At 61.2% G+C, this 42245-nt stretch carries 36 protein-coding genes; 17 read left to right on the forward strand and 19 right to left on the reverse strand.

Annotated features, from left to right (window positions below; all coding sequences use genetic code 11):
* Nucleotides 1–291: 291 nt before the first annotated feature.
* A complete protein-coding gene (locus JV201_RS06075) occupies nucleotides 292–2469 on the reverse strand; it encodes a hypothetical protein (protein ID WP_023659116.1) in 2178 nt (725 codons plus the stop codon).
* Between the two features lie 206 nt (nucleotides 2470–2675).
* Nucleotides 2676–4937: a bifunctional diguanylate cyclase/phosphodiesterase gene (locus tag JV201_RS06080; RefSeq protein WP_008430421.1), complete on the reverse strand. Its 2262-nt coding sequence runs from the start codon at nucleotides 4935–4937 to the stop codon at nucleotides 2676–2678.
* Between the two features lie 281 nt (nucleotides 4938–5218).
* Here JV201_RS06080 and JV201_RS06085 point away from each other — a divergent pair, with 281 nt between their 5' ends.
* Nucleotides 5219–6565: an MFS transporter gene (locus tag JV201_RS06085; protein ID WP_219406629.1), complete on the forward strand. Its 1347-nt coding sequence runs from the start codon at nucleotides 5219–5221 to the stop codon at nucleotides 6563–6565.
* Nucleotides 6566–6750: 185 nt separating this feature from the next.
* Here JV201_RS06085 and rapA read toward each other — a convergent pair whose 3' ends face one another.
* Nucleotides 6751–9597, reverse strand: coding sequence for an RNA polymerase-associated protein RapA (rapA, locus tag JV201_RS06090; protein ID WP_003210909.1), 2847 nt, complete (start codon nucleotides 9595–9597; stop codon nucleotides 6751–6753).
* A 216-nt stretch (nucleotides 9598–9813) separates the two neighbouring features.
* Between rapA and JV201_RS06095 the strand changes: the two genes are divergently transcribed.
* Nucleotides 9814–10155, forward strand: a complete 342-nt coding sequence (locus tag JV201_RS06095) for an aspartate-semialdehyde dehydrogenase (RefSeq protein ID WP_219406630.1) — start codon at nucleotides 9814–9816, stop codon at nucleotides 10153–10155.
* Here JV201_RS06095 and JV201_RS06100 read toward each other — a convergent pair.
* From JV201_RS06100 to JV201_RS06110, 3 genes are all read right to left on the reverse strand, one after another.
* Nucleotides 10152–11348: an aminotransferase class V-fold PLP-dependent enzyme gene (locus tag JV201_RS06100; protein ID WP_219406631.1), complete on the reverse strand. Its 1197-nt coding sequence runs from the start codon at nucleotides 11346–11348 to the stop codon at nucleotides 10152–10154. The two genes, JV201_RS06095 and JV201_RS06100, sit on opposite strands and share 4 nt — an antisense overlap.
* Nucleotides 11345–11815, reverse strand: a complete 471-nt coding sequence (locus JV201_RS06105; RefSeq protein WP_003210913.1) for a RidA family protein — start codon at nucleotides 11813–11815, stop codon at nucleotides 11345–11347. The genes JV201_RS06100 and JV201_RS06105 overlap by 4 nt, the downstream gene beginning before the upstream one ends.
* A gap of 88 nt (nucleotides 11816–11903) precedes the next feature.
* On the reverse strand, nucleotides 11904–12776 hold the full coding sequence (locus JV201_RS06110; RefSeq protein ID WP_102368259.1) for a LysR substrate-binding domain-containing protein: 873 nt from the start codon (nucleotides 12774–12776) through the stop codon (nucleotides 11904–11906).
* Nucleotides 12777–12813: 37 nt separating this feature from the next.
* On the opposite strand from JV201_RS06110, the gene JV201_RS06115 reads away from it, so the two are divergent.
* Both JV201_RS06115 and ccoM read left to right on the forward strand, forming a co-directional pair.
* A complete protein-coding gene (locus tag JV201_RS06115) occupies nucleotides 12814–13071 on the forward strand; it encodes a hypothetical protein (protein ID WP_146014684.1) in 258 nt (85 codons plus the stop codon).
* 143 nt (nucleotides 13072–13214) lie between these two features.
* Nucleotides 13215–13331: a cytochrome c oxidase subunit CcoM gene (gene ccoM, locus JV201_RS30030; protein ID WP_003210916.1), complete on the forward strand. Its 117-nt coding sequence runs from the start codon at nucleotides 13215–13217 to the stop codon at nucleotides 13329–13331.
* Here ccoM and JV201_RS06120 read toward each other — a convergent pair.
* The 3 genes from JV201_RS06120 to JV201_RS06130 form a co-directional block, all read right to left on the reverse strand.
* Entirely contained in the window at nucleotides 13328–13558 is a 231-nt protein-coding gene (locus JV201_RS06120) for a hypothetical protein (RefSeq protein ID WP_219406632.1), read from the reverse strand. The two genes, ccoM and JV201_RS06120, sit on opposite strands and share 4 nt — an antisense overlap.
* A gap of 733 nt (nucleotides 13559–14291) precedes the next feature.
* Complete coding sequence (locus JV201_RS06125; RefSeq protein WP_003219836.1) at nucleotides 14292–15767, reverse strand: inorganic phosphate transporter; 1476 nt, start codon at nucleotides 15765–15767, stop codon at nucleotides 14292–14294.
* Between the two features lie 310 nt (nucleotides 15768–16077).
* The gene (locus tag JV201_RS06130) at nucleotides 16078–16278 is read right to left on the reverse strand and encodes a hypothetical protein (RefSeq protein ID WP_003219834.1); all 201 of its coding nucleotides are present in this window, start codon (nucleotides 16276–16278) and stop codon (nucleotides 16078–16080) included.
* 667 nt (nucleotides 16279–16945) lie between these two features.
* On the opposite strand from JV201_RS06130, the gene pcaR reads away from it, so the two are divergent.
* From pcaR to pcaC, 11 genes are all read left to right on the forward strand, one after another.
* Nucleotides 16946–17788 carry a pca regulon transcriptional regulator PcaR gene (gene pcaR, locus JV201_RS06135; protein WP_003219833.1) on the forward strand — a complete coding sequence of 281 codons (843 nt, stop codon included), beginning with the start codon at nucleotides 16946–16948 and terminating at the stop codon, nucleotides 17786–17788.
* A 148-nt stretch (nucleotides 17789–17936) separates the two neighbouring features.
* Complete coding sequence (locus JV201_RS06140; RefSeq protein WP_003219832.1) at nucleotides 17937–19283, forward strand: MFS transporter; 1347 nt, start codon at nucleotides 17937–17939, stop codon at nucleotides 19281–19283.
* Nucleotides 19284–19430: 147 nt separating this feature from the next.
* Nucleotides 19431–20288, forward strand: a complete 858-nt coding sequence (locus tag JV201_RS06145) for a CoA transferase subunit A (protein WP_219406633.1) — start codon at nucleotides 19431–19433, stop codon at nucleotides 20286–20288.
* Nucleotides 20285–21067, forward strand: a complete 783-nt coding sequence (locus tag JV201_RS06150; RefSeq protein WP_219407140.1) for a CoA-transferase subunit beta — start codon at nucleotides 20285–20287, stop codon at nucleotides 21065–21067. The genes JV201_RS06145 and JV201_RS06150 overlap by 4 nt, the downstream gene beginning before the upstream one ends.
* Nucleotides 21064–22269: a 3-oxoadipyl-CoA thiolase gene (gene pcaF / locus JV201_RS06155; RefSeq protein WP_219407141.1), complete on the forward strand. Its 1206-nt coding sequence runs from the start codon at nucleotides 21064–21066 to the stop codon at nucleotides 22267–22269. Before JV201_RS06150 ends, pcaF begins: the two co-directional genes overlap by 4 nt.
* A 28-nt stretch (nucleotides 22270–22297) precedes the next feature.
* The gene (pcaH, locus tag JV201_RS06160; protein WP_003219824.1) at nucleotides 22298–23002 is read left to right on the forward strand and encodes a protocatechuate 3,4-dioxygenase subunit beta; all 705 of its coding nucleotides are present in this window, start codon (nucleotides 22298–22300) and stop codon (nucleotides 23000–23002) included.
* A 1-nt stretch (nucleotide 23003) separates the two neighbouring features.
* Nucleotides 23004–23570 carry a protocatechuate 3,4-dioxygenase subunit alpha gene (gene pcaG / locus JV201_RS06165; protein ID WP_003219820.1) on the forward strand — a complete coding sequence of 189 codons (567 nt, stop codon included), beginning with the start codon at nucleotides 23004–23006 and terminating at the stop codon, nucleotides 23568–23570.
* 180 nt (nucleotides 23571–23750) lie between these two features.
* Nucleotides 23751–25046: an MFS family transporter gene (locus JV201_RS06170; protein ID WP_003219818.1), complete on the forward strand. Its 1296-nt coding sequence runs from the start codon at nucleotides 23751–23753 to the stop codon at nucleotides 25044–25046.
* Nucleotides 25047–25095: 49 nt separating this feature from the next.
* Nucleotides 25096–26460 (forward strand): 3-carboxy-cis,cis-muconate cycloisomerase, encoded by a 1365-nt coding sequence (locus JV201_RS06175; RefSeq protein ID WP_008431146.1) that lies wholly within the window; start codon nucleotides 25096–25098, stop codon nucleotides 26458–26460.
* A 10-nt stretch (nucleotides 26461–26470) separates the two neighbouring features.
* Nucleotides 26471–27262 (forward strand): 3-oxoadipate enol-lactonase, encoded by a 792-nt coding sequence (gene pcaD / locus JV201_RS06180; RefSeq protein ID WP_219406634.1) that lies wholly within the window; start codon nucleotides 26471–26473, stop codon nucleotides 27260–27262.
* A gap of 187 nt (nucleotides 27263–27449) precedes the next feature.
* Complete coding sequence (gene pcaC, locus JV201_RS06185; RefSeq protein WP_008431145.1) at nucleotides 27450–27842, forward strand: 4-carboxymuconolactone decarboxylase; 393 nt, start codon at nucleotides 27450–27452, stop codon at nucleotides 27840–27842.
* On the opposite strand, the gene JV201_RS06190 is transcribed toward pcaC, so the two are convergent.
* The 5 genes from JV201_RS06190 to JV201_RS06210 all read right to left on the reverse strand — a co-directional run bounded on the left by JV201_RS06190 (nucleotide 27839) and on the right by JV201_RS06210 (nucleotide 36007).
* A complete protein-coding gene (locus JV201_RS06190) occupies nucleotides 27839–28738 on the reverse strand; it encodes a polysaccharide deacetylase family protein (RefSeq protein WP_166742188.1) in 900 nt (299 codons plus the stop codon). The genes pcaC and JV201_RS06190 overlap by 4 nt on opposite strands.
* Nucleotides 28739–28816: 78 nt before the next feature.
* A complete protein-coding gene (locus tag JV201_RS06195) occupies nucleotides 28817–30067 on the reverse strand; it encodes an OprD family porin (protein ID WP_219406635.1) in 1251 nt (416 codons plus the stop codon).
* A gap of 172 nt (nucleotides 30068–30239) precedes the next feature.
* On the reverse strand, nucleotides 30240–31697 hold the full coding sequence (adeC, locus tag JV201_RS06200) for an AdeC/AdeK/OprM family multidrug efflux complex outer membrane factor (RefSeq protein ID WP_003219806.1): 1458 nt from the start codon (nucleotides 31695–31697) through the stop codon (nucleotides 30240–30242).
* A complete protein-coding gene (locus JV201_RS06205; RefSeq protein ID WP_177021339.1) occupies nucleotides 31694–34855 on the reverse strand; it encodes an efflux RND transporter permease subunit in 3162 nt (1053 codons plus the stop codon). Before JV201_RS06205 ends, adeC begins: the two co-directional genes overlap by 4 nt.
* A 3-nt stretch (nucleotides 34856–34858) precedes the next feature.
* Nucleotides 34859–36007 carry an efflux RND transporter periplasmic adaptor subunit gene (locus JV201_RS06210; protein ID WP_003219800.1) on the reverse strand — a complete coding sequence of 383 codons (1149 nt, stop codon included), beginning with the start codon at nucleotides 36005–36007 and terminating at the stop codon, nucleotides 34859–34861.
* 286 nt (nucleotides 36008–36293) lie between these two features.
* Between JV201_RS06210 and JV201_RS06215 the strand changes: the two genes are divergently transcribed.
* Nucleotides 36294–36926, forward strand: a complete 633-nt coding sequence (locus JV201_RS06215; RefSeq protein ID WP_003219798.1) for a TetR family transcriptional regulator — start codon at nucleotides 36294–36296, stop codon at nucleotides 36924–36926.
* Nucleotides 36927–37156: 230 nt separating this feature from the next.
* Here the strand turns inward: JV201_RS06215 and JV201_RS06220 are convergent, their stop codons facing one another.
* From JV201_RS06220 to JV201_RS06230, 3 genes are read right to left on the reverse strand one after another with little or no spacing between them, the layout of a single operon-like run.
* On the reverse strand, nucleotides 37157–38212 hold the full coding sequence (locus JV201_RS06220; RefSeq protein ID WP_219406636.1) for an alkene reductase: 1056 nt from the start codon (nucleotides 38210–38212) through the stop codon (nucleotides 37157–37159).
* 26 nt (nucleotides 38213–38238) lie between these two features.
* Nucleotides 38239–39405 carry an MFS transporter gene (locus tag JV201_RS06225; RefSeq protein ID WP_003219795.1) on the reverse strand — a complete coding sequence of 389 codons (1167 nt, stop codon included), beginning with the start codon at nucleotides 39403–39405 and terminating at the stop codon, nucleotides 38239–38241.
* 13 nt (nucleotides 39406–39418) lie between these two features.
* Entirely contained in the window at nucleotides 39419–39733 is a 315-nt protein-coding gene (locus JV201_RS06230) for a helix-turn-helix transcriptional regulator (RefSeq protein ID WP_003219793.1), read from the reverse strand.
* Nucleotides 39734–39889: 156 nt separating this feature from the next.
* Here JV201_RS06230 and JV201_RS06235 point away from each other — a divergent pair, with 156 nt between their 5' ends.
* Nucleotides 39890–40474 carry an ACP phosphodiesterase gene (locus JV201_RS06235; protein ID WP_003219791.1) on the forward strand — a complete coding sequence of 195 codons (585 nt, stop codon included), beginning with the start codon at nucleotides 39890–39892 and terminating at the stop codon, nucleotides 40472–40474.
* A gap of 109 nt (nucleotides 40475–40583) precedes the next feature.
* On the opposite strand, the gene JV201_RS06240 is transcribed toward JV201_RS06235, so the two are convergent.
* Together JV201_RS06240 and olsB are read right to left on the reverse strand one after the other, a co-directional pair.
* Nucleotides 40584–41375, reverse strand: coding sequence for a lysophospholipid acyltransferase family protein (locus JV201_RS06240; protein ID WP_003219789.1), 792 nt, complete (start codon nucleotides 41373–41375; stop codon nucleotides 40584–40586).
* Nucleotides 41375–42130: an L-ornithine N(alpha)-acyltransferase gene (olsB, locus tag JV201_RS06245; protein WP_008431132.1), complete on the reverse strand. Its 756-nt coding sequence runs from the start codon at nucleotides 42128–42130 to the stop codon at nucleotides 41375–41377. Before olsB ends, JV201_RS06240 begins: the two co-directional genes overlap by 1 nt.
* Nucleotides 42131–42245: the final 115 nt, after the last annotated feature.

Raw genomic sequence — 42245 nt, forward strand, 5'->3', positions numbered from 1 at the left:
GATCTTGATCTTAAGCGCCCCGTTAAACCACGCTGGCCGAACGCAGGCTTTGGAGCGTGGGTAACCCGGCAGGACGCCGGGTTAGCCGTCCTGGGCCAAGGATGGCCCATGACGGCGGCCCACGGTCCAAAGCCGGAGTGAGGGCACACCGAGCCTAGGCGAGGTGCCGAGTGGTGGGGCAAGAGCGTTTTGCTTACTTTTGCGCTGTTCAAAAGTGAGCCGCTGTAAGAGCGGAACCGATATAAGCCATCACCCAAATAACGGATATACACCCCACCTCAGCAACAAAGCCTACGCCGTCTTCCCGGTATGGTTATTCAGCGAAATAACCTTGGTCTTCCCAATCCGGTGACGATAAATCTCACGCAGGTACTTGATCGCCTTCTTCACACAATCCCGCGACAGACGAATATCGTTGATCGACACAAACTTGTCCTTGTCGTTGATCAACTCACGATACTTCTTCTCGTACATCGGCTTGATCGCATACCAGTTGGTATCCAGGATCTTCGCCGGGTTCTCGAACTCGTTGAGCAGCTCATCAATCCGGTCTTCATCAAAATCCTCATGGATGATGAAATCCAGGATCGAATTATCCAAGGTGTCATCAAACCGATACGGATTACGCGCAAAACAGCGCTTGATAAATGCCACGATCAACGTCAAAAAATCATCCGACAGGCACGGGCTTTTAGCGATCAAGGTCGTGAGCGACAAGTTGGCCGACGCCCCGATCACCAGCGCATACCGTTTGAGCGTCGTATTGGGAAACAGGCTGTTGAGGTGCGTCTTGAGGCGATTCAGGTCCATATAGGACAGCTTGTAATCCTTGGGCAACGACACAATCGACACCACCGACGAGCAGTTCTTGAAGAAGTGCAAGTCATGCAACGCCGCCGCGTCATAGCCGGAATTCTTGTACTGCTCCAGGGAGGCCTTGTACCGCTTGGACTCAATCGGCAACAGGCTGATGCCTTCGATCGCCTGGGTCACCTTGTTGAAGTGCGGCAGATCAATGGAACGGAAAAACAAGTCGTCGATGTTCAGCCGCTGCGGCTCTTTTTCGAACACCTTGAACTTGTCGCTCGAAGGCGCCGGCGTTTCCGGCACCACCGATTCGGCATAGGCAATCGCTACCGGGCCGGCCAGGCTCATGAACAGGTCGTTGGCATCCAGGCGGATGGTCTCGCCAATGTCGATCCCGGCGCGACGGAAATAGTTCTGGTCGTAGTCGGTGGTAACCGCCTGGGCCGTCAGAATGTTGAAGATCTGCTGCGAGATGTACTGGTTGGCGTGCTTTTCCATGGCATTGACATCAATGTTCTGGATGTTGCCGTCATCGCTTTCCTCGGCGTAACGCATGATGTCGTTGGAGATCAACATCATTGCGTTCCACGGTCGGATACGGCCTTTCACGCTGGCTTCGCTGCTGTCTTCATTGTCGAAGTTGTACGAGAAGTCCCATTCTTCCGATAGGTATTTGCACAACAGCCGCCCGGCGTTGATGTGCAGCGCCTCGGACATTTCGCTGCGGTGATCGGAGATGTTCGGCAGCACACAAATCCCGCTGGTGAAGATCGGCTCGAACACGAAGGCGTGACCGCTTTTGCTGTCATGTTCATCGGCGGGCTTGGTGTCGAACGTCTTGTTCATGTACGAGTGCTGCTGGGCCAGGCCGAACTCCGAGGCCATGCCTGAACCGGTACCGCCGCCGGCACTGAAGATCGAGAAGTACAGGCGCGACTGGTTGGCCTTGATGCCGCAGGAGTCGATCAGGTACGAGTGGATCATCTTCCAGTCGGGGCTGGAGAAGCGCTGGGTGTCTTTGTTGAGGATGATCTTGGCCAGGTACTGGCCGAGGATCGGCGCGTTACCGGCGCCGCCGGCATGGACTTCCGAGAGGTCCATGATTTTCATCTTGCTGTAGTCCCGCAGGAAACCGCTTTTCTCACCCTTGCGCGAGAAACGGATGCGCCCGGCAATGTCCTTGTCCAGGTCGCCCAGCATCACCAGCGGCTCGACCAGGAACACCGGTTTGGTGCCCTTGTTCGAACCCAGGCGCAGGTTGTTGCGAATCCACTGGGCGGGGCGGTAGCCCTTGTCGGTGGATTTGTCTTCGTTGCTGAATTCGTTGAGGTAGAACTTGCGGGCGTTGTACACCAGCTCTGCCACATCCAGGGCAATGTTGGAGCCACAGCGGCCCAGGCCGATCAGGCACACCGAGGGGAATTCCTGCTCATTGCGCAGTTCACCGTCGACTTCCAGGTGCGGTGCGCGCGGGAACACCATGTCGCGCAGGCCGTCGAGGTTATCGAGGATGCGGTCGGTGTTGGTCTCGGTAAAGTACAGGTACTGCTGGGTGGCCAGTGGGCGGGCGGTGCTCAATGACTTTGAACCTGAGGGTTTTTCCGCAGGGGCTGTCAGCAACACGTCGGATACCGCAGTGGCAGAGTTATTTTTAGAAGTCATTGTGCGCCATGTGCCTGGACGGATGGCTGAGTAAGTATCAAATAGCCATCACAGAATGAGAGATCGCGACTTTACAGTGCGTCCGGGTCTTGGGCGATAGGGTTTAACCCTAGGGTTTTAAGGGGAAAGCCTGGCCGGACTCTGATGAATCGGCCGTTCGTCGGAGTTCTTTAGTGAAATGATGGCGATTTGCCAAATTTTCGGCGTCAGCGAATTGGCCGAACGATGGACGCCGGGCCCGCACGACCCGAAGGCGGATCTTTCGGCGCGGGGTCACCCCCCGTCAGGCCCAGCAGGCTGAACATGTTGTTCTGGTCCAGGCTGTTGATCACCGCGCTGATATCACTCAACGGCACCGCAGCGCTGAGCAGGTAACCCTGAACAAAATCACAGCCGTGTTTTTGCACCACTTCAAATTGTTGCAGGGTTTCCACGCCCTCTGTCACCACCTGCAGGTGCAGGGTGTGGGCCATGCCGATAATGGCCTGGACGATCTCGATGTCGGCGTTCGACTTGGGGATATCCTGGATAAATGAACGGTCGATTTTCAAGGTGTTCAACGGCAGGCGCTTGAGGTAGGCGAGGGACGAGTAGCCGGTGCCGAAGTCGTCGATGGACAGCGACACGCCCAGGGCGCGGATTTGCCGCAGCAATGCCAGGGTGCTGCTGATATTGCCCATCAGCGCGTTCTCGGTTACTTCCAGTTCCAGGCGATTGGCCGCGATCCCGCCGAAGCGCAGGGCGTTTTCGATCTCATCGGCCAACTCGTCACGCGTCAGGTTGAGGGCCGAGCAGTTCACGGCCATGACCAATTCAGTGTGGCCTTGCTCCGACAGCAGGCTCAGGTCGTGGCAGGCCTGGCGCAGTACCCAGTGATCCAGTTCGGCAATCAGCCCGTTGCTTTCGGCAATGCCGATGAACCGGTCCGGGGTCAGCAGGCCATGTTGGGGGTGTTGCCAGCGCACCAGGGCTTCGAGGCGCGTGACCCTGCCTTTTTTCAGGTCAAGTATCGGTTGGTAAAACAGCACCAACTCGTTCTTGCCCCGCAGTGCGGCGCGCAGTTCCTCTTCCAGCTGCAGTTCCAGGAAGGCCCGGGTTTTCAGGTTGGAGCTGAAGAAGTTCAGGCTATTACGCCCGGCATCCTTGGACTGATACAGCGCCAGGTCAGCGGTCTTCAGCAGCTCTTCGCTGGTTTTGCCGTCTTCGGGAAACAGGCTGATGCCGATGCTGGTGGTCATCACCATGCGCCGGCCGGCCAGTTCGATGGGGTCTTTCATTTTCTGCATGATGCGCTGGGCCATGTGCCGCGCTTCATCGCGGTGATGGATGCTGATCAGGATGCAGAATTCGTCACCGCCAAACCGCGCGACCACGTCGTCATGGCTGCGCACCGAGCTTTTGATATGGCCGGCCAGCACCGTCAGCAGTTCGTCGCCGGCGTCATGGCCGAGGCTGTCGTTGATGCGCTTGAAGTGGTCGATATCCAGGAAGATCACCGCCAGCATGCCGTCGGTGGCGGTTTTTTCCGCGAGTTTCTCGGCGAAGATCTGGTTGAAACCACGGCGGTTGAGCAGGGTGGTCAGGGCATCGTAATGCGCCACCTGTTGCAGCGAGGCGCGGGCCTGGTCCAGTTCGGTGAGCAGGGCGTTGACCCGGCGCAGGTCGGTTTCCTTGTGTTGCAGCTTCTTGTCCGCGAGGGCAGCACTGATGCTGCTGCCAATCACCAGCAGGGCGATGACCGCCACCAGCAGCCCCAGTTGGACCGGGTTGTTGTCCACCGGCAGTGCCGACTGTACGAGGTCTTCGGGTACCAGCAGCTGCATGGCCGCCATGCCGGTGAAGTGCATGCTGATAATGCCCGCGCCGAGCACCAGGCTGGCCGCGTACTTGAGCAATTGATGGAACATGCCGGTGCCGTTGCGCAGGTACAGCGACAGCAGCAAAGCCGCCAGGCTGGCGCCGATCGCGATCAACACAGAGGCGAGGAACAAGCCAGTCTCGAAATACACGCCCGCCTCGGAGCGCATGGCCGACATGCCCACGTAGTGCATCAGCGCAATACCCAGCCCCATCCACACCGACGCCAGCACATATTGGTGGGCGCGCAGCCTTGGATGACTGAGGGTTTGCATGGCGAACAGCGCCGCGATCAGGGCGATCAGCAGCGAGGCGAACGTCATGATCAATTCGTAGTGAATCGCGATAGGCGCCTGGAAGGCCAGCATGCTGATGAAGTGGGTCGACCAGATGCCGCCTGCCAGGCAGCCCGCGCCTACCCAGCGCCAGTGCCGTTGAGCCTTGGGGTTGTCGACATGGCCGACCCGCTCGGCCATGTCCAGGGTGCCGAAGCCCGCTGCACACGCCACTACATACGCCAGTAGCACCAGAAAGGGGTTATGACTGCAATTGAGTAATAAGTGCCCACTGTCCGGAAGGTCGGTAAAAAAATGCAAACCAAGCCATTCCATAGCATGTCCCGTCACAGAGTTTTAGTCTGACTGCGTGTTTCAGTATAGAGAGCGTGAGCGAGTTACAAGGATTGATGGCAGATTGCTTCTAATTATTTGGCGATGAGTTTATAAACAACTAGAACCAAATGATTAGGGATGACCGGCCGGGTCGCCCGATGGAGTGACATCAGACTTACGAATCATTACAGACAATCCCCACGAGGCTGACTAGATTGCAGGTTCCGGGCTCAGGATGCGTCTGGCATCGCGGCTCACATAACAATAAAAGAGACGGACCCATGCAGAACTCGACCCAAGCGGCGAATGCCTGGCGCATTCTGTTCCTGCTGTTCCTGGCCAACCTGTTCAACTTTTTCGACCGCACCATTCCCGCGATCATCATCGAGCCGATCCGCATGGAGTGGCACCTCAGCGACTTCCAGCTCGGGATCATCGGTACCGCGTTCACCATCGTTTATGCAATTGCCGGCTTGCCGCTGGGGCGCCTGGCCGATACCGGCTCGCGCAGCAAACTCATGGGCTGGGGCCTGGCGGCGTGGAGTGGCCTGACAGCGGTCAATGGTCTGGTGGGCAGCTTCTGGACCTTTTTGCTGGTGCGCATGGGCATCGGTATCGGCGAGGCCAGTTATGCGCCGGCGGCCAACTCGCTGATCGGTGACCTGTTTCCGGCCCACCGCCGTGCCCGGGCCATGGGGATCTTCATGCTGGGCCTGCCCTTGGGCCTGTTGCTGGCCTTCTTCACCATTGGTGCGATGGTCAAGGCGTTCGACAGCTGGCGTGCGCCGTTCTTTATTGCCGCGGTGCCGGGGCTGATCCTTGCGGTGTTCATGTTCTACATCAAGGAACCCAAGCGCGGCGCGGCGGAAGCCGTGCAAGTCTCCCAGGAGAAAGTCGACCGGCCGATTCGCCGGGTGCTGGCGGTGCCGACATTCCTCTGGCTGGTGCTGGCCGGGTTGTGCTTCAACTTCGCCACCTATGCCTGCAACTCGTTCCTGGTGCCGATGCTGCAGCGCTATTTCCTGCTGCCGTTGCAGGATGCGGCAGTCGCCACCGGTGTCATCGTCGGTATTACCGGCCTGGTGGGCCTGACCCTGGGTGGCTGGATTGCCGACAAGATCCATCAACGCATCGCTAACGGCCGGCTGCTGTTCGCGGCGTGCAGTTTGATTATCTCTACAGTGACCACTGCCTGGGCGTTGCACGCGGGGCGGATCGAGATTGGTGTGTTTGTGGCGCTGTTCAGTGTCGGCTGGCTGTTTGCCTATAACTTCTACACCTGCGTGTACACGGCGATCCAGGACGTGGTCGAGCCGCGCCTGCGGGCGACGGCGATGGCATTGTTCTTCGCCGGCTTGTATTTGCTGGGCGGGGGCATGGGGCCGATTGTGGTGGGCGGGTTGTCGGATCATTTTGCCCATTCGGCGATGTATGCCGACGGTGCCCAGCAGATGACCGAGGCTTACAAGGCGGTGGGACTGCATGACGCCATGTACCTGATTCCGGTGGCGCTGTTTTTGACCATGCTGTTTCTGTTCCAGGCGTCCCGCAGTTTTGTGCGCGATGCTCAGCGGATGAAGGATGGGTTGGGGGTGGTGGAGGTGCCGGCTACGGCGGTTACTGCCTGAGACCGAGGTGACGCCTTCGCGAGCAAGCCCGCTCCCACATTAGACCGCATTCTCAAGATGGAACTCGGTCAAATGTGGGAGCGGGCTTGCTCGCGAAGAGGCCATCAATAACAACGATGTCTCAAGTGAATAAAAAAGGCCCGCATTGCGCGGGCCTTTTTGTTTGGCAGGGTAGGGCGGCGAAGTTAGCCCGCGACCAACACCCGAATCGCTTCCAGTCGCAGCGCCGCCTTGTCGAGCATGGCCAGGCCTTGCTCGCGCTGTTGGCGCAGGGCAACCAGTTCGCTGTCGCGCACGGTCGGGTTGACCGCTTGCAACGCGGTCAGGCGCGCCAGTTCTTCGTCGGTATCCGCCGCCAGGCGCCGTTGAGCCTCGGCCACACGCTCGGCGTGACGCGGGGCGATCTTCTCTTCACCGGCGTTGATCCGCGGCGTCAGCTGGTCGCGCTGGGCCTGCACGAACTTGTTGGCGCTGGCCCGCGGCACGCTTTCCAACTGGTCATTCAAGGTCAGGAACGACACGCGGCCCGACAGGTCATTGCCATTGGCATCCAGCAGGCAACGCAGTGCCGCCGGTGGCAGGTAACGGCCCAACTGCAGCGAACGCGGAGCAACCACTTCGCTGACGTAGAGCAGTTCCAGCAACACGGTGCCCGGCTTGAGCGCCTTGTTCTTGATCAGCGCCACGGCGGTGTTGCCCATGGAACCGGACAGCACCAGGTCCATGCCGCCCTGCACCATCGGGTGTTCCCAGGTGATGAACTGCATGTCTTCGCGGGACAGCGCCTGGTTACGGTCGTAGGTGATGGTCACGCCTTCGTCGTCGCCCAAGGGGAAGCTGGCGTCGAGCATTTTTTCGCTGGGCTTGAGGATCAGCGCGTTTTCCGAATGGTCTTCGCTGTCGATGCCGAAGGCGTCGAACAGGGTTTCCATGTAGATCGGCAGGGTGAACTGGTCGTCTTGCTCAAGGATGGCTTCCACCAGCGCATCACCTTCACCGGCACCGCCGGAGTTGAGCTCCAGCAAACGGTCGCGGCCGGTGTGCAGTTCGGCTTCGAGGCGCTCGCGCTCGGCACGGGCTTCGTCGATCAGCCCTTGCCACTCGCCGTCGTCGGCGTTTTCCAGCAGCGGCAGCAGGCGCGGGCCGAACTGGTGCTGCAAGGCGTTGCCGGTCGGGCAGGTGTTGAGGAACGCGTTCAGCGCCTCGTGGTACCACTGGAACAGGCGCTCTTGCGGGCTGGTTTCCAGGTACGGCACGTGCAGTTCGATTACATGTTTCTGGCCGATCCGGTCCAGACGGCCGATCCGCTGTTCCAGCAAGTCCGGGTGGGACGGCAGGTCGAACAGCACCAGGTGGTGGGAGAACTGGAAGTTGCGGCCTTCACTGCCGATTTCCGAGCAGATCAGCACCTGGGCGCCGAATTCTTCGTCCGCAAAGTAGGCGGCAGCGCGGTCGCGCTCGAGGATGTTCATGCCCTCGTGGAACACCGTGGCCGGGATGCCGGAGCGCACGCGCAGGGCGTCTTCCAGGTCCATGGCGGTTTCGGCGTGGGCGCAGATCACCAGGACTTTGGTGCGCTTGAGCATCTTCAGCTGGTCGATCAGCCATTCGACGCGCGGGTCGAAACGCCACCAGCGTTGTTCTTCATCGACGTCCGGCTGCGACTGGAAGCTGACTTCCGGGTACAGCTCGGCGTGCTCGCCCAGGGGCAGCTCGAGGTATTCGTCCGGGCACGGCAGCGGGTAGGCGTGCAGCTTGCGCTCCGGGAAACCTTGCACCGCGGCGCGGGTGTTGCGGAACAGCACGCGGCCGGTGCCGTGGCGGTCCAGCAGTTCGCGGACCAGGCGGGCACTGGCTTCGGCGTCGCCATCGTTGACGGCGGTCAGCAGCGCTTCGCCTTCGTCGCCGAGGAAGCCCTGGATGGTCTTGTGGGCGGCGGGCGAGAGACGGCCCTTGTCCAGCAGTTCCTGGACGGCTTCGGCCACCGGGCGATAGTTTTCGCTCTCGGCGCGAAAGGCGTGCAGGTCGTGGAAACGGTTCGGGTCCAGCAGGCGCAGGCGCGCGAAGTGGCTGTCCTGGCCCAGTTGCTCAGGGGTTGCAGTGAGCAGCAGCACGCCCGGAATCACTTCGGCCAGTTGTTCCACCAGCGAGTACTCGGGGCTGGCTTTTTCTTCGTGCCAGACCAGGTGGTGCGCTTCGTCGACCACCAGCAGGTCCCAGCCGGCCGCGAACAGCGCGTCCTGGGCCTTCTCGTCGTCCACCAGCCATTCCAGGGCCACCAGCGCGAGCTGGGTGTCTTCGAACGGGTTGGTGGCATCGCTTTCGATAAAGCGCTCTTCATCGAACAGTGCGACCTGCAGGTTAAAGCGGCGGCGCATTTCCACCAGCCACTGGTGCTGGAGGTTTTCCGGCACCAGGATCAACACGCGGTTGGCGCGACCCGACAGCAACTGGCGATGGATCACCAGGCCGGCTTCGATGGTCTTGCCCAGSCCCACTTCGTCCGCCAGCAGAACCCGCGGCGCGATACGGTCGGCGACTTCACGGGCGATGTGCAATTGGTGCGCGATCGGTTGCGCACGCACGCCGCCCAGGCCCCAGAGCGAGGACTGCAACTGGCGGCTGGTGTGTTCCAGGGTGTGGTAGCGCAGGGAGAACCAGGGCAGCGGGTCGATCTGGCCGGCGAACAGACGGTCGCTGGCCAGGCGGAACTGGATGAAGTTCGAGAGCTGGGTTTCCGGCAGGGTGACCTGCTCGTTTTGCCCATTGAGGCCGTGGTAGACCAGCAGGCCGTCGACGTCGTCGACTTCTTGCACGGTCATTTTCCAGCCTTCGAAATGGGTGATGGTGTCACCCGGCGAAAACCTCACGCGGGTGAGGGGCGCATTCCGTAGCGCATACTGGCGAGTGTCGCCAGTGGCCGGATAGAGCACGGTTAACAAGCGGCCGTCCTGTGCCAGAACGGTGCCTAACCCCAGCTCTGCTTCGCTGTCACTAATCCAGCGTTGCCCCGGTTGATACTGCTGCGCCATGCTGCCTGACTCCCGCCGTGAAAAAGCCGACTATTCTAACGGAACACGGCTTCCAGACCAAAAGGAATAGGTGCAGCTTCGAGCTTTAAGCTACAAGCGGCAAGAAAAAGGGCGGTATCTTCGTCGGATAGATGACGATTGGTTCACAAGTTGGCGGCTTGACGCTCAAGTCGTCACCCACGCAGCCGACAGTCTGCTGAACAGGAGACTAATAATATGCTGCCACCCATGCTGCCCTTGAGTGTTGTGCCGGTCACGTCGCAGCTTGACCCGGTGCGCCAGAAGCCGGATATCCCGCCCGTGGCGCCGGTTCAGCCAAGCTCCAACGAAAGTACCATCGACTTGCAAAAGCGCGATCCCGAGGAAGCGGCTTTGCTGCTGCGCGAGGAGCAGCGTCGCCAGCAGGAACAGCAAAAGCGTCGCCGCGAAGCCGATGAAGACTCGCAGGAGCACCTGGCTGTTCCCGGTGACGTACTCAACGCCGACAACACCGTGCCGGTGGTGCCGTTGATTGAAGACGCACCACGGCAAGGCTTGTGGGTGGACGTCGAGGTTTAATCCCGCAGTTCGCGCAGGGCGGCGATCAGTTGCTCGATGTCTTGCGCCGTATTGAGGTAGCTCACGGAGATTCGCGCCACGCTGTCCAGCTCGCGGGCCTGCATGTCCAGTGGAGTGTAGGGCACGCCATTGGCACCGATATTGATCCGCTTGAGGCCCAGGCGGCGCTTGAGCTCGAAGGCGTCCCAGCCGGCCAGGTTGAACGCGATCAGGCCGGACTGGTTTGCGCTGGTTCCCAGGTCATGCAAGGTAATCCCGTCGATTCGGCGCAATTCTTCACGGATTGTGTCGCTTAACAGCCGGACCGTCTCGCGTACCCGCTCGACCCCCAATCGATTGACCTCCAGCAACGCATTGCCCAGGCCTGCCAGCAAGGCGAACGACACTTCGCTGGTTTCAAAGCGCCGGGCGTCGTTGCGCAAGTCAAATCCCGCAGGGCTCCAGGGCGCCGAAAACACATCGCGTTGGGCCGGGTTCAAGCGCTCGAGAAAATCCGGCCGCACATAGAGCAGGGCGGTCCCCCGTGGGCCGCGCAGATGCTTGCGCCCGGCGCCCTTGAGCACATCGCAGTGCAGCGCTTGCACATCCACCGGCACCTGACCGATGGCTTGCCCGGCGTCGATGAAATAGGCAATGCCATGACGCCTGGCCAACGCGCCGATGGCCTCGGCCGGGTTGATCAAGCCGCTGTTGGCGGGGAGCCAGGTCAGGTCGATCAACCGCACCCGGGCGTCGAGCATGGCTTCCAGGCCGGCGATGGATACCGCGCCGGTTTCATCGCAGGGGATCACTTCTACTTGTGCACCCGATTGCACGGCCGTCTGCATGCTCGCCAGGTTGCCGCCCCATTCGTGGCGGCCCACCAGAATGCGGTCGCCTGGCTGCCACGGGCCCAACGCCTGGAACGCCATGCTCCAGGCGGTCGAGCCACTGCTGGCGAAGGCAATCGATGACACGGGCGCATTGAGCAGTTGCGCGGCGGCGCGACGGGCTTTTTCTGTCAGCAGTGCGCCGTGTTCGCCGGCCTCCATCGGGCCGTCGCGGGCTTCGCGCTGCAACTGGTCAATGATTGCATCGAGCGTCCCTTGGCTGGGCAGGGAGGCCCCGGCGTGGTTGAAGTGGACGATGCCGGACTGGCAGCCCGGCGTTTCGTCCCGCAGCTCCCGGACCTCGGTCAGGGATAGCGCAGTCACGGCTGCAACTCGAAAATCGCGTCGATCTCCACGGCTACGCCGCCCGGCAAGCTGGCGACGCCCACGGCCGTACGGGCATGCCGGCCTTTGTCGCCGAGGGCGTTGACCAGCAAGTTCGAAGCGCCATTGGCGACTGCACCCTGGCGCTGGAAATCACCGCTGCTGGCGATAAATACGCCCAACCGAATGATGCGCACCAGCCGCGACAGGTCATCGCCAAGGGCATCGCTTAATTGTGCCAGCAGGCCCAACGCCGCGAGTTCGGCGGCCTTGGCGCCTTCGTCTTCGCTGATGGATTCGCCGAGTCTTCCGATGTAAGTCGGCTTGCCGTCCAGCAGCGGGATTTGGCCGGAGATGAACAGCTGGTTCTGGCTGATCACGTAATTGACGTAGTTGGCAATCGGCTGGCTGGGTGTCGGCAGGCTCAGGCCGAGGGCTTGTACGCGTTGTGAGATGGAGTGGCTCATGGTGAATCCTCTTGGAAAGAGTCTTCAGCATGGGCGGGGCGATTTTCGCCGACAAACGGATAGATTTAACTCGACGTATCGAAATAACTCATGCGTCGGCACAGATTTCCCGCAGCCATTCACTGAAACAAGCGGCCGCCGTGCTGGTTTCGCCATGCGGGGCAATCAGCCAGTAACCGATCTCGCTTTGATAGGGCGGCCAGTCGAAGGCCTCCACCAATGTGCCTTCCTTGAGCCTGCGTTCGATCAGGCGGTGGCGGCCCATGGCGATGCCCTGGCCGGCGACGGCGGCTTCGACCACGATGTTGTAGTCGTGCAGCAGCGCCTTGGGGTAGTGCTCCACATCCACCTGATAATGCCGGGACCAGTCGGTCCACTCGAAAGGGCGGTGCGAGGTGGCCATCAGCAGCGGGCCATTGGCCAGTTGGCTGGCCTTGAACGCAGGGCTGCAGACGGGTGACAGTGTTTCGCTCATCAGGCGCGTGGCCTGCACGTCGGTCCAGTCGCCCTTGCCGTAGCGAATCGCCAGGTCGACCTCGGCGGCGGCGACATCTGCCAACTGAATCGCCGGCACCAACTCCACCTGGATGTGTGGGTAGCGGCTAAGAAACCCCGCCAGGCGCGGTGCCAGCCACAAAGTGGCGAACGAGGCGAGCAGGCCGACGCGCAGTACGCTGGTGGCGGGCGGTGTTTGCTGCTGGCGGGTGGCGGCGGCGATGGTGTCGAGGGCGGGGCGGATCTGGTCGTAGTAGTGTTGGCCGTCTTCGGTCAGATCGATGGCGCGGGTGCGTCGGATAAACAGCGGTTTGCCCAGGTGCTGTTCGAGTTTCTGCACTTGATGGCTGAGGGCGCTTTGGGTCACTGACAGCTCGGCGGCGGCCTTGATAAAACTCAAATGCCGGGCCACGGCCTCAAAGGCGCGCAAGGCCAGGAGTGGGGGAAGGTCCTTGTGCAGTGCCACGTCGAACGCTCTGTGTGAGGGGTGGGATGGGGGGATTTTGCGGGCAAATGCGCGGGATGACATCGATTTTGTTTACGCGGGATTGGCGCAGGACGCATTATTGGGGCATCCAAGCCATTACGTAAGCCAAGCCATGAGTGACGATGACAAGCTGATTGACCTGAATGCCGAACGGGCCAAACGTGTTCATGATCTGAATGACAAGCGACTGAATGAAGTGCGCCAGGCGTTTGAACAGGCGATGCCGTTGGGGAAGCCCAAGAAAAAGCCGAAAAGCAAACCGAAAAAGCGTTGATATAGCCTGCATCGTTTGATGCAGGTCAGTTATTTCCCTTCTTTACGCTCCGTCGCGGGCGACATTGATCCTCGTCAATTTCTTCTTTCGTCTTCTTGGTTAACTTAGCCCTATCGCAACAGGGCAAGTGCAGGAGGCCGGTCATGTTTTTCGATAATGTGGTGTTTGCCGGAGTGCTGACGGTTGGCCTCATGGTGATGTTCTTTGTAGGGTTTGGAATTTTTATCTGGAAAGACGCTAATAAGCGTAAGAGGCCTTAGGTCTTTTCGGATACATGAGCACGCAAGGCATTTTGGGCGACTTCGGTCGCCTTTTTTTTGTTTTGGATTTTTTGTTTTGGATTTTTTAATTTGTGTACATATCCGTTGCTGCGGTAACGGCTACTTATGGTTTCGCTCTTACAGCGAGTCACTTTTTTACAAACGCCTAAAAAAGTAACCAAAAAACGCTTTGCCCCACCACTCGGTGCCTCGCTTAGGCTCGGCATGCCCGCACTCCGGCACGGCTCCGCGGGCCGCCGCGACGGGCCATCCATGGCCCGGCGCGGCTAAATCGGCATCCTTGCCGATTTACCCGCTCCACCGTGCCTACTTGCGGCCATCGTGGTTGACGGGGCCCGCAGATCAAAATCAAAAGCAGATCAAGATCAAARGCACKCAGCCTCGCTGGYGCTCGACAGCTGCTACGGGYGGKGTGGCTCTGCTTTTCTGTRGGAGCTGGCTTGCCGGCGATGCAGACACCTCGGTRCATCAGGTACACCCAGTTGATGCCATCGCMGGCAAGCCAGCTCCTACAGTGGACCGTGCCCGCTTTAGTTTTTGATTTGGCTTTTAAACACTCAAGCCGGCCGGGAGGCCGCTGTGCTCTTGCTTTTGATCTTGATTTTGATCTTAGGCGCCCCGTTAAACCACGCTGGCCGAACGCAGGCTTTGGAGCGTGGGTAACCCGGCAGGACGCCGGGTTAGCCGTCCTGGGCCAAGGATGGCCCATGACGGCGGCCCACGGTCCAAAGCCGGAGTGAGGGCACTCCGAGCCTAGGCGAGGAGCCGAGTGGTGGGGCAAGAGCGTTTTGCTTACTTTTGCGCTGTTCAAAAGTGAGCCGCTGTAAGAGCGGAATCATAAGTGGCCGTTACCTAAATAACGGATATACACCCAAACCCCAGCCATAAAAAAAGGCACGACCCTCACAGGTCGCACCTTCTTCACAAGCCCAAGAGCTGTCAGCTACCCAAAGCCTTGGAAGCCAACCAGAACAACCCGGCCGAAAGGCCCACAGTCGCCGGCAGCGTCAACACCCAAGCCATCAGAATGGTCTTGACGGTGCCACCTTGCAGCCCGCTCTTGTTCGCCACCATGGTCCCCGCCACACCCGAAGACAACACATGGGTCGTGGAAACCGGCAAGCTGAAGATATTGGCCAAGCCAATCATGCTGGCCGTGGTGATCTGCGCCGACATACCCTGGGCATACGTCATGCCCTGCTTGCCGATCTTCTCACCAATGGTCAGCACCACACGCTTCCAGCCCACCATGGTGCCCAGGCCCAAGGCCAGTGCCACCGCCAGGATCACCCAGAACGGCGCGTACTCGGTGGTCGCCGTCAGGTCCTTGCGCAACTTGTCCAGGTCCGACTTCTCACGCGCATCCAGGCCTGGCAACTTGCCCACCTTCTTCGCGGTGTCATCCAGGCACAACAGATAACGACGCACTTCAATCCGGTGCTCGGCGGTCAACGAATGGTAGTCAGAGACACCTTTCAAGGTCCCCAGCAGGGCGTTGATCGTCGGTTCAGTCTGCTGCGGATTGCACTGGAACTTGCCCGGCAAATCGTCTTTCACGCTTTTGCCCAGGGCCAGGAACTCACCGAGGGTTTCTTGATTGCGCTGGTAGAACTGATTCAGGTGCAGCGTGGCGTCGCGGGTGCGCTCGATCTGGTAAGTGGTGCTGCCCAGGTCCAGTACGAACTGCGCCGGCACGATACCGATCAGTACCAGCATGATCAGGCCAATACCTTTCTGCCCGTCGTTGGAGCCGTGCACGAAGCTCACGGCCATCGCCGAAATCACCAGGACCAGGCGGTTCCAGAACGGCGGGTGCTTCTTGTCGTCGAGCTTGCGGCGCTGGTCCGGTGTCTTGTGCATCTTCGACAGCGGGCGCCACCATTTCAGGCCCAGCAGCACCAGGGCGGCTACCACGAAACCAGCCATCGGCGAGAACACCAGCGAAGCGCCGATATCGATCGCTTTCTGCCAGTTGACGCCGTCAGCCAGGGGAATGTCGTTGATCAGGGCGTTGGCCAGGCCGACACCGAGGATCGAACCGATCAGGGTGTGGGAACTGGACGCCGGGATCCCGAAATACCAGGTGCCGAGGTTCCAGGTGATCGCCGCTGCCAATAATGAGAAGACCATGGCCAGACCGTGGCCGGTGTTCACATTGATCAGCAACTCCACCGGCAGCAAGTGCACGATGGCATACGCAACACCGACCCCACCGAGCAACACGCCGAGGAAGTTGAACACCCCGGAGAAGAACACGGCCAGATGCGGAGGCATGGCTTTGGTATAGATGACTGTGGCAACCGCGTTAGCGGTGTCATGAAAGCCATTGATGAACTCGAAGGCGAGGACAAAGGCCAGGGCGAGCAACAGGCTCACTAGAACCCAAGCATCCAGTCCGCTGAATAAATCGATCATGAAGGTTTTCTGACCCGGTCGTAAGGGGGCGCGATTATGCCAGAAAACATCGGTAATCAATGCACTAGCTGCTCATCGGTAACATTCTTCAACGAAAAAAAATGGGGGGGAGGCGTGCATCCCGGTGTTTTCGGGGCTTTGGCAAGTGATTGATTTATATGGAGGATCCATCAAATTCGCGGGATAAAGCGTCGGAAGGGAATAACTGAAACAATCGTATGAAATTTCGCTAAGGCCACATAACGGGCTTCCCTCCACCAGCTTGGTACTGGCAGAGAGATGGCACCTTTGGAAGCTCAACCCGAAACGCTTATGGCTCTTCGGCCTTGAGGTCCTGTTCAATCTTTTGGATTTCCTGGGCAAAGGCCTGGTCGAGCAGGCTGGCTCGTTTGCGCCATGGCTTGCGTTCAGGTTCTGGCTGGGCGGCGTAGGTGGTGACTTCCCCGCCGTAAACATCCTTGTAACGTTGTTCCTGGCGCTCAAGTTCCGCGCGCAGTTCGTCTTTCGTCACATTGTTACCTAATTGAGTTGAGTTTGATTCCGGCGAAACGCGATGCCGGGAAGTCGCCCCCGGTATACCGTCAATCTGAAGATCAGCGTGGAAAGGTATACAGGAAAAACCACTTCTTTATTGCACGCGGCCACGATACCGGAGAAGAGCAGTTGTCGTAGCAACAGTTTTCTTGTCACAGCCACAAGCAGTTGGCAGGCATTCGAAATGTGTGTCAGGTACTTGCGGCGGAGCCTGCACGCAGCCGGTGCACGACTGGGTGAAATCTATCCTCGGGGTCAGGCGAGGCTGGCTCCTGCACAGGATGCATTATAGCCACGCGCTTGAATAACACTATCGCCAACAAGTTAAAAATCGTCAACTTTGTGTGAGGGTTTTGTTACGCAGGTGTGTGGGGTATTTGCTGAACTATTGGCGCCATAAATCATGCAATGTTCTACAGGCGTTAATCAACCTTAACTTCTCTCGTACATCAGTCGATTCTGAAAGGCACTCAAATGGATGTAGAGGGGTTCCGGCACCGGTCGGCGGTGACAAATTGCGATAATCGAATGACCGTCCGATAATCGCCCAATGTTGGTTGCCCTGCCTTGTGCAGCCATTGCACGGCGGCTTGTAATAGCGGTCACCCCCCCGCAGCGGTTAAAAATAAGAGAAAGGACCCCAAATGAACGATCAATTGCGCAACTCCTTCGCATCAGTGGCGCCGCCGATCGTTGCGTCACCGGCCAAGCGCATCCAGGCGTTTACCGGTGATCCGGATTTCATGACCTCCCTGGCCCGCGGCCTGGCCGTGGTGCAGGCATTCCAGGAGCGCAAGCGCCACCTGACCATCGCCCAGATCAGCCACCGCACGGAAATCCCCCGCGCTGCCGTACGCCGTTGCCTGCATACCCTGATCAAACTCGGCTACGCCACCACCGACGGGCGTACCTATTCGCTGTTGCCCAAGGTGCTGACCCTCGGCCACGCTTACCTGTCGTCCACGCCCCTGGCCGTTTCGGCGCAGCCTTACCTGGACCGCATGAGCGAGCAGCTCCACGAGGCGTGCAACATGGCAACCCTGGAAGGTGATGACATCCTCTACATTGCCCGCTCCGCCACCACCCAACGCCTGATTTCCGTCGACCTTTCCGTGGGCGGCCGTCTCCCGGCCTACTGCACCTCCATGGGCCGTATCCTGCTGGCGGCGCTGGATGACGCCTCGCTGCAGGACTACCTCGACCACGCCGACCTGCAAACCAAGACCAGCCGCACCCTCACCACCCCGCAAGCCTTGCTCGAATGCCTGCAGGAAGTGCGGCAGCAGGGCTGGTGCATTGTCGACCAGGAACTGGAGCAAGGGCTGCGTTCCATCGCCGTGCCGGTGTACGACGCTTCGGGCCAGGTCCTGGCGGCACTGAACGTCAGCACCCATGCCGGGCGGGTCAGCCGCAGCGAGCTGGAGCAGCGTTTCCTGCCGAGCATGCTCAGTGCCAGCCAGGAGCTGAGTGCGCAGCTGTTTGCGTAAGCTGTTCGGTGACCGCACAGATCCCGGCTGGATGAATTGACGGTGTTTCCCAAGGCTTATTAATGTGCGGCAGCGCTTCAAGGCGCCGCCCCAATAATAATGACGACTCAAGGTCGTTCGCCCGCCCATCGGTGTGGAAATAAAAATAATGAATCAGCCTTCACCTGCTGTCGGTACTTGTTTGGACGTTCAGTCCTTCATCAACGCCCAGCCGCTGTCGCGGTATCAGTGGCGAGTGGTGATCCTGTGTTTTCTCATCGTCTTCCTCGACGGCCTCGACACGGCCGCCATGGGCTTCATCGCCCCGGCGCTGTCCCAGGACTGGGGTATCGACCGCGCCAGCCTCGGCCCGGTGATGAGCGCCGCGTTGATCGGCATGGTCTTTGGCGCCCTGGGCTCCGGCCCGCTCGCCGACCGCTTCGGGCGCAAGGTGGTGCTGGTGGGGGCGGTGCTGGTGTTTGGGGCCTTCAGCCTGGCCTCGGCCTACAGCAGCAACGTCGATCAACTGCTGATCCTGCGCTTCCTCACCGGTCTCGGCCTGGGCGCCGGCATGCCGAACGCCACGACACTGCTCTCCGAATACACCCCGGAACGCCATAAGTCGCTGCTGGTGACCAGCATGTTCTGCGGCTTCAACCTGGGCATGGCCGGTGGCGGGTTTATCTCGGCCAAGCTGATCCCGGCGTATGGCTGGCACAGCCTGCTGATGATCGGCGGCCTGTTGCCGCTGATCCTCGCGGTGGTGCTGCTGTTCTGGCTGCCGGAGTCGGCGCGTTACCTGGTGGTGCGCAATCGCGGCACCGACAAGGTGCGCAAGACCCTGGCGCCTATCGAGCCGGGCATCGTCGCCCAGGCCTCGAGCTTCAGCGTGCCCGAACAGAAAACCGTCAAGGCGCGCAACGTGTTCGCGGTGATCTTCTCCGGCACCTACAGCGCCGGCACCTTGCTGTTGTGGCTGACGTATTTCATGGGCCTGGTGATTGTTTACCTGCTGACCAGTTGGCTGCCGACCCTGATGCGCGACAGCGGCGCCAGCATGGAACAGGCCGCGTTTATCGGTGCGTTGTTCCAGTTTGGCGGCGTATTGAGTGCGGTCGGCGTGGGCTGGGCGATGGACCGGTTCAATCCGCACAAGGTCATCGGCACTTTCTACCTGCTGGCCGGGGTGTTTGCCTACGCGGTGGGGCAGAGCCTGGGCAATATCACGCTGCTGGCGACTCTGGTGTTGATTGCCGGCATGTGTGTCAACGGTGCGCAGTCGGCGATGCCGTCGCTGGCCGCACGTTTCTACCCGACCCAGGGCCGCGCCACGGGCGTGTCGTGGATGCTCGGCATCGGCCGCTTTGGCGCGATCCTCGGGGCGTGGATGGGCGCGACCTTGCTGGGCCTGGGCTGGAACTTCGAACAGGTGCTGACCGCCCTGGTGATCCCGGCGGCATTGGCCACCACCGCGGTGGTGATCAAGGGCATGGTCAGCCATGCCGACGCTACCTGAAACGGACCGATAGCAAGACAACAATCCGTTCGATAATCGAACACTCAGTCGATTATCGGATTGTTTGGCCCCGACCCCCGGCTTAATCTTCAAGCACTTCGGCGCTGCCTCCAGCGCCTTTTTCGATCGATACCGGGAGCCCACCCCATGGCTGAAATCCTTTCGCTGGCTGATGCGGTAAAGCAGTTCGTGAATCACGGCGACACCGTTGCACTCGAAGGCTTTACTCACCTGATCCCTACGGCGGCAGGTCATGAAATCATTCGTCAGGGCAAGAAAGACCTGACGCTGGTGCGCATGACGCCTGACCTGATCTACGACCAGTTGATCGGCGCCGGCTGTGCACGCAAGCTGATTTTCTCCTGGGGCGGCAACCCGGGCGTGGGTTCACTGCATCGCCTGCGGGACGCCGTTGAAAAGCAATGGCCGCAACCGCTGGAGATCGAAGAGCACAGCCACGCCGACCTGGCCAATGCCTACGTCGCCGGTGCCTCCGGCCTGCCATTCGCGGTGTTGCGCGCCTACGCCGGCTCCGACCTGCCCAAGGTCAACCCGCTGATCAAGACCGTGACCTGCCCCTTCACCGGTGAAGTACTGGCGGCCGTGCCGTCGGTGCGCCCGGACATCACCGTGATCCACGCGCAAAAGGCTGACCGCAAGGGCAACGTGCTGCTGTGGGGCATCCTCGGGGTGCAGAAGGAAGCGGCCCTGGCGGCCAAGCGCTGCATCGTTACCGTTGAAGAAATCGTCGACGACCTCAACGCGCCGATGAACGCCTGCGTGCTGCCGACCTGGGCCCTGACTGCCGTGTGCCATGTGCCGGGTGGCGCGCATCCGTCCTACGCTCACGGTTACACCGAACGTGACAACCGTTTCTACCAGGCCTGGGACCCCATCGCCCGGGACCGTGAGACGTTTACTGCGTGGATCAACGAATACATCCACGGCACCGCCAATTTCAGTGAATTCCAGGCCAAGCTGGCCACCGCGCAGGAGGCCAAATAATGGCTTACTTGACCAACGAAATGATGACCGTCGCCGCCGCGCGCCGCCTGAAGAACGGTTCGGTGTGCTTCGTCGGCATCGGCCTTCCCTCCAAGGCTGCCAACCTGGCGCGCCTGACATCGTCGCCGGATGTGGTGCTGATTTACGAGTCCGGCCCGATTGGCGCCAAGCCTTCGGTGCTGCCGCTGTCCATCGGTGATGGCGAGCTGGCTGAAACCGCTGACACCGTGGTGCCGACCGGTGAGATTTTTCGCTACTGGCTGCAGGGCGGGCGCATTGACGTCGGCTTCCTCGGCGCGGCCCAGGTCGACCGTTTCGGCAATATCAACACCACCGTGGTCGGTGACTACCACCAGCCCAAAGTGCGCCTGCCAGGTGCCGGTGGCGCGCCGGAGATCGCCGGCTCCGCGAAGAGCGTGCTGATCATCCTCAAGCAGTCGGCCCGCTCGTTTGTCGACAAGCTGGACTTCATCACCTCGGTCGGCCACGGCGAAGGCGGTGACTCGCGCAAACGCCTGGGTCTGCCAGGCGCCGGTCCTGTAGGGATTATTACCGACCTGTGCATCATGGAGCCGGAGGAGGGCAGCCACGAATTTGTCGTCACCGCCCTGCACCCCGGCGTGACCCGTGAGCAAGTAGTGGCCGCCACCGGTTGGGCGATTCGTTTTGCCGACCAGGTGACCACCAGCGCCGAACCCACCGAGATTGAACTGACTGCCCTGCGCGACCTTGAGGCACGCACAGCTGCCGCCCACGGCCAAGCCCCCGGAGAAGCCTGATGCGCGACGTATTTATCTGTGACGCCATTCGTACCCCTATCGGCCGTTTTGGCGGTGGCTTGTCCACCGTGCGCGCCGATGACCTGGCGGCACTGCCGATCAAGGCGCTGATGGAACGCAACCCATCGGTGGACTGGAGCGCGGTGGACGAAGTGTTCCTCGGCTGCGCCAACCAGGCCGGCGAAGACAACCGCAACGTGGCGCGCATGGCGGCATTGTTGGCGGGCCTTCCGGAGAGCATTCCCGGCGTCACCCTGAACCGCCTGTGCGCTTCGGGCATGGACGCGATCGGCACGGCCTTCCGCGCCATCGCCAGCGGCGAGATGGAACTGGCGATTGCCGGTGGCGTCGAGTCGATGTCCCGCGCGCCGTTCGTGATGGGCAAGGCCGATGCGGCGTTCTCGCGCAACATGAAGCTGGAAGACACCACCATCGGCTGGCGCTTTATCAATCCGTTGATGAAGGCCCAGTACGGCGTCGACCCGATGCCGCAAACCGCTGACAACGTGGCCGACGACTATAAAGTCTCCCGCGCCGACCAGGACGCCTTCGCCCTGCGCAGCCAGCAACGTACGGCCGCTGCACAGGCCGCCGGTTTCTTCGCCGAAGAAATCGTACCGGTGCGTGTCGCCCACAAAAAAGGCGAAACCGTGGTCGAGCACGACGAGCATCCACGGGCCGATACCACCCTGGAAGCCCTGGCCAAACTCAAGCCGGTCAATGGTCCGGACAAGACCGTCACCGCAGGCAACGCCTCTGGTGTGAACGATGGTGCCGCCGCGCTGATTCTGGCCTCTGCTGAAGCCGTCAAAAAACACGGCCTGACCGCCCGCGCCCGGGTGCTGGGCATGGCCAGCGCCGGTGTGGCGCCGCGTGTGATGGGCATCGGCCCGGTGCCGGCGGTGCGCAAACTGGTGGAACGCCTGGGCCTGGCGGTAACTGATTTCGATGTGATCGAACTCAACGAAGCCTTCGCCAGCCAGGGCCTGGCCGTGCTGCGCGAGCTGGGGATTGCCGACGACGCACCGCAGGTCAACCCGAACGGCGGCGCGATTGCCCTTGGCCATCCGCTGGGCATGAGCGGTGCGCGCCTGGTACTGACCGCGCTGCATCAGCTGGAAAAAACCGGTGGCAGCAAAGGCCTGGCGACCATGTGCGTCGGTGTGGGCCAAGGCCTGGCCCTGGCGATCGAACGCGTTTGAGACCCACAAGAATAAAGAGGATTGCTCCATGAGTGACAAGCCCGGATACCGGCGCCCGCAAGCGGGTACTCAGCCTGATTACCTGCACCCGGCCTACCAGTCGACGAACCTGCGTTCGCCGTCCAAGCCGTTGGTGTTCCTGCCCCATTCCCTGTCGGAAATCACCGGCCCGACCATCGGCGCCGAGCGCGTCAACGAGAAGGACAACGACCTGACCGCCCAGCACGAAGGCGAGCCCCAGGGCGAACGCATCATCATTCACGGGCGCGTGCTGGATGAAAACGGCCTGCCCGTTCCCGGCATCCTCGTGGAAATCTGGCAGGCCAACGCTGCCGGCCGCTACAACCACAAGCGCGACCAGCACGACGCACCGCTGGACCCGAACTTCACCGGCACCGGGCGTACCGTCACCGACGCCGACGGCTGGTACCAGTTCCAGACCATCAAGCCCGGCGCATACCCGTGGGGCAACCACCACAACGCGTGGCGCCCGGCGCACATCCACTTCTCGCTGTTCGGCCCGAGTGTGCTGACGCGGTTGGTGACGCAGATGTATTTCCCCGGTGACCCGCTGCTGGCCTATGACCCGATCTACAACTGCGTCCCGGACACGTCCGCCAAGGAACGCCTGATCGCCTCGTTCGATCTGGAAAAAACCATTCCGCACTATGCCCTCGGCTACCGCTGGGACATCGTCCTGCGCGGCCGCGACGCCACGCCGATGGAGAAATGAGATGAGCCTCAACGCGACTACTTCCCACACCGTCGGGCCGTATTACCACATCGGCCTGACCTGGCTGAACCGCGAAGACCTGACCGTTGCGGCCACCCTCGGCGAGCGCGTGGCGATCACCGGGCAGGTGGTGGATGGCAATGGCGATGTGGTCAACGACGCCATGCTGGAAGTCTGGCAGGCCAATGCGGCCGGCAAGTACGACCATCCCGAGGATGAGCAGGACAAACCGGTGGACCCGAACTTCGAAGGCTTCGGCCGGGTGCCGGTGGACGCTGAAGGGCGTTTTCGCTTTACCACCATCAAGCCGGGCAGTGTGCCGGGGTTGAAGGGCACGACCCAGGCGCCGCACCTGGTGGTGCTGGTGTTTGCCCGTGGGCTGGTGAAGCACCTGCTGACGCGGATTTACTTTGACGGTGAAGCGGCGAATGGGGATGACGCGCTGCTGGCGTGTGTGCCGCAGGAGCGCCGCCGCACGTTGATCGCCAAGGCGGATGCTGCGGGTGTGTATCAGTGGAATGTGATTTTGCAGGGCACAGACGAAGAGACGGTGTTCTTCGATTATTGAGTGGGTTGCGGATCTATCGCAGGCAAGCCAGCTCCCACAGGGGAATGCATTCCAAATGTGGGAGCCGGGCTTGCCCGCGATGAGGCCGGCCCAGGCAACAAATATCCAAAAGTCTGCTTGCGGAACATGGTTGTTGCAAAGTATGTCTAGGCTATAACCGTTCCCACTGAGTGAAAAAACATGACAACAAAAACCAGCCACTACACCGGAGAAGAACGCAGCAAAAGGATTTTTGCGATTGTCGGTGCCTCTTCCGGCAACCTCGTCGAATGGTTCGACTTCTACGTCTATGCCTTCTGCGCCATCTATTTCGCCCCGGCGTTTTTCCCGTCGGACGACCCCACCGTGCAACTGCTGAACACCGCCGGCGTGTTCGCCGCCGGCTTCCTGATGCGCCCCATCGGCGGCTGGCTGTTCGGCCGGGTGGCGGATAAACACGGTCGCAAGAATTCCATGATGATCTCGGTGCTGATGATGTGCGCCGGTTCCCTGGTCATCGCCTTTTTGCCCACCTACAAAGACATCGGCGCCTGGGCCCCGGCCCTGCTGTTGGTCGCCCGGTTGTTCCAGGGCCTGTCGGTCGGCGGCGAATACGGCACCACCGCCACCTACATGAGTGAAGTCGCCCTCAAGGGCCAGCGCGGGTTCTTCGCCTCGTTCCAGTACGTGACCCTGATCGGCGGGCAACTGCTGGCGGTGTTGGTGGTGGTGATCCTGCAACAGATCCTCACCGAAGAAGAACTGCGGGCCTGGGGCTGGCGCATTCCGTTCGTGATCGGCGCCATTGCGGCGGTGATCTCGCTGTTGCTGCGTCGCACCCTGAAAGAAACCACCAGCAAGGAAATGCGTGAAGACAAGGACGCCGGCAGCATTGCCGCGCTGTTCCGCGATCACAAGGCGGCGTTTATCACCGTGCTCGGCTACACCGCCGGCGGCTCGCTGATTTTCTACACGTTCACCACCTACATGCAGAAGTACCTGGTGAACACCGCCGGGATGCACGCCAAGACCGCCAGCTACATCATGACCGGCGCGCTGTTCTTCTACATGTGCATGCAGCCGGTGTTCGGCATGCTGGCGGACAAGATTGGCCGCCGTAACTCGATGCTGTGGTTCGGCGCCCTGGGCACGCTGTGCACTGTACCAATCCTGTTGACCCTGAAAACCGTCAGCAGCCCGTTCCTGGCTTTTGTGCTGATCACCCTGGCCCTGGCCATCGTGAGCTTCTACACCTCCATCAGCGGCCTGGTGAAAGCCGAAATGTTCCCGCCACAAGTACGCGCACTGGGCGTGGGCCTGGCGTATGCGGTGGCGAACGCGATCTTCGGCGGTTCGGCGGAATATGTGGCCTTGGGGCTCAAGTCCATGGGCATGGAGAACACCTTCTACTGGTACGTCACGGCGATGATGGCGGTGGCGTTCCTGTTCAGCTTGCGCCTGCCCAAAGAGGCGGCGTATTTGCACCACGATCTGTAACCGGCTGGCGCATGCCCGTTGCCGGGTATGCGCCACCTAGGGATGTGTTATGACGATGCGCACGAGCAACCAACTGTTCGACGCCTACTTCACCGCCAACGGCATGGCCGAAGTGTTCTGCGACCAGGGGCGTTTGCAGGGCATGCTGGATTTCGAAGCGGCGCTGGCCCGGGCTGAGGCTCAGGTCGGGTTGATCCCGCAAGCGGCCGTCGCGCCCATTGCCCAGGCCTGCCTGGCTTCTCTCTACGACGTAGATGCCCTCGGCGACGCCATCGCCACCGCAGGCAACTCTGCGATTCCGTTGGTCAAGGCCCTCGGCAAGTTGATCGCCAGCGAAGATGCCGGCGCCGAACGTTATGTGCATCTGGGCGCTACCAGCCAGGATGTGATGGACACCGGCCTGGTGCTGCAACTGCGCAGCGCAGTCGAGCTGATCGAACATGATCTGGCGCGGTTGGGGGACATTCTTGCCGCCCAGGCCCAGCGTTACGGGACAACTCCTTTGGCGGGCCGGACCTGGCTGCAGCATGCAACGCCGGTCACGCTGGGCATGAAGATCGCCGGTTGGCTCGGCGCAGTCACCCGCAACCGGCAGCGCCTCAGTGAGCTGAAGCCGCGTTTGCTGGTGCTGCAATTTGGCGGTGCTTCCGGAACCCTGGCGGCCCTCGGCGAACAGGCGATGCCGGTGGCGCAAGCACTGGCCGCCGAGTTGCAGTTGGGCCTGCCGGAGCAACCCTGGCACACCCAGCGCGACCGCCTGGTGGAGTTTGCCTCGGTGCTCGGTTTGATCGCCGGCAGCCTCGGCAAGCTGGGTCGCGACATCAGCCTGCTGATGCAGACCGAAGCGGCGGAAGTGTTTGAGCCGTCGGCCCCCGGCAAGGGCGGCTCTTCGACCATGCCCCACAAGCGCAACCCGGTGGGCGCTGCCGTGCTGATCAGCGCTGCCACGCGAGTGCCCGGCCTGGTGGCAACGATGTTCAGCGCGATGCCCCAGGAACACGAACGCAGCCTGGGCCTGTGGCACGCCGAATGGGAAACCCTGCCGGAGATTTGCCGGCTGGTATCCGGTGCATTGCATCAGGCGCTGCTGGTCAGCGAAGGCCTGGAAGTCGATCCCCGGCGCATGGTCCAAAACCTTGATCTGACCCAGGGCCTGGTACTGGCCGAAGCGGTCAGCATCGTCCTCGCCCAGCGCCTGGGCCGCGAAACCGCGCACCATCTGCTGGAACAATGCTGCAAACGCGCCGTCGCCGACGGGCGCCACCTGCGGGCGGTGCTGGGGGATGAACCCCAAGTGACTGCCGAGCTTTCGGCGGCCGAACTCGATCGCCTGCTGGACCCGGCGCACTACCTGGGCCAGGCGCACACCTGGGTCACCCGGGCCGTGGCCGAACATTTTGCTTTGACTGCCTGAGGAGGCTGCTGTGGGATTTGTACAACTCGCCGATGGCGAACTGAACTACCAACTCGATGGCCCCGAAGATGCACCGGTACTGGTGCTGTCCAACTCCCTGGGCACCGACCTGCATATGTGGGACATCCAGATCGAGGCGTTCACCCAGTACTTCCGGGTGCTGCGTTTCGACACCCGCGGCCATGGCAAGTCGCTGGTCACCGAAGGCCCCTACAGCATCGAGCAGTCGGGCCGTGACGTGTTGGCGCTGCTGGATGCGTTGCAGATCGAGCGCGCGCATTTCTGCGGGTTGTCCATGGGCGGCCTGATCGGCCAGTGGCTGGGGATCAACGCGGGTGAGCGTTTGCGCCGGCTGGTGGTGTGCAACACCGCCGCGAAGATCGGCACGCCGGAGATCTGGAACCCGCGGATCGAGATGGTCCTGCGCGACGGTGCGGCCGCGATGGTTGCCCTGCGTGATGCGTCAATTGCCCGCTGGTTCACCGCCGACTTCGCCGAGGCTCATCCTGACCAGGCCAAGCTGATCACCGATATGCTGGCGGCGACTGATCCCCAGGGTTATGCCGCAAACTGCGCGGCCGTGCGCGACGCGGATTTCCGCGAGCAACTGGCGTCGATCAAGGTGCCGACCCTGGTGATCGCAGGCAGCGAAGATGCGGTGACGCCCCCGGCGGGTGGGCACTTTATCCAGGCGCATGTGCAGGGCGCCGAGTATGCCGAGTTCTATGCCGCGCACTTGTCCAACGTGCAAGCCGGCGCGGCGTTCAGCGACCGTGTGCTGGAATTTCTGCTATCGCGCTGAGTATCGCTGAACCCTGTGGCGAGGGAGCTTGCTCCCGTTGGGCTGCGTAGCAGCCCCTGAGCAGCCGCAACCCAACTATTTGTAAAACCCTGCAGCGGCCTCACTGGGGCCGCTGCGCGACCCAACGGGAGCAAGCTCCCTCGCCACAGGTATGTGCCTGTCGTCACCGTTGCATGAGGAGCGTTTTGTGGACGAGAAACAACGTTATGCCGAAGGCCTGCAAGTGCGCCGCGAAGTGCTGGGCGACGCCCACGTCGACCGCAGCCTCAACGCCCTGACCGAGTTCAACAGCGAGTTCCAGGAAATGATCACCCGCCATGCCTGGGGTGATATCTGGACCCGCCCGGGGCTGCCGCGGCATACCCGCAGCCTGATCACCATCGCCATGCTCATCGGCATGAACCGCAGCGAAGAGCTGAAGCTGCACCTGCGCGCCGCCGCGAGCAACGGTGTGACCCGCGCCGAGATCAAGGAAGTGCTGATGCAGAGCGCGATCTATTGCGGGATCCCGGCGGCGAATGCGACGTTTCACTTGGCCGAGTCGGTGTGGGATGAGTTGGGGGTAGAGTCGCGCGTCTAGTGCGAGTCAGCGTCCCACACCCAATTCCACACACCGGGCAGGTGCACCACTTCGTCGGCGCTTTTTACCGTGCGGGCCATGGCGGCTCGCTGCAAGGTTGCCCGGTCGGTGTAGAAAGGCTGTGTGGCGAGGGGCACGCCATTGATATGGGCGCTGTCCAGCAGGATTTGCAGGTATTCCTTCAAGTGCCAGGCGGTGTAGCGGTTGATATCGTGGAAGGTCACCACCACCGGGATCACGCCGTCCACCGTCGGTAATTCGCCTTTGGCGATGCGCTCACGCACCACCGAGAGTTGGCGTATCAGGTTTTCCCGTCGACGCGGGCTGCCGTTGAACACCCAGATCACCCCATCGTTTGCACTCAGGTCGGTCAGCAACACATGCATGCCGTGTTGCTGATAGGCGGCGAAGGTGCGCTTGTCGTAGTTCCAGAACGGCGGGCGTACCAGTGTGGGCGGTTGGCCGGTGATGGAGGTGAGGGTCGATGAACCCAGGCTGAGGTAGTGCTCCAGTTCAGCCGGATTCTGCAAGCGATGGTTGCTGTGCCACGGGGTCGCGGTGTGGAAGCCCAGGATATGGCCGGCCGCGTATTCGCGCTCCATGGTCTTGTAGCCCCGCGGGTTGCCGCCGGAGCGGGGCGCCTCGGTCTGCAGGAAGAACACCGCCTTGATCCCCGGCTGTATCGGGTTGTTCGCCAGGTCCGCCATCACCGAACGGCTGGGGTTCATGAAGCCCGAGGCGCTGGGGCCGTCATCGAAGGTCAGCAAAAAACGGATTGGCGCCTCGGTTTTCAGGCGTTGTTCGGTTTGCGGTGTCAGCGCCAGAGGCGGGCCGATGCAACCGCTGAGGCTCAGGGCCAGGGCTAGTGCGGCCGATACGGTGGCGAAGTGTTTCATGGCGGACTCGAATGACATTGGCTGCTGGGGCGGGTCATCCATGACACGCGCGCACCATACAACAAGACTGTCGAGGCTTTACAGCAGGCTTATCGGGTAACTGACGATCAACCGGTTTTCATCAAACTCGTTGTTGTTGTAGTCCCGGCGCATGCTGGAGTTACGCCAGCGCACATTGAGATTCTTCAGCGCTCCGCTCTGCACCACGTAGGCCACTTCACTTTCCCGTCCCCATTCCTTGCCATCGGTCACCGTGCCGCTGTGTACGTTGCTGCCGCTGATGTAGCGGTTCATCAGCGTGAGGCCCGGAATACCCAGGGCGGCGAAGTTATAGTCATGGCGTACCTGCCAGGATTTTTCCTGGGCGTTGTCGTAGCTGGCGTTGTAGCTGTCGTTGGCCAGGGTGCCGCCGCTGGCGCCGTTGACGCGCATCCAGGCGCTGTTGCCGGTGAGTTTTTGCAGGCCGACGTAGAACGTGTTGCCGCCGTATCGGGCCGAGAACAGTCCGGACCAGGTCTTGTTATCTAGGTCTCCGGCGCGGGCGCTGCCGTCGTCCTTGCCGTAGAAGAACCCGAGGTTGGCGCCCAGGGTCCAGTCGCCCACCGGTTGGCTGTGGATCAGGTTGAGGTATTGCTGGCTGTAGATGTCCTTGAGTTGGGCGTTCCACACACCGATCTGGGTGCGTTTGTCGTTGAAGGCATATTCGCCGCCCTGGAAGTTGAAGCGGTCGGAGGTGAACGCGGTTTTCCCGAACATGGACATGTCGGTCATGCTGCTGTCGTCCCGTGGGCTGTTGGCGCGGAACTGGCCGCCGTACAGGGTCAGGCCGTCGATTTCCTTGGAGGTGATTTGCCCGCCGCGCAGGGTTTGCGGGAGCGAGCGGCCATCGTCCGAACGCAGGATCGGCAGCACCGGCATCCATTCGCCGACTTTCACTTCTGTCTTTGAAACCCGTGCCTTGAACGCCACGCCCAGACGCCCGAATTCATCCGCCGGGCGGCCATCGTGGTCCAGCGGCAACAGCTGGGTGCCACCCGTGCCGCGTCCGCCATCGAGCTTCAATGAGTACAGGCCCAGTACATCCACGCCGAAACCGACGGTGCCCTGGGTGAAGCCGGATTTGGCGTCGAGGATGAAACTTTGCGTCCACTCCTGTGCGCCGCCCTGGGTCTTGCTGGGGTTGGTGTAGTTGCGGTTGAAGAAGAAATTACGCAGGTTTAGGTTGGCGCTGGCGTCTTCCAGGAAGCCGTGTTCTTCAGCGACAACGGGGAGGGCAATGCTGGCGACAGCGGTTGCCAGCAAAAGCCGGCGCGGGTCGAAAGTGCTCATGGTGTCAGACCTGTTGTTATTGGGGTTATGCAGGTGGCGGCCATGGTGCGGGGCGGTGCGGGGGCGATGAAAGTGGGGGAGAGCGGGTTGTGGGCGATGATCGAACGCAAAGTCATGGGCGTAAAAAAACCGCTTCCTGGGCGGGAAGCGGTTTTTGTTTACTGCGCCACTATCAGAACAACTTCAAGGGCGGTGCTTCTTCTTTCAACGGTTCGTTCTTCGCGGTCTGTTCGTTCCAGCCACCACCGAGGGCCTTGTACAGGTTGACCTCGCTATTGAGTTGCGCCAGGCGGTCGGTGATCAGCGATTGCTGGGCACTGAACAGTTGGCGCTGGGCGTCGAGGAACGTCAGGTTGCTGTCGACACCAATACGGTAGCGACGCTCGGCCAGGCGGTAGTAATCCTGGTTGGCCGCGACGAAGCCACGTTGGGCGTCCAGTTGCTGCTTGTAGGTCTCGCGGGCGGCGAGGCCGTCGGAGACTTCCTGGAAGCCGGTCTGGATGGCTTTCTCGTAGTTGGCGACGTTGATCTCTTTCTGGATTTTCGAGTAATCCAGGCTGGCGCGCAGGCTGCCGGCGTTGAAGATCGGGATGTTGATCTGCGGTGCAAACGACCAGGTACCCGAACCGCCCTTGAACAGGCCGCCCAGGGTCGGGCTCGCGGTGCCGGCGCTGGCGGTCAGGGTGATGCTCGGGAAGAACGCAGCGCGTGCCGCACCGATGTTGGCGTTGGCCGCCTTGAGGTTGTACTCGGCCTGCAGGATGTCGGGACGACGTTGCAGCAGGTCCGATGGCAGGCCGGCCGGTACTTCGCTCAACAGGTCATCAGCCAATGGCCGGCTGACGATGTTCGCTGGCAGGCCGGTACCCAGCAGCAGGGTCAGGTTGTTTTCGTCCTGGGCCACCTGGCGGGTATAACGCGCCAGTGCAACCCGGGCGTTTTCCACCGAGGTACGGGCCTGGCTCAGGTCCAGGGCCGAAGCCACGCCGACTTCATTGCTGCGCGAGGTCAGTTTGAAGCTCTGCTCGTACGCGCCCAGGGTGTCCTGGGTGAGCTTGAGCAGCTCCTTGTCGGCCTGCCAGGTCAGGTAGGCGTTGGCCACGCTGGCCACCAGGCTGATCTGGGTGGTGCGACGCGCTTCTTCGGTCGCGAAGTATTGTTGCAGCGCTTGTTCGCTCAGGCTGCGTACGCGGCCGAACAGGTCCAGCTCATAAGAACTGATCCCGAGGCCCGCCGAGTATTGGCTGGTGATGCCCGCTTCGCCGGTCTGCGACAGCTTGGCCGGGGTGCGCGTACGGCTGCCGCTGCCCGTGGCCGAAACCGCCGGGAACAGGTCGGCGCGCTGGATCTGGTACTGCGCGGCATACGCATCGATGTTCAGGGCCGCGACACGCAGGTCGCGGTTGTTCACCAGGGCGGTCTGGATCAGCTGTTGCAGGGCAGGGTCATGGAAAAACTGCTTCCAGCCCTGCTCGGCAGCCGCCTGGCCCGGCGCCTGGGCCGACGAATACGCCGGCCCCTGCGGGAACTGCGCGGCTACCGGCGCTTCAGGGCGCTGGTAGTCCGGGATCAGCGAGCAGCCACTGAGCACGAATGCCGTGACAGCTAAGGAAAGTAGCGACTTGCTCATTGGCCAGCCTCTTTAGGAGTTTGCTTGGGTTCAGTCTTTTTACGCTCGCCAGCGGAGGACACGGTTGCGAAGAACAGGGGTACCCAGAAGATCGCGAGGACCGTGGCGGTGATCATACCGCCAATTACGCCCGTACCGATGGCGTGCTGGCTACCTGAGCCGGCACCGGTGGAAATTGCCAGGGGCAGTACGCCGAGCATGAACGCCATGGACGTCATGATGATCGGTCGCAGACGCATGCGGGATGCCTCGATGGCCGACTCGACAATGCCTTTGCCCTGCTCGTGGAGCTCCTTGGCGAACTCCACGATCAGGATGGCGTTTTTCGCTGCCAGACCCACCGTCACCAACAGGCCCACCTGGAAGAACACGTCGTTGGACAGTCCCCGCAGGCTGGTGGCGATCAACGCACCGATCACACCCAGCGGTACAACCAGAATCACCGCAATCGGGATCGACCAGCTTTCGTACAGTGCCGCGAGGCAGAGGAACACCACCAGCAGCGACAGGGCGTACAGCGCAGGTGCCTGGGAGCCGGACAGACGTTCTTCATACGACAGACCGGTCCAGGAGTAACCAACGCCAGCCGGCAGGTCCTTGGCAATGCGTTCGACTTCCGCCATCGCATCACCGGTACTGTAGCCAGGTGCCGGGGTACCGAGGATTTCCATCGCCGCTACACCGTTATAGCGCGAGAGTTTCGGCGAACCGAAGATCCACTTGCCCGAAGAGATGGCCGACAGCGGCACCATCTTCCCGGACGTGCTGCGCACGTACCATTTGCTCAGGTCTTCCGGAGACATCCGGCTGGCGGCGTCACCCTGTACATACACCTTCTTCACACGACCACGGTCGATGAAGTCGTTGATGTAGCTGCCACCCAAGGCGATTGCCAGGGTCTGCTGGATGTCTGCCAGGCTGATGCCCTGGGCACTGGCCTTCTCGTCGTCAACGGTCAGCTCGTACTGCGGCTCATCGTTCACGCCGTTGGGGCGCACGCCCGCCAGGATCTTGCTTTGTGCCGCGGCACCCAGGAACTGGTTACGCGCATCCATCAGCTTCTGGTGGCCGACGCCGCCCTGGTCTTGCAGGAACACGTCGAAACCGGTGGCGTTACCCAGTTCGAGTACCGACGGTGGCACCACGGCAAATACCATGGCGTCCTTGAAGGCCCCGAAGAAGTAACCCTGGGCACGCTTGGCAACCTCAAATACCGACTGGCTCGAGTCACGCTCGTCCCACGGCTTGAGCATCACGAACGCGAGGCCCGAGCTCTGGCCACGACCGGCGAAGTTGAAGCCGTTCACGGTAAACACCGATTTGACAGCCTTGCCTTCGCCTGGCTCGCCTTCCTTGTCGTTCAACAGGTAGGCGCGCATATCGTCGATGACTTTCTGCGTACGTTCAGCCGAAGAACCCACCGGCGTTTGTACCTGGGCAAAGATCACGCCCTGGTCTTCCTCTGGGAGGAACGCGCTTGGAATGCGGGTGAACATCCAGATCATGCCGGCAAGGATCAGGGCATAGACCACGAATGCCGGGAACTTGTGCTTGATCATGTTACCGACGCCGCGCTCGTAGCTCAGTACGCCACGGTCGAAGGTACGGTTGAACCAGCCGAAGAAGCCGCGCTTGGGTTGGCCGTGTTTTTCCGGGTCAATCGGCTTGAGCATGGTGGCGCACAAGGCCGGGGTGAAGACCAGGGCAACCAGTACCGACAGCGCCATCGCCGAAACGATAGTGATGGAGAACTGGCGGTAGATCACACCGGTGGAACCACCGAAGAACGCCATTGGCAGCAATACCGCCGACAGCACCAGGGCGATACCCACCAGGGCCCCCTGGATCTGGCCCATGGACTTGACCGTCGCCTCCTTGGGCGACAAGTGCTCCTCGGCCATTACCCGCTCGACGTTCTCCACCACAACGATGGCATCGTCCACCAGCAAGCCGATGGCCAGGATCATGCCGAACATGGTCAGGGTGTTGATGGTGAAGCCGAACGCAGCGAGGATCCCGAAGGTACCCAGCAATACCACCGGTACGGTCATGGTGGTGATGATGGTGGCGCGGAAGTTCTGCAGGAACAGGAACATCACCAGGAACACCAGCACGATCGCTTCGACCAGGGTGTGAACCACACCGGAGATCGATTCGGTCACAACCGGCGTGGTGTCATACGGCACCACAGCCTTCATGCCAGGCGGGAAGAACGGTTCGAGGGACGCAACCGTTTCGCGAATCGCCTTGGCGGTGTCCAGTGCGTTGGCACCGGCTGCCAGCTTGATCGCCATACCGGAAGCCGGCTTGCCGTTGAACTGTGCGCTGATGCTGTAGTTCTGGCCGCCCAGTTCGATACGCGAAACGTCACCCAGGCGAACCTGGGAACCGTCGGTATTGACCTTCATCAGGATATTGCCGAACGCTTCAGTGGTTTGCAGACGCGTCTTGCCGATGATGGTGGCATTCAACTGAGTGCCGGGCAGGGCAGGCAGGCCGCCGAGTTGGCCGGTGGCCACCTGGACGTTCTGCGCCTGGATGGCGTTGCTGACATCCACTGGCGTCAGCTGGTAGTTGTTCAGCTTGGCCGGATCGAGCCAGATACGCATGGCGTACTGGGAACCGAACACCTGGAAGTCGCCCACACCGGCGGTCCGGGAAATCGGGTCCTGGATGTTGGAAACGATGTAGTTGGAAAGGTCATCCTTGGTCATGCTGCCGTCTTCCGACACCAGACCGATCACCATCAGGAAGTTCTTCACCGACTTGGTAACGCGGATACCCTGCTGCTGTACTTCTTGTGGCAGCAGCGGGGTCGCCAGGTTGAGCTTGTTCTGTACCTGAACCTGGGCGATGTCCGGGTTGGTACCCTGGTTGAACGTCGCGGTGATGGTCATGCTGCCGTCGGAGTTACTGTCCGAGGCGACATAACGCAGGTTGTCGATACCGTTGAGCTGTTGTTCGATGACCTGCACCACGGTGTCCTGCACGGTTTGTGCAGACGCGCCCGGGTAGGTCACCTGGATATCAATGGCGGTTGGCGCGATGGCCGGGTACTGGTTGATGGGCAACTTCAGGATCGACAGTGCCCCGACCAGCATGATCACCAGGGCAATTACCCAGGCGAAAATGGGACGGTCGATAAAAAATTTCGACATGAATTACTCCCCTTGACCAGCAGCGGCAGCAGGAGCAGCAGCGGAACCGGCGGGTTTGGCGTTATCAGCGTCCTTGACCTTGACTTCGATGCCCGGCTTGATGAATTGCAGGCCTTCGGTGATCACACGGTCACCGGCGTTCAGGCCTTTTTCCACCAGCCAGTAGGCGCCGGTAGTGCGGTTGGCCACCAGTACACGTTGCTCGACCTTGTTGTCCTTGTTCACCACCAGCGCGGTCGGGATGCCCTTCAGGTCGCGGGTCACGCCTTGCTGTGGTGCCAGGATGGCCTTGCTGTTCACACCGGCTTGCAACTGCGCGTGGACGAACATGCCCGGCAGCAGGGTGTGGTCAGGGTTCGGGAACACGGCCCGCAGGGTCACGGAACCGGTGGTTTCGTCGACCGAGACTTCGGAGAATTCCAGCTTGCCTTCCACGCCGTAGGCGGTGCCGTCTTCCAGGGTCAGCTTGACCTTGGCCGCGTTTTCGCCGGCTTTTTCCAGTTGGCCGCTTTCCAGGTCGCGACGCAGTTTCAGCATCTCGGCAGAGGACTGCGTGACGTCGACGTAGATCGGGTCCAGTTGCTGGATCACTGCCATGGCGTCGGTCTGGCCGTTGCTGACCAGCGCGCCTTCGGTGACCGAAGAGCGACCGATACGCCCGGAGATCGGGGCAAACACCTTGGTGTAGCGCACGTTGATCTGGGCCGTTTGCACGTTGGCTTCAGAGGTCATGCGGTTGGACACGGCGGTGTCGTATTCCTGGCGGCTGACGGCCTGCTCATCGACCAACTGCTTGTAGCGATCGGCAATCGATTTGGTCTGGGCGAGGTTGGCCTGAGCGCTTTTCAGCGAGGCGTCATACACCGACGGATCGATCTGATAGAGCTGCTGGCCTTCCTTGACGTCGCCCCCTTCCTTGAACAGACGCTTGAGAATGATGCCGTTGACCTGAGGGCGAACCTCGGCAATGCGGTAGGCCGTGGTGCGACCTGGCAGCTCGGATGTCAGGGTAAAGGCTTGAGGTTGAATAGTGACCACGCCGACCTGAGGGGTTTGAGCGGGCGGAGCCGCTTCTTCCTTTTTACATCCGCTGAGCAGCGATGCCAGGGCGACGGCAGTAACCAGGGCGGTAACAGCTGGCTTAAGTTGCATGAAGATCCTCGGGTCAGGCGCGCAGAGTGCGCACAAGAAGTGTGGAAGGGTAAAAAACAGGCACTGAGTGGATAAGTAGCTTGCTACGCAATATACTTACGTTCATGGTTGTTTGTAAACTCTTGACAGGCTTCGCGGAATGTTGACAAAGCAGCGTCCAAAGCCTCGATTCTAGTACGTTCGGCGCCCTTGACGGCGTCGTCCCACAATTATTCAGATGGTCGTTAGCAGCGGTTGAGTCTGCGTTACCGATCACCCCAAGTCTCCTGATTGAGGTTTTACTGCCATGGTTCGTCGTACCAAAGAGGAAGCTCAGGAAACGCGCAGCCAGATTCTTGAAGCGGCCGAGCAGGCCTTCTACGAGCGCGGGGTTGCGCGTACCACGCTGGCGGATATTGCCGCGCTGGCAGGCGTGACACGTGGTGCCATCTACTGGCATTTCAGCAACAAGGCCGACCTGGTGCAGGCGATGCTCGATACGCTGCACGAGCCGCTGGATGAATTGGCCAGGGCCAGTGAGAGCGAGGACGAGGTCGATCCGCTGGGTTGCATGCGCAAGCTGCTGATTCATCTGTTCCATCAAGTGGCCCTGGACCCGAAGACCCGGCGCATCAATGAGATTTTGTTTCATAAGTGCGAATTCACCGATGAAATGTGTGATCTGCGCCGTCAGCGCCAGACCGCCAGCCTCGAATGCAACCTGCGCATCGGGCTGACCTTGCGTAACGCGGTCCATCGCGGGCAGCTTCCGGAGAATCTCGACACCGTACGTGCCGCGGTGTGCATGCACGCCTATATCGACGGAATTCTCGGCCAGTGGCTGCTGGTGCCCGACAGTTTCCAGTTGGCCCAGGACGCAGAGCGCTGGGTCGATATCGCGTTGGACATGCTGCGCTTGAGCCCTGGCCTGCGCAATTAAGACAAAATGCGTAATTGCGACCAGTTGTGTCAACAATAAACACCGGGGCTGGTCAATCAGGCTTTTCCCTGATTTTGTGGGGTGACGTTATATACGGGCTGGCGGGCGGTTGATAGGTAGTTGGCTAAGTATTTTGTAGCAATATTGTTGCAAGGCTGTGAAGGAATGTTTCCTGCGGCCCATAAAAAAGCCCCGGCTCTCGCAAGTCGGGGCTTTTTCGTTTCAGCAGATCAGAGTGCCAGGGTCGGGTAGTCGATGTAGCCGACCGGGCCTTTGGCGTAGAAAGTCTCTGGATGTGCTTCGTTCAGCGGTGCATCGGCCTTCAGGCGAGCCGGCAGGTCCGGGTTGGCGATGAACGGCACGCCGAATGCCACGGCGTCAGCCTTGCCCGAAGCCAGCCACGCGTTGGCGCTGTCCTTGGTGAAGCGTTCGTTGGCGATGTACGGGCCACCGAAGGCGGCTTTCAGTTGTGGGCCGAGGCTGTCGCCCGCTTCCTTTTCACGGGAGCAGATGAACGCGATGCCACGCTTGCCCAGCTCTTTGGCGACGTAGGTGAAGGTTTCCGACAGGTTGGCGTCGCCCATGTCGTGGGAGTCGGCGCGCGGTGCCAGGTGCACGCCTACACGGCCGGCGCCCCACACTTCAATCACGGCGTCAGTGACTTCGAGCAGCAAGCGTGCGCGGTTTTCCAGGGAGCCGCCGTAGTTGTCGGTGCGCTGGTTGGTGCTGCTTTGCAGGAACTGGTCGAGCAGGTAGCCGTTCGCGCCGTGGACTTCCACGCCGTCAAAACCGGCGGCCTTGGCATTCTCGGCACCTACGCGGTAGGCGTCGACGATATCGGCGATTTCAGCGACTTCCAGGGCGCGCGGGGTAGGGTAGTCGGCCAGCGGACGTACCAGGCTGACGTGGCCCTTGGCTGCGATGGCACTTGGCGCGACCGGGGTTTCACCGTCCAGGTACGACTCGTGGGAGATCCGGCCCACGTGCCACAGTTGCAGGAAGATCTTGCCGCCTGCACCGTGCACGGCCTTGGTCACATTGGCCCAGCCGCGAACCTGGTCGTTGGACCAGATGCCCGGGGTGTCCGGGTAACCCACGCCCATTGGCGTTACGGAGGTGGCTTCGCTGAGGATCAGCCCGGCGGAAGCGCGTTGGACGTAGTACTCAGCCATCAGCGCATTGGGCACGCGACCGGCGTCGGCACGGCAGCGGGTCAGCGGCGCCATGATGATGCGGTTCGACAGTTCCAGGTCGCCCAGTTTGATCGGATCGAAAATAGTCGTCATGGGATAACACCCTTCTCTTTAGTTGATCAGTTAGTCGCGGGGGCCAGGTCGGCATCGCCGGTCTGACGGAAAGTAATCAGGGTCACCAGCAGCGCGAGCACGGCCAGTGCAGCAGCGGCCAGGGGCACGCTGGTCAGGCCGAAACCGTGGGCAATCACGCTGCCGCCCACCCAGGCGCCGAGAGCGTTGCCGATGTTGAAGGCGCCGATGTTCAAGGTGGACACCAGGTTCGGTGCGGCCTTGCCGAAGGTCACCACGTTGATCTGCAGTGCCGGTACGGCGGCAAACGAGGCGGTGGCCCAGAGGAACAGGGTGATTTCAGTCGGGATCACGGCGACGCTGGTCCAGGTCAGTACGGTGGACACCACCGCCATGCTGATGAACACGCCGATCAGGGTGGCAGCCAGGCGCTTGTCTGCCAGCTTGCCGCCGATGATGTTGCCGACGGTCAGGCCCAGGCCGATCAGCAGCAGGGTCCAGGTCACGCCTTTGGGCGAAACACCGGTGACGTCCCCCAGCAGCGGCGCGACGTAGGTGAAGAGGGTGAACATCGAGGCAGCGAACAGCGCGGTCATGCTCAGCGACAGCCAGATGCCGGCGCCTTTGAGTGCTCTGAGCTCGGCGCGCATGTCGAGTTTTTCCTCGTCACGCTTGGCCGGCAGGAAGCGGATCAGACCGATCAGGGCGATCACCCCAATCACCGTCACGGCCCAGAAGGTCGAGCGCCAGCCGGCTTCCTGACCCAGCGCGGTGCCCAGCGGTACGCCGAGCACGTTGGCCAGGGTCAGGCCGGTGAACATCAGCGCCACGGCCGAAGCACGCTTGTTGGCCGGCACCAGGTTGGCGGCGACCACCGAACCGATACCGAAGAAGGCACCGTGGCACAGCGCGGTGACCACACGGGCAAACATCAGCACGTTGTAGTCACTGGCCAGGGCGCAGAGCAGGTTGCCGATGATGAAGATGCCCATCAACGCTACCAGGGCGGCCTTGCGCGGCAGCTTGGCGGTGGCCAGTGCCATGAAGGGGGCACCGATGGCCACGCCCAGGGCGTAGCCGGTCACCAGCCAGCCGGCGCCGGGAATCGATACACCGAGGTCGGCCGCCACATCGGGCAACAGGCCCATGATGACGAACTCGGTCGTACCGATGGCGAAGGCGCTTAAGGCCAGGATGAGTAGCGAGAGAGGCATTGATGGGTCCTTGTTACAGCGGTGCGCTGAGTTCTTCGGTGAGCGCTTTGAGGAAGGCTTGGATCACGTCCTCATTGCGTTTGAAAAAGTGCCATTGGCCGGCCTTCTGGCTGCTGATCAGCCCCGCCCGTTGCAGGTTCGCCAGGTGCGCCGACACGGTGGACTGAGACAGCCCGCAGCGCTGGTCGATCTGCCCGGCGCAAATGCCGTATTCGTGGTTGTGCAGCTGCTCGGGGAATTGCACTTTCGGGTCTTTCAGCCAGTTGAGGATGTCTCGCCGTACTGGGTGCGCCAGGGCTTTTATTATTTCGTCGAGGTCGATGGACATGGCAGTGATGCTCGGTTTTGTAAAACGTTATATCGCGATGAGGCGAACTTTAAATCGTTGTATCCCGATATACCAATATGATTTTGGTCTTAAACCAGATTGAATCGGTATATCGGGTTATAACGATACGTTGACGGCAGTGCTAGACTGCGCGCCATGAATTATCTCGCACATCTGCACCTCGGCGGCCAACTTCCTGCTCAATTGCTTGGCAGCCTGTATGGCGACTTTGTTAAAGGTCGCCTGCAAGGCCAGTTCAGCCCGCAAATCGAGTCGGCGATTCAGTTGCATCGCTCAATCGATCGCTACACCGACAGTCATCCGCTGATCGGGCAGGCGCTGTCGCGCTTCACCCTGACCCGGCGCCGCTATGCCGGGATTGTCCTCGATGTGTTTTTCGACCACTGCCTGGCGCGGGACTGGGCGTTATATGCCGATCAGCCGCTGGAGCGATTTACCTCTGAGGTTTACCGGGTGCTCGCCGAAGAACCGGCATTGCCGGGGCGGCTGGCGCAGATTGCGCCGTACATGGCGGCGGATGACTGGCTGGGTTCGTACCGCGAATTTGCGGTGATGGAACAGGTACTTCGAGGAATTGGCCGACGCCTGACACGGCCCGAAGAACTGGGCCATGCCATGCAGGAATTACGAGCGCTGTACGAGCCGTTGAGCGAGGATTTTCGGGTGTTTTACCCAGAATTGCAGCGGTTCTCAAATAGCCAGTTGGCAATACAACTATAAATGTGGGAGCGGGCTTGCTCGCGAAAGCGGTGGGTCAGCTAATGAATCTGCTGACTGATGCACCGCCTTCGCGAGCAAGCCCGCTCCCACATTTTTCACCGTGCTCGCTTCAGGCCGCGAATGCTGGCCGCGCTGGCATTTGCTCAGCTTCTGGAAGGGGGCCAAACAACGCCTTCTGCACCGCCTGCTGCGCCTGGAACGCCAGCGCCGCACGTTCCTGCCCGGCGCAGGCAATCGGCTTGAGCAGATGGATTTCCACGTCGCCCTGGTCATTGCCGAACAAACGCATCAAGTGCGAGAGCAAATCATCGTCGCCAATAAACGGTGCCAGCGGGTCGATGTGGCCATCGCGCAGATAACGAATCGCCACCGGTTGCAGCGACACATCGGCATCAATCGCACTGGCCAGTAACCGCCCGTGGAACGTACGCAGGGCGCGGCCGTCGGTGGTGGTGCCTTCCGGGAACATCAACAGCGGGTGTTGTTGTTCCAGATGACGCGTCATCTGTTTGCGAATCAACTGGCTGTCCCCCGAACCTCGGCGGATGAACAGGCTGCCTGCCTTGGCGGCCAACCAGCCCGCCACCGGCCAGGTGCGCACCTCGGCCTTGGACAGGAACGACATCGGCGCCACCATCCCCAGCAGCGGTATATCGGTCCACGATACGTGGTTGCTGACCCACAGCATCGACTGTTGCGGCAACTCACCGTGAACGGTCACGCGAAAGGGCAGGGCGTTGGTCAGCCGTGCCATGAAAAAACGCGACCAGCGCTGCCGGCGCACCATCGAGTTGGCGACGCCCAGACGTTCAAACACGCCAAACACACTGGCCATGGTCAAACCCAGGGCCACCACCACCAGCACGCGGGCAATTCGCCCGTACACCCGAAGGCGGCTCATCACATGGCTGCCTTGAAGTGGCGGGCATACCGCGGGCACAGCTCGTCGCGCTTGAGCAGGATGAACACGTCGGCCACCTGGAAGTCTTCGTCCCAGCAGGGTTCGCCGCAAATCTTTGCACCCAGGCGCATGTAGGCCTTGAGCAAGGGGGGCATTTCGGCGATGACGTTGGATGGCAGGTCCAGTGCCGGCAGCGGCTTTTTCGGCTCGGCCCGCAGGTGTTCGTTGCACAGGTAGCGTTCGCGCAGGCGCTGCATGATCGCGTGGGCCTGGATGCCGCCGTCGTGCATCGGGATGCTTGCGCAGCCCATCAGGTAGCTGTAGCCGCCCTGGTTGAGGACTTCGGCCAGCTCGCCCCACAACACGGCGATGGTGCCGCCGTTGCGGTAGGCGGGGTCGACGCAGGTGCGGCCGATTTCCAGGATGGGGCCTTTGAGGTGCAGCAGGCCGTGGAGGCTGAATTCTTCTTCGCTGTAGAAGCGGCCCAGGGTGGTGGCGGCCTGGTGGTCGAGCAAACGGGTGGTGGCGACGAGTCGACCGCTGTTCAAATCCCGCACGCCGATGTGGCTGCAGTGAACATCATAGTCATCCATGTCCAGGCCCAGTTCAGCGCCTTTCAGCTTGGCGTTGAATTCGCCGCTGAACACGTTGAACCGCAGGGCCTGGGCTTCCTGCAAAGCCTGGGCGCCGATCAGGCGTTCGGCTTGCAGACGGCGTTCATTGCCGGTGTCGCTGATGCGGGCGATCTGAGTCATGGCGAGTCTCCGAGTGCCGGCCAGGGTTACGGCCGGTCGACTTGTTTGTGCCATGTCAGGCTATGTAGGGCCGGTGTCATCTCCATGAAGTTACGGTGACGCTTAGATGACAGGG

This window comes from Pseudomonas sp. Colony2 (genome assembly GCF_019382755.1).
Taxonomy (GTDB): domain Bacteria; phylum Pseudomonadota; class Gammaproteobacteria; order Pseudomonadales; family Pseudomonadaceae; genus Aquipseudomonas.

Coding starts and splice junctions, on each gene's coding strand:
- JV201_RS06075 (WP_023659116.1), bottom strand. CDS start 2,469: ATGACTTCTAAAAATAACTCTGCCACTGCGGTATCCGACGTGTTGCTG.
- JV201_RS06080 (WP_008430421.1), bottom strand. CDS start 4,937: ATGGAATGGCTTGGTTTGCATTTTTTTACCGACCTTCCGGACAGTGGG.
- JV201_RS06085 (WP_219406629.1), top strand. CDS start 5,219: ATGCAGAACTCGACCCAAGCGGCGAATGCCTGGCGCATTCTGTTCCTG.
- JV201_RS06095 (WP_219406630.1), top strand. CDS start 9,814: ATGCTGCCACCCATGCTGCCCTTGAGTGTTGTGCCGGTCACGTCGCAG.
- JV201_RS06105 (WP_003210913.1), bottom strand. CDS start 11,815: ATGAGCCACTCCATCTCACAACGCGTACAAGCCCTCGGCCTGAGCCTG.
- ccoM (WP_003210916.1), top strand. CDS start 13,215: ATGTTTTTCGATAATGTGGTGTTTGCCGGAGTGCTGACGGTTGGCCTC.
- JV201_RS06120 (WP_219406632.1), bottom strand. CDS start 13,558: ATGCCGAGCCTAAGCGAGGCACCGAGTGGTGGGGCAAAGCGTTTTTTG.
- JV201_RS06125 (WP_003219836.1), bottom strand. CDS start 15,767: ATGATCGATTTATTCAGCGGACTGGATGCTTGGGTTCTAGTGAGCCTG.
- pcaR (WP_003219833.1), top strand. CDS start 16,946: ATGAACGATCAATTGCGCAACTCCTTCGCATCAGTGGCGCCGCCGATC.
- JV201_RS06140 (WP_003219832.1), top strand. CDS start 17,937: ATGAATCAGCCTTCACCTGCTGTCGGTACTTGTTTGGACGTTCAGTCC.
- JV201_RS06145 (WP_219406633.1), top strand. CDS start 19,431: ATGGCTGAAATCCTTTCGCTGGCTGATGCGGTAAAGCAGTTCGTGAAT.
- pcaH (WP_003219824.1), top strand. CDS start 22,298: ATGAGTGACAAGCCCGGATACCGGCGCCCGCAAGCGGGTACTCAGCCT.
- pcaG (WP_003219820.1), top strand. CDS start 23,004: ATGAGCCTCAACGCGACTACTTCCCACACCGTCGGGCCGTATTACCAC.
- JV201_RS06170 (WP_003219818.1), top strand. CDS start 23,751: ATGACAACAAAAACCAGCCACTACACCGGAGAAGAACGCAGCAAAAGG.
- JV201_RS06175 (WP_008431146.1), top strand. CDS start 25,096: ATGACGATGCGCACGAGCAACCAACTGTTCGACGCCTACTTCACCGCC.
- JV201_RS06190 (WP_166742188.1), bottom strand. CDS start 28,738: ATGAAACACTTCGCCACCGTATCGGCCGCACTAGCCCTGGCCCTGAGC.
- JV201_RS06195 (WP_219406635.1), bottom strand. CDS start 30,067: ATGAGCACTTTCGACCCGCGCCGGCTTTTGCTGGCAACCGCTGTCGCC.
- adeC (WP_003219806.1), bottom strand. CDS start 31,697: ATGAGCAAGTCGCTACTTTCCTTAGCTGTCACGGCATTCGTGCTCAGT.
- JV201_RS06205 (WP_177021339.1), bottom strand. CDS start 34,855: ATGTCGAAATTTTTTATCGACCGTCCCATTTTCGCCTGGGTAATTGCC.
- JV201_RS06210 (WP_003219800.1), bottom strand. CDS start 36,007: ATGCAACTTAAGCCAGCTGTTACCGCCCTGGTTACTGCCGTCGCCCTG.
- JV201_RS06215 (WP_003219798.1), top strand. CDS start 36,294: ATGGTTCGTCGTACCAAAGAGGAAGCTCAGGAAACGCGCAGCCAGATT.
- JV201_RS06220 (WP_219406636.1), bottom strand. CDS start 38,212: ATGACGACTATTTTCGATCCGATCAAACTGGGCGACCTGGAACTGTCG.
- JV201_RS06225 (WP_003219795.1), bottom strand. CDS start 39,405: ATGCCTCTCTCGCTACTCATCCTGGCCTTAAGCGCCTTCGCCATCGGT.
- JV201_RS06230 (WP_003219793.1), bottom strand. CDS start 39,733: ATGTCCATCGACCTCGACGAAATAATAAAAGCCCTGGCGCACCCAGTA.
- JV201_RS06235 (WP_003219791.1), top strand. CDS start 39,890: ATGAATTATCTCGCACATCTGCACCTCGGCGGCCAACTTCCTGCTCAA.
- JV201_RS06240 (WP_003219789.1), bottom strand. CDS start 41,375: ATGAGCCGCCTTCGGGTGTACGGGCGAATTGCCCGCGTGCTGGTGGTG.
- olsB (WP_008431132.1), bottom strand. CDS start 42,130: ATGACTCAGATCGCCCGCATCAGCGACACCGGCAATGAACGCCGTCTG.